General features: G+C 68.9%; 50 protein-coding genes and 6 pseudogenes. 37 read left to right on the top strand and 19 right to left on the bottom strand.

All coding sequences use genetic code 11. The features are described from left to right. Positions 1–214: 214 nt before the first annotated feature. A pseudogene (locus ACFYRY_RS22650) lies at positions 215–858 on the top strand (IS5 family transposase); the annotation flags it as partial. 118 nt (positions 859–976) lie between these two features. Here the strand turns inward: ACFYRY_RS22650 and ACFYRY_RS22655 are convergent. Next, positions 977–1600 carry a TetR family transcriptional regulator gene (locus ACFYRY_RS22655; protein ID WP_389148431.1) on the bottom strand — a complete coding sequence of 208 codons (624 nt, stop codon included), beginning with the start codon at positions 1598–1600 and terminating at the stop codon, positions 977–979. A 221-nt stretch (positions 1601–1821) separates the two neighbouring features. On the opposite strand from ACFYRY_RS22655, the gene ACFYRY_RS22660 reads away from it, so the two are divergent. From ACFYRY_RS22660 to ACFYRY_RS22680, 5 genes are all read left to right on the top strand, one after another. Further along, a complete protein-coding gene (locus ACFYRY_RS22660) occupies positions 1822–2910 on the top strand; it encodes an alkene reductase (protein WP_389148434.1) in 1089 nt (362 codons plus the stop codon). 143 nt (positions 2911–3053) lie between these two features. Further along, positions 3054–3539: a (2Fe-2S)-binding protein gene (locus ACFYRY_RS22665; RefSeq protein ID WP_389148437.1), complete on the top strand. Its 486-nt coding sequence runs from the start codon at positions 3054–3056 to the stop codon at positions 3537–3539. After that, on the top strand, positions 3536–4528 hold the full coding sequence (locus tag ACFYRY_RS22670) for an FAD binding domain-containing protein (RefSeq protein WP_389148440.1): 993 nt from the start codon (positions 3536–3538) through the stop codon (positions 4526–4528). The genes ACFYRY_RS22665 and ACFYRY_RS22670 overlap by 4 nt, the downstream gene beginning before the upstream one ends. A gap of 26 nt (positions 4529–4554) precedes the next feature. Then, positions 4555–6738 carry a xanthine dehydrogenase family protein molybdopterin-binding subunit gene (locus ACFYRY_RS22675; protein ID WP_389148443.1) on the top strand — a complete coding sequence of 728 codons (2184 nt, stop codon included), beginning with the start codon at positions 4555–4557 and terminating at the stop codon, positions 6736–6738. Between the two features lie 117 nt (positions 6739–6855). Continuing rightward, positions 6856–8085: an XdhC family protein gene (locus ACFYRY_RS22680; RefSeq protein WP_389148447.1), complete on the top strand. Its 1230-nt coding sequence runs from the start codon at positions 6856–6858 to the stop codon at positions 8083–8085. A 96-nt stretch (positions 8086–8181) separates the two neighbouring features. Here the strand turns inward: ACFYRY_RS22680 and ACFYRY_RS22685 are convergent, their stop codons facing one another. The 3 genes from ACFYRY_RS22685 to mmsB form a co-directional block, all read right to left on the bottom strand. Further along, complete coding sequence (locus tag ACFYRY_RS22685) at positions 8182–9168, bottom strand: zinc-binding dehydrogenase (protein WP_389148450.1); 987 nt, start codon at positions 9166–9168, stop codon at positions 8182–8184. Positions 9169–9229: 61 nt separating this feature from the next. Continuing rightward, positions 9230–10708 (bottom strand): CoA-acylating methylmalonate-semialdehyde dehydrogenase, encoded by a 1479-nt coding sequence (locus ACFYRY_RS22690; protein WP_389148453.1) that lies wholly within the window; start codon positions 10706–10708, stop codon positions 9230–9232. Positions 10709–10749: 41 nt separating this feature from the next. After that, a complete protein-coding gene (gene mmsB, locus ACFYRY_RS22695; RefSeq protein ID WP_389148457.1) occupies positions 10750–11673 on the bottom strand; it encodes a 3-hydroxyisobutyrate dehydrogenase in 924 nt (307 codons plus the stop codon). 168 nt (positions 11674–11841) lie between these two features. On the opposite strand from mmsB, the gene ACFYRY_RS22700 reads away from it, so the two are divergent. The 6 genes from ACFYRY_RS22700 to ACFYRY_RS22725 all read left to right on the top strand — a co-directional run bounded on the left by ACFYRY_RS22700 (position 11842) and on the right by ACFYRY_RS22725 (position 17757). Further along, entirely contained in the window at positions 11842–12756 is a 915-nt protein-coding gene (locus ACFYRY_RS22700) for a LysR family transcriptional regulator (RefSeq protein WP_389148460.1), read from the top strand. A gap of 66 nt (positions 12757–12822) precedes the next feature. Beyond that, positions 12823–13437 (top strand): class I SAM-dependent methyltransferase, encoded by a 615-nt coding sequence (locus ACFYRY_RS22705; RefSeq protein WP_389148463.1) that lies wholly within the window; start codon positions 12823–12825, stop codon positions 13435–13437. Between the two features lie 551 nt (positions 13438–13988). Continuing rightward, on the top strand, positions 13989–14165 hold the full coding sequence (locus tag ACFYRY_RS22710) for a hypothetical protein (protein ID WP_389148466.1): 177 nt from the start codon (positions 13989–13991) through the stop codon (positions 14163–14165). 281 nt (positions 14166–14446) lie between these two features. After that, positions 14447–15295 (top strand): alpha/beta fold hydrolase, encoded by an 849-nt coding sequence (locus ACFYRY_RS22715; protein WP_389148469.1) that lies wholly within the window; start codon positions 14447–14449, stop codon positions 15293–15295. Further along, complete coding sequence (locus ACFYRY_RS22720) at positions 15288–16145, top strand: SDR family NAD(P)-dependent oxidoreductase (RefSeq protein WP_389148472.1); 858 nt, start codon at positions 15288–15290, stop codon at positions 16143–16145. The genes ACFYRY_RS22715 and ACFYRY_RS22720 overlap by 8 nt, the downstream gene beginning before the upstream one ends. A 49-nt stretch (positions 16146–16194) precedes the next feature. Continuing rightward, complete coding sequence (locus tag ACFYRY_RS22725; RefSeq protein WP_389148475.1) at positions 16195–17757, top strand: long-chain fatty acid--CoA ligase; 1563 nt, start codon at positions 16195–16197, stop codon at positions 17755–17757. Positions 17758–18041: 284 nt separating this feature from the next. Here the strand turns inward: ACFYRY_RS22725 and ACFYRY_RS22730 are convergent, their stop codons facing one another. Beyond that, positions 18042–19067, bottom strand: a complete 1026-nt coding sequence (locus ACFYRY_RS22730) for a helix-turn-helix domain-containing protein (RefSeq protein ID WP_389148478.1) — start codon at positions 19065–19067, stop codon at positions 18042–18044. A 104-nt stretch (positions 19068–19171) separates the two neighbouring features. On the opposite strand from ACFYRY_RS22730, the gene ACFYRY_RS22735 reads away from it, so the two are divergent. Together ACFYRY_RS22735 and ACFYRY_RS22740 are read left to right on the top strand one after the other, a co-directional pair. Next, on the top strand, positions 19172–20023 hold the full coding sequence (locus tag ACFYRY_RS22735) for an MBL fold metallo-hydrolase (protein ID WP_389148481.1): 852 nt from the start codon (positions 19172–19174) through the stop codon (positions 20021–20023). Positions 20024–20552: 529 nt separating this feature from the next. Then, a pseudogene (locus ACFYRY_RS22740) lies at positions 20553–20695 on the top strand (transposase); the annotation flags it as partial. 290 nt (positions 20696–20985) lie between these two features. Here the strand turns inward: ACFYRY_RS22740 and ACFYRY_RS22745 are convergent. From ACFYRY_RS22745 to ACFYRY_RS22765, 5 genes and pseudogenes are all read right to left on the bottom strand, one after another. After that, positions 20986–21390: pseudogene (locus ACFYRY_RS22745) on the bottom strand (epoxide hydrolase N-terminal domain-containing protein); the annotation flags it as partial. A 93-nt stretch (positions 21391–21483) separates the two neighbouring features. After that, positions 21484–21705, bottom strand: a complete 222-nt coding sequence (locus tag ACFYRY_RS22750; protein ID WP_389148483.1) for a hypothetical protein — start codon at positions 21703–21705, stop codon at positions 21484–21486. Positions 21706–21887: 182 nt separating this feature from the next. Then, positions 21888–22805 carry an alpha/beta hydrolase gene (locus tag ACFYRY_RS22755; protein ID WP_389148486.1) on the bottom strand — a complete coding sequence of 306 codons (918 nt, stop codon included), beginning with the start codon at positions 22803–22805 and terminating at the stop codon, positions 21888–21890. A 63-nt stretch (positions 22806–22868) separates the two neighbouring features. Further along, positions 22869–23930, bottom strand: a complete 1062-nt coding sequence (locus ACFYRY_RS22760; protein ID WP_389148489.1) for an alkene reductase — start codon at positions 23928–23930, stop codon at positions 22869–22871. 268 nt (positions 23931–24198) lie between these two features. Further along, on the bottom strand, positions 24199–24990 hold the full coding sequence (locus ACFYRY_RS22765) for an SDR family NAD(P)-dependent oxidoreductase (protein ID WP_389148492.1): 792 nt from the start codon (positions 24988–24990) through the stop codon (positions 24199–24201). A gap of 522 nt (positions 24991–25512) precedes the next feature. Between ACFYRY_RS22765 and ACFYRY_RS22770 the strand changes: the two genes are divergently transcribed. Continuing rightward, on the top strand, positions 25513–26079 hold the full coding sequence (locus ACFYRY_RS22770; protein ID WP_389148495.1) for a TetR/AcrR family transcriptional regulator: 567 nt from the start codon (positions 25513–25515) through the stop codon (positions 26077–26079). Positions 26080–26118: 39 nt separating this feature from the next. Here the strand turns inward: ACFYRY_RS22770 and ACFYRY_RS22775 are convergent, their stop codons facing one another. Next, on the bottom strand, positions 26119–26265 hold the full coding sequence (locus tag ACFYRY_RS22775) for a hypothetical protein (RefSeq protein ID WP_389148498.1): 147 nt from the start codon (positions 26263–26265) through the stop codon (positions 26119–26121). A 55-nt stretch (positions 26266–26320) separates the two neighbouring features. On the opposite strand from ACFYRY_RS22775, the pseudogene ACFYRY_RS22780 reads away from it, so the two are divergent. From ACFYRY_RS22780 to ACFYRY_RS22790, 3 genes and pseudogenes are all read left to right on the top strand, one after another. Further along, positions 26321–26404: pseudogene (locus tag ACFYRY_RS22780) on the top strand (RidA family protein); the annotation flags it as partial. A gap of 614 nt (positions 26405–27018) precedes the next feature. Next, positions 27019–28035, top strand: a complete 1017-nt coding sequence (locus ACFYRY_RS22785) for an NADP-dependent oxidoreductase (RefSeq protein WP_389148501.1) — start codon at positions 27019–27021, stop codon at positions 28033–28035. Positions 28036–28120: 85 nt separating this feature from the next. Continuing rightward, positions 28121–28757, top strand: a pseudogene (locus ACFYRY_RS22790) (transposase); the annotation flags it as partial. 582 nt (positions 28758–29339) lie between these two features. Here ACFYRY_RS22790 and ACFYRY_RS22795 read toward each other — a convergent pair. Continuing rightward, a complete protein-coding gene (locus ACFYRY_RS22795; RefSeq protein WP_389148504.1) occupies positions 29340–30479 on the bottom strand; it encodes an ABC transporter substrate-binding protein in 1140 nt (379 codons plus the stop codon). A gap of 91 nt (positions 30480–30570) precedes the next feature. Between ACFYRY_RS22795 and ACFYRY_RS22800 the strand changes: the two genes are divergently transcribed. Together ACFYRY_RS22800 and ACFYRY_RS22805 are read left to right on the top strand one after the other, a co-directional pair. Further along, positions 30571–31029 carry a MarR family winged helix-turn-helix transcriptional regulator gene (locus ACFYRY_RS22800; protein WP_389148507.1) on the top strand — a complete coding sequence of 153 codons (459 nt, stop codon included), beginning with the start codon at positions 30571–30573 and terminating at the stop codon, positions 31027–31029. A gap of 190 nt (positions 31030–31219) precedes the next feature. Further along, positions 31220–31404, top strand: a pseudogene (locus ACFYRY_RS22805) (glycosyltransferase); the annotation flags it as partial. Between the two features lie 343 nt (positions 31405–31747). Here the strand turns inward: ACFYRY_RS22805 and ACFYRY_RS22810 are convergent. Then, positions 31748–32266, bottom strand: a complete 519-nt coding sequence (locus ACFYRY_RS22810) for a winged helix-turn-helix transcriptional regulator (protein ID WP_389148509.1) — start codon at positions 32264–32266, stop codon at positions 31748–31750. Between the two features lie 171 nt (positions 32267–32437). Here ACFYRY_RS22810 and ACFYRY_RS22815 point away from each other — a divergent pair, with 171 nt between their 5' ends. The 7 genes from ACFYRY_RS22815 (at position 32438) to ACFYRY_RS22845 (ending at position 39213) form a co-directional block, all read left to right on the top strand. Further along, positions 32438–33070 (top strand): isochorismatase family cysteine hydrolase, encoded by a 633-nt coding sequence (locus tag ACFYRY_RS22815; RefSeq protein WP_389148511.1) that lies wholly within the window; start codon positions 32438–32440, stop codon positions 33068–33070. Positions 33071–33182: 112 nt separating this feature from the next. After that, positions 33183–33740, top strand: coding sequence for a hypothetical protein (locus tag ACFYRY_RS22820; protein ID WP_389148514.1), 558 nt, complete (start codon positions 33183–33185; stop codon positions 33738–33740). A gap of 206 nt (positions 33741–33946) precedes the next feature. Then, a complete protein-coding gene (locus tag ACFYRY_RS22825; protein WP_389148517.1) occupies positions 33947–34927 on the top strand; it encodes an enoyl-CoA hydratase/isomerase family protein in 981 nt (326 codons plus the stop codon). Beyond that, positions 34924–35856: an alpha/beta hydrolase gene (locus ACFYRY_RS22830; protein ID WP_389148519.1), complete on the top strand. Its 933-nt coding sequence runs from the start codon at positions 34924–34926 to the stop codon at positions 35854–35856. Before ACFYRY_RS22825 ends, ACFYRY_RS22830 begins: the two co-directional genes overlap by 4 nt. Before the next feature lie 598 nt (positions 35857–36454). Next, the gene (locus ACFYRY_RS22835) at positions 36455–36850 is read left to right on the top strand and encodes a zinc-binding dehydrogenase (protein ID WP_389148522.1); all 396 of its coding nucleotides are present in this window, start codon (positions 36455–36457) and stop codon (positions 36848–36850) included. Positions 36851–36931: 81 nt separating this feature from the next. Beyond that, positions 36932–37630 carry an SDR family oxidoreductase gene (locus ACFYRY_RS22840; protein ID WP_389148525.1) on the top strand — a complete coding sequence of 233 codons (699 nt, stop codon included), beginning with the start codon at positions 36932–36934 and terminating at the stop codon, positions 37628–37630. Positions 37631–37764: 134 nt separating this feature from the next. Further along, a complete protein-coding gene (locus ACFYRY_RS22845; protein ID WP_389148528.1) occupies positions 37765–39213 on the top strand; it encodes a DHA2 family efflux MFS transporter permease subunit in 1449 nt (482 codons plus the stop codon). A 181-nt stretch (positions 39214–39394) separates the two neighbouring features. On the opposite strand, the gene ACFYRY_RS22850 is transcribed toward ACFYRY_RS22845, so the two are convergent. After that, complete coding sequence (locus ACFYRY_RS22850) at positions 39395–40267, bottom strand: alpha/beta fold hydrolase (protein WP_389148531.1); 873 nt, start codon at positions 40265–40267, stop codon at positions 39395–39397. Between the two features lie 64 nt (positions 40268–40331). Between ACFYRY_RS22850 and ACFYRY_RS22855 the strand changes: the two genes are divergently transcribed. Continuing rightward, the gene (locus ACFYRY_RS22855; protein WP_389148534.1) at positions 40332–40937 is read left to right on the top strand and encodes a CGNR zinc finger domain-containing protein; all 606 of its coding nucleotides are present in this window, start codon (positions 40332–40334) and stop codon (positions 40935–40937) included. Positions 40938–41247: 310 nt separating this feature from the next. After that, the gene (locus ACFYRY_RS22860) at positions 41248–42261 is read left to right on the top strand and encodes an NADP-dependent oxidoreductase (protein ID WP_389148536.1); all 1014 of its coding nucleotides are present in this window, start codon (positions 41248–41250) and stop codon (positions 42259–42261) included. A gap of 499 nt (positions 42262–42760) precedes the next feature. Here ACFYRY_RS22860 and ACFYRY_RS22865 read toward each other — a convergent pair whose 3' ends face one another. Beyond that, entirely contained in the window at positions 42761–43111 is a 351-nt protein-coding gene (locus ACFYRY_RS22865; RefSeq protein WP_389148539.1) for an enoyl-CoA hydratase/isomerase family protein, read from the bottom strand. Positions 43112–43132: 21 nt separating this feature from the next. After that, complete coding sequence (locus ACFYRY_RS22870; protein ID WP_389148541.1) at positions 43133–43633, bottom strand: PaaI family thioesterase; 501 nt, start codon at positions 43631–43633, stop codon at positions 43133–43135. 91 nt (positions 43634–43724) lie between these two features. On the opposite strand from ACFYRY_RS22870, the gene ACFYRY_RS22875 reads away from it, so the two are divergent. Next, complete coding sequence (locus tag ACFYRY_RS22875) at positions 43725–44192, top strand: winged helix-turn-helix transcriptional regulator (RefSeq protein ID WP_389148543.1); 468 nt, start codon at positions 43725–43727, stop codon at positions 44190–44192. 215 nt (positions 44193–44407) lie between these two features. On the opposite strand, the gene ACFYRY_RS22880 is transcribed toward ACFYRY_RS22875, so the two are convergent. Further along, positions 44408–47179, bottom strand: coding sequence for an ATP-binding protein (locus ACFYRY_RS22880; protein WP_389148546.1), 2772 nt, complete (start codon positions 47177–47179; stop codon positions 44408–44410). Positions 47180–47426: 247 nt separating this feature from the next. Between ACFYRY_RS22880 and ACFYRY_RS22885 the strand changes: the two genes are divergently transcribed. The 6 genes from ACFYRY_RS22885 (at position 47427) to ACFYRY_RS22910 (ending at position 53048) form a co-directional block, all read left to right on the top strand. Further along, positions 47427–47579, top strand: coding sequence for a hypothetical protein (locus tag ACFYRY_RS22885; RefSeq protein ID WP_389148548.1), 153 nt, complete (start codon positions 47427–47429; stop codon positions 47577–47579). Between the two features lie 169 nt (positions 47580–47748). After that, positions 47749–48582: an enoyl-CoA hydratase/isomerase family protein gene (locus tag ACFYRY_RS22890; RefSeq protein ID WP_389148551.1), complete on the top strand. Its 834-nt coding sequence runs from the start codon at positions 47749–47751 to the stop codon at positions 48580–48582. Positions 48583–49036: 454 nt separating this feature from the next. After that, positions 49037–49828, top strand: coding sequence for an MBL fold metallo-hydrolase (locus ACFYRY_RS22895; RefSeq protein ID WP_389148554.1), 792 nt, complete (start codon positions 49037–49039; stop codon positions 49826–49828). Between the two features lie 376 nt (positions 49829–50204). Next, positions 50205–51035: an enoyl-CoA hydratase/isomerase family protein gene (locus tag ACFYRY_RS22900; protein WP_389148557.1), complete on the top strand. Its 831-nt coding sequence runs from the start codon at positions 50205–50207 to the stop codon at positions 51033–51035. A gap of 245 nt (positions 51036–51280) precedes the next feature. After that, entirely contained in the window at positions 51281–52009 is a 729-nt protein-coding gene (locus ACFYRY_RS22905) for a TetR/AcrR family transcriptional regulator (protein WP_389148560.1), read from the top strand. 211 nt (positions 52010–52220) lie between these two features. Continuing rightward, on the top strand, positions 52221–53048 hold the full coding sequence (locus ACFYRY_RS22910) for a hypothetical protein (RefSeq protein ID WP_389148562.1): 828 nt from the start codon (positions 52221–52223) through the stop codon (positions 53046–53048). A 150-nt stretch (positions 53049–53198) separates the two neighbouring features. On the opposite strand, the gene ACFYRY_RS22915 is transcribed toward ACFYRY_RS22910, so the two are convergent. Together ACFYRY_RS22915 and ACFYRY_RS22920 are read right to left on the bottom strand one after the other, a co-directional pair. Then, positions 53199–54227, bottom strand: a complete 1029-nt coding sequence (locus ACFYRY_RS22915) for a zinc-binding dehydrogenase (protein ID WP_389148564.1) — start codon at positions 54225–54227, stop codon at positions 53199–53201. 48 nt (positions 54228–54275) lie between these two features. Continuing rightward, positions 54276–55253, bottom strand: coding sequence for an aldo/keto reductase (locus ACFYRY_RS22920; RefSeq protein ID WP_389148567.1), 978 nt, complete (start codon positions 55251–55253; stop codon positions 54276–54278). 217 nt (positions 55254–55470) lie between these two features. Here ACFYRY_RS22920 and ACFYRY_RS22925 point away from each other — a divergent pair, with 217 nt between their 5' ends. Then, the gene (locus ACFYRY_RS22925) at positions 55471–56382 is read left to right on the top strand and encodes a helix-turn-helix transcriptional regulator (RefSeq protein ID WP_389148570.1); all 912 of its coding nucleotides are present in this window, start codon (positions 55471–55473) and stop codon (positions 56380–56382) included. Positions 56383–56438 lie beyond the last annotated feature (56 nt).

The raw sequence follows: 56438 nt of genomic DNA on the forward strand, positions 1-56438 counted from the left end.
TCAGCCACGTGATCATTCTGGCCCTCTGGGACTTCCCGACGCAGCAACTGGGCGACACATCACGACAGGGCGAACGAAGCTTGATGCGGCACTAGATCGCCCGGCTACGAGAGCGGGAACTCGAACTCGCCCAGGCGATCGTCACGCACTCGTACTGGAGCGAGTTCGCCCCGGCCGACGTCCTCGCGGTCCGTGACGCGCTCAAGCACCACCACTGCCGCCCTGTTTCGGCATATCGAAGTCGACTGCTCACCGCCGGTTCCTGATCTGGTGGAGGGGCTGTCTCTGGGGTCGCCTGCATGAGGCCGTGTTGCTCCGGCTCGACGACGCCGGCCTCATCAACGTCTCCCGCGCCGTCCTCGACACCGCCGACGTCAGGGCTAAAAAGGGGGCGCATCCATAGGTCCGAGCCCCGTCGACCGGGGCAAGCCGGGTTCTAAGAGGCACATCCTCTCGGACGCGAACGGACTGCCCCTCCTGGTCGGCGTCTCGGCCGGCAGCACCCACGACAGCGAGGGGCTGAAGCCCATGATCGCCGGTCACCAAACGAGGCACGACCCCTACAACGGCCGGCACTTCAAGCCCCAACGCCTGCACGCGGACAAGGCCTACGACTGGACCGACCTGCACAGATGGCTCAGATGGTTCAGATGGCTCGAATCGGCGTGCGCATCCCGCGCAAGGGCTTCGAGTCCAGCGAACGATTAGGGCGACGCCGCTGGGTCATCGAGCGGACCATGTCCTGGCTCTCCGGATACCGCAGACTCAGCCCCCGCTACGAACGCAATCCCCGCAACTACCTGGCCTTCCTCGGACTCGCAGCACGTCCTCTGCTGCTACAAGCGACTCGTCCGCCTCAAGTTACCCGGCGGTCCTGCCCCACAGACCCACCCCCAGGCACCGTGCCGCTCGGCACGGAACAGCCGTGGCTCGCCGCCCCGGTCGCCGAGCGCCGGTCGCCGACCGGGGCGGGCGGTCACTCCGTCAGCGCGCCCATGGCCCGATCGAGCAGGACAGCGAGGGAAACTGTGCCATCGCAGGCCACCCACCCGCTCGCGGCCGCGTCCAGGCAGGCCAGGGCGGCTGCGACCAGCGCGGCCGGCCTGGGATCCTCCGGCCGGCCAGGCGTGGCTTCCAGTCGCCTGGCGATCTCCGGCACCATCTGTTCCTGCCACTGCAACTTCTTCTCGAAGTGCCGGGCGCGCAGTGACGGCGTCTTCTGCAGCAGGCGCAGAAAGCTCAGCGTCTGCTCGGGTGCTTCCTCGTTCACCCGCACCAGGACGTCGAAGGACCGGCGCAGCGCCACCCAGGGCCGCTCCTCGTCGGGGCGGGCGGCGAGGGCTTCCGCAACCTGCTGGCCATCGCCCTCCAGACCGCCCAGCACGATGTCTTCCTTGGTCCCGAAGTACCGGAACAGGCTGGCGCGCGACAGACCCGTTTCGGCGGCGATCTGGTCGGCGGTCGTCCGGTCGAAGCCCTGATCGGTGAAGAGCCGGAGCGCCACTTCGGTGACTTCCGCCCGGACTGTCGCCCGCATGCGTTCACGCAGACCGGGCGGCTTCGGTGGGGTGTGGCTGGCGGTGCTGGCGGAGTCGGTCATACGAGGAATCTTACCGTCACGACTCAACTTGAGACTCCGTCTCGATCGAGAACTGCATCTCACCCGATCGCAACCGGACAGCAAATCATCTTGAGACTTAGTCTCATGCAGATGTAGAGTCTCCCCACGGTGTTTCACTGCGAACGGAGTGCTGCGAACCGGCACACCACCAGGCTGCCGCCTGCCTCTCTCACCCGACCCATTCTTTGAAGGAAGCTGCTATGACTACCGCGTTCGACCCGATCGACCTGAGCGGCAAGGCGCTGGCCAACCGCATCGCGATGGCGCCGATGACCCGCAGCCGAGCCGACGCTCCCGCAGCCACGGCGACGGAGCTGATGGCCACCTATTACGCCCAGCGCGCGAGCGCCGGCCTGATCATCACCGAGGGCATCCAGCCGTCGGTTGTCGGCCAGGGCTACACCAACACCCCCGGCCTGCACTCCGCCCAGCAGGTCGACGCCTGGCGGAAGGTGACCGACGCCGTCCACGCCCAGGGCGGCACGATCTTCGCGCAGCTGATGCACACCGGCCGGATCAGCCACCCCAGCCTGCTGCCGGACGGACTCATCCCCGTCGCCCCCTCTTCCGTCGCGGCGGCGGGCCAGGTGTTCACCTACCAGGGCCCCCAGGACTACGTCACGCCGAAGGAACTGGACCAGGGCGACATCGCCCAGACGATCGCCGACTACGCCGACGCCGCGCGCAACGCGATCGCCGCCGGTTTCGACGGCGTGGAGATCCACGGGGCGAACGGCTACCTGATCCACCAGTTCCTCGCCCCCAACACCAACCTGCGCACCGACACCTGGGGAGGCGGCGCCACGGGCCGGGTCCGCTTCGGCATCGAGGTCGCCACGGCCGTCGCGGAGGCGATCGGCGGCCACCGGACCGGCTTCCGCATCTCCCCCGGCAACCCCTACAACGACATCGCCGAGACCGACCCGGCGGACGTGCTGGAGACCTACACCACCCTGACCGCCGGACTCGCCCGGCTGGACCTCGCCTACCTGCACCTGCTCGAGAGCCCGGACCGCGACCTGACCAACCGGCTGCGCAAGGACTGGCCGACCGCGTTCATCCTCAACCCCTTCACCCACCCCGAAACCACCGGCCCCGACGCCCTCGCCCTCATCGAGGACGGCACCGCGGACATCATCGCCTTCGGCGCGCTGTTCCTGGCCAACCCCGACCTGCCCGCCCGCCTCGCCGCCGGCGGCCCCTACAACACCCCCGATCCGGCCACCTTCTACGGCGGCGACCACCGCGGCTACACCGACTACCCGGCGCTGCCCGCCGACAGCGCATGACCTGAAAAGAAGTCACCACCCGCGGGGCACGGCAAGACAGAACGCGGGTTCCAGGCCGCAGGCCCGAGTCCTTCTCATCCAGCCCTGTGCCTGATGGCGCTCCCCTAACAACGAGCCCTCGGGTGAACCGGAGGAATGACACAGTGGAGATCGAGCTGCGGATCAACGGATCCGCTCGAAGACTGGACGTCGCGCCGCAGGTGAGCCTGCTCGACGCGCTGCGCGAGTACCTGGGCCTGACCGGCACCAAGAAGGGCTGCGACCAGGGCGCGTGCGGCGCCTGCACGGTGCTGGTCGACGGCCGGCGGATCAACGCCTGCCTCGCGCTGGCGGTGCAGTACCAGGGCCGTGACATCACGACCATCGAAGGCGTCGACCACCCGTTGCAAGCGGCGTTCGTCCGTACCGACGGATTCCAGTGCGGCTACTGCACGCCGGGCCAGATCTGCTCGGCGATCGGCATGCTCGCCGAGCACAAGGAAGGCGCGCCCAGCGCGGCCACCGAGCATCTCGCCGCCACCGGCGGGGAGCTGGACGAGACAGAGATCCGGGAACGGATGAGCGGCAACCTGTGCCGCTGCGGCGCCTACAACGGCATCGTCGCGGCGATCAGGGAGGTCGCGAAGTGAAGCCGTTCTCCTACCTCAGCGCACCGGACGTGGGCACGGCGCTGCGCACGATCGCGGACGGCGACGACGTGATGTTCCTCGCGGGCGGGACGAACCTCGTCGACCTCGTGCGTGCGGGCATCGAACACCCGGCGACGGTCGTCGACATCACCCGCCTGCCGCTGACCGGGATCGAGGAACTGCCGGGCGGCACCATCCGCGTCGGCGCACTGGTGACCAACAGCGGGCTCGCGGCGGACCCTCTCATCAGGACCCGCTATCCGGTCCTGGCGCAGGCCATCCTGCTGGGAGCCTCGGCCCAGTTGCGGAACATGGCGACCGTGGGAGGCAACCTGCTGCAGCGCACCCGCTGCATGTACTTCTACGACGAGACCTCCGCGTGCAACAAACGCGCACCCGGCAGTGGTTGTGACGCGATCGGCGGGTTCTCCCGCGGCAGTGCGGTGCTGGGGGCGAGCGAGCACTGCATCGCGACGCATCCCTCGGACATGGCGGTGGCGCTGGTGATGCTCGACGCGGTCGTCGAGGTGGAGAGCGTGCGCGGCGTGCGGCGTGTCCCGGTCGCCGATTTCCACCGGCTGCCCGGCGACACGCCCCACGTCGAGACGGTGCTGGCCGCCGACGAGCTGATCACAGCGATCGAGCTGCCGCCGGTGCCGGTCGCGGCGCACTCGCGCTACCGCAAGGTCCGCGACCGTGCGTCGTACGCGTTCGCCCTGGTCTCGGTCGCCGCGGCGCTGGCTGTCGAGGACGGGGTGGTCAGCGAGGTACGGCTCGCTCTGGGCGGAGTCGGCACCAAACCCTGGCGCGCCGCCCGAGCCGAACACGCGCTCCTCGGCCGGCCGGCGACCGAGGAAGCCTTCCGCCGGGCAGCGGAAGCCGAGCTCGCCGCCGCGGTGGGCGGGCCGCAGAACACCTTCAAGATCGAGCTCGCGCAGCGCACGATCGTGGCGACCCTGCGGCAGCTGACCGACGGGAGCGCCGCCTGATGCCGAGAGGAAGTGGGAAAACGGGTATGACCACGATCGGACAACCGCTCGACCGCGTCGACGGCGGCGTCAAGACGACCGGCGCCGCGAAGTTCGCCGCCGAGCACTTCTATCCCGGCCTCACGCACGCCGTACTCGTGCACGCCACCGTCAGCCGCGGCCGGATCACCGCCCTGCACACCGCCGAGGCGAGTGCGGTGCCGGGAGTGGTCGCCGTCATCACTCACCTCAACGCGCCCCCTCTGAAACCGGCTCCCAAGCCCAGCATGTTCAACCTCACCACCACGTTCTCCGGCACCTCGGTGAACTACCTGCAGAGCGACGAGGTGCACTGGGAGGGACAGCCGATCGCGGTGGTCGTCGCGGAGACCTCAGCCGCTGCCCGCGAGGCAGCCGCACTGGTGCGCGCCGAGTACATGGTGACCACGTCCGTGGTGGACTTCGAGGCTGCCGAGAAGGACGCCCGGCCTCAGCCGAACGACTCGTTCTTCCCCCGAGGCGCCGAGAAGGGCGATGCGGAGGCCGCGCTCAAGGCCGCCCCGGTGGCGCTGGACCTGCGCTACACGACTCCGCCGCAGAATCACAACGCGCTCGAACTGCACGCCACCACCGCCGTCTGGGACGGCGACCGGCTCACCGTCCACGACGCGACGCAGACCATCGACTGGTTCCGCACCCATCTCGCGCTGCGGTTCTCGGTCCCCATGACCAACGTACGGGTGCTGGCGCCCTTCGTCGGCGGCGCCTTCGGCGGCAAGTCCGCGATCTGGCCCGGCACCATCCTCGCCGCGCTGGCAGCGCGGGCGACCAGCAGGCCCGTGCGGCTGGTGCTCTCGCGGGAGGCGGTCTACCGCACGGTCGGTGGGCGTACCCCTTCCGTCCAGCGGGTCGCGCTGGGGGCGGACCGCGGCGGCAAGCTGACCTCGCTGGTACACACCAGCATCATCCGAACCGGGCGGATAGGCGGTCCCTTCGAGCAGGTCACCTCCGCGACCCAGCATCTCTACGCTGCCGACAACATCCTCGCGCGGCATGACCTCGTGCAGCTCGACCTGTTGTCGAACACCTTCATGCGGGCGCCGGGTGAGGCGATCGGCACCTTCGCGCTGGAGTCCGCGATCGACGAACTGGCCTGTGAACTGGGCATGGACCCGATCGAGCTGCGCCTGCGCAACGAGACCGCGGTCGCCCCGGTGGACGGGAAGAAGAAGTTCTCGCACCGCAGGCTGCGAGAGCTGTACGCGCTGGGCGCGGAGCGGTTCGGCTGGCACGAGCGTGGCCCCGAGCCGCGTTCCAGGCGCGAGGGCCGGTGGCTGGTCGGGACGGGCGTGGCAACGGCGTTCCACCCTGCGTTGATGATGCCGGTCAATGTCACGGTCCGCCTGTCGGCCGACGGGAGCGTGCTGGTGCGCTGCGGCTTCAACGAGATGGGCATGGGCGGCGCCACGGCCCAGGCCCAGATCGCGGCCGATGCGCTGGGCGTGCCGTTCGACGCCGTCCGCGTGGAGTACGGCGACTCCGCGCTGCCGATGGGGCCGGCCGCCGCCGGATCCGTCCAGACCGCGAGCGTCGCGGCCAGCGTCGTCCAGGCGTGCGAGGAGCTGACGCAGAGGCTGAAAACCCTGGCAGGCAAGACGGGCGGCGTGAGCAACGAGGAGATCCTCCGGCGCGCGAAGGTGCCGCACGTCGAGGCCGTCGTCGGGTCGGAGACGCGGCTCGGCCGGATCGGCGGGCGTGCACGGTTCCTCCCGGGCTTCCTCTTGGGTGCCCAGCGGTGGGTGAAAGCCGCCACGGGTGTGCAGTTCTGCGAGGTGAAGGTCGATGCCGAGACCGGCGAGACGCGGGTGTCGAGGTGGGTCGGGGTGTTCGACATCGGCACGGTGGTCAACTCGAAGACGGCGGCCAGCCAGCTGCGCGGCGGCATCGTGATGGGCCTGGGCCTGGCGATGGCCGAGGAGACCCTCGTCGACCCGCGCAACGGACGCATCATGAACCCGAGCCTGGCCGAGTACCACGTCCCCGTGCACGCGGATGTCCCGCCGATCGACGTGTCCTTCCTGGACGACCCGGATCCGAAGATGCCGCTCGGCATCATCGGCGCGGGCGAGGTGGGCATCACGGGTGTGGGAGCGGCCGTGGCAAACGCCGTCTATCACGCGACCGGCAAGCGGGTGCGGGACCTGCCGATCACATTGGACAAACTGCTCTGAAGCGACGGCGGTCAAGCTCTTGTCGCGCCGGGCCGTTCGGGCGCCTGCGGTGCGACGAGCGACTGAGCCGCCTCATGGCAGATCCGCGCCATCCGACCACCACAAGAAAGAAACACCATGCTGGACATCGCGAACGAGCTGAACCGGTGGCTCGAGGAAGGACGCGATTTCGCCGTGGCCACTGTCGTGGCCGTCAGCGGCAGCTCACCGCGCGGGCCGGGCGCCGCGCTCGCCGTCGACGCCGACGGCACCGCCATCGGATCGGTGTCCGGTGGTTGTGTGGAAGGCGCGGTCTACGACCTGTGCACCCAAGCGCTCGCCGACGGTGAGACGGTGCGCGAGCGGTTCGGCTACAACGACGAGGACGCCTTCGCCGTCGGGCTGACCTGCGGCGGCGTCCTCGACATCCTGGTCACCCCCATACCCGCCGACGGACCGGACAGGAAGACCTTCCAGACGGCGCTGTCGGCCGCCGCCCGGGGCGAGGCGGTGGCACTCGCCCGCGTGGTCCGTGGCCCGGCGGAGCTCGTTGGCCGAGCGCTGGCGATCCGCCACGACGGATCCTTCGAAGGTGAACTCGGCGGACATCCCGACCTGGACCGCGCCGTCGTCAACGAAACCCGCTCCCTGCTCAACGCCGGCCGCACAGGCACCTTCGACATCGCGGCGAGCGGAGCGAGATGGGGGTCCCCCCGGACGGAGTCTGACGGAGGATCCCACTGCGAGCCGGACCTGACCCTGTTCGTCGAGTCGAGCGTCCAGGCGCCCCGCATGCTCGTCTTCGGCGCCATCGACTTCGCCGCGGCCCTGGTACGCATGGGCAAGTTCCTCGGCTACCACGTCACCCTGTGCGACGCCCGACCCGTCTTCGTCACCCGGTCACGCTTTCCCGAGGCCGACGACATCGTGGTCGACTGGCCGCACCGCTACCTACGCCGTACCCAGACCGACAACCGCACAGTGGTGTGCGTCCTCACCCACGACGCCAAGTTCGACGTACCCCTCCTGGAGACGGCCCTGCGACTGCCGGCCGCCTACATCGGCGCGATGGGCTCACGCCGCACCCACGAAGACCGCGACCGCAGACTCCGCGACATCGGCCTCACCGACGCCGAACTGACCCGCCTGCACTCACCCATCGGCCTCGACCTCGGCGCCCGCACACCCGAGGAGACCGCCCTGTCCATCGCCGCTGAGATCGTCGCCGCCCGCCACGGCGGAACAGGTCTCCCGCTGAGCGGCTCGCACCTACCGATCCACCACGACCGAACCGACCGCCAAGTCAACGGGAACACCTCACCCGCCCTGACGGCAGGGGTCGCATCTGCCGGTGCGCTGTCCGCCTGAGGGCCCGGTGGACGCCACGAACCGTCGGTCCCCGGGCCACCGGCACGCACGACGGCGGCCGACAGCCGAGGACCGGAGGCGGCACCCGCGCGCGAGTCAGCCGACCTCGAGCACGATCTTCCCGAGGTGATGGCTGCGCTCGAGTGCGGCCTGAGCCTCGAGCGCCTGGGTCCACGGGAACGTCCGGTCGACGACGGGGCGGAGGGCGTCGGCCGCACTGTTGAGATCGATCCCGGCTCGTAGGGCCCTGACGACTTCTGCCTTCTCGTCAGGGGTGCGGGTACGGAAGGTCGTACCGATGATCTCCAACCGCTTGCGGGCGAGCTCCTCCAGGTCCAGCACTCCCTCCGCCCCTCCGAGGCGGCCGACGCCGACAATGCGTCCACGCACTGCCGCGGCGCGGATGTTCGCCGGCAGGTAAGGGCCTCCCACATGGTCGACGATGACGTCGGCTCCGGCTCCTTCGGTCACCTCCTGGACCCGGTCGGCGAAGTCGTGCTCGCTCGCGCTGATCAGCTCGTCGAGTCCCAGCTGCCGCAGGGCCGTGCTGTCGCGCCCCGACCGGGAGGTGCCCAGGACCCGCCCGGCACCGAGCTGCCGGGCGACCTGGATCGCCTGGGTGCCCACGCCACTGGCGGCGGCGTGGATGAGGACCGTCTCTCCCGGCTGGAGCCGTGCGGCCGTTGACAGCGCGTTGTGCTCCGTCATCAGGCCGATGACCGCGGCAGCGGCCTCGCCGTAGGACCAGGTTGCCGGGACGGGGATCGCCATGGCCGCCGGGATCACGATCTCCTCGGCCAGCCCGCCGCTCGCCATCGCCATGATCCGGTCACCGGGCTGGACACCGGTCACCTGCGCGCCGACCTCGATCACCTCCCCCGCGGCGTCGATCCCGGCGATCTGCGGACCCTGGGCCGGGGCGGCGGCCGTATGGGTTCCGGCCCGGATCAGCAGATCGGCACGGTTCACCGAGGCGGCGCGCACGGCGAGCCGTACGTCCTTGGGACCGAGCGCCTGGGCGGAGATGTCGGTGAGGTCAAGCGTCATTCCGTCGTCTGCGGGGACGATCAGCATGGCTTTCATGGTGCTCCTGAACGATTGTTCTAGATGTGGTTGGGCGTGGTCGACAGGCCGGAGCCACCGGTCAGTTGGGACGGAACCCGAAGTCCGTGCCGACCGTGCTCTCCCACCGGGAGGTGATGTACTTCGGCCGGGTGTAGAAACTCCACGACGCGTTGTTCAGGCCGGTGTCGCCGAACACCGAGCCCTTCCACCCCTGTACCGCGTAGGCGGCGACCGGGACCGGGATGGCCACGTTGACGCCGACCATGCCCGCCGTCGCCTCACGCTCGAAGTGGCTGGCGGCCGCGCCGTTGCTGGTGAAGATCGAGGCCCCGTTTCCGTAGCGGTGCCCCCGGATCAGATCGATGGCCTCGTCGAGGGTGTCGACGCGCAGCACCACGAGAACGGGTCCGAAGACCTCCTCCTGGTAGGCCCGGGAGGTGAGGGGAACGTCGGCGAGCACCGTCGGCCCGACGAAGTAACCGCTCTCATACCCGGGAACGGTCTCCGTGCTGCGGTCGACCACCGCACGAGCCCCGTCGGCGATGGCTTCCTTGACCAGGTGCCGGATGCGCTCCTGCGCCCGCCGGCTGACGACTGGCCCGACCTCGGTGCCGGGCACGTCACCGGCGTTCACGCGGACCGCCGTCGCGCGGCTCCGCAGGCGTTCCAGCAGCGGCTCGTCGCTCTCACCGACCACCACGGCGACGGAGACGGCCATGCACCGCTGGCCCGCCGCGCCGAAGGCGGAGGACGCCAGTTGGTCGGCGACCACGTCCAGGTCCGCGTCGGGCATGACCACCAGGTGGTTCTTGGCGCCGCCGAAGGCCTGCGCCCGGCTGCCCGAGGCCGAGGCGCGGCTGTACACCGCCTGGGCAACGGCGCTGGAGCCGACGAACGACACCGCCTGGACACGCGGGTCGTCGATGAGCTGCTCGGCCGCGTCCTGTCGCCCGTGGACCACGTTCAGCACTCCGTCGGGCAGCCCGGCCCGCTGGAACAGTTCCGCGATCTTCATCGCGGTGCCGGGGTCCTGCTCGCTGGGCTTCCAGATGAAGGTGTTGCCGGCCGCCAGAGCCACCGGCGCCATCATCATCCCCATCATGAGGGGGAAGTTGAACGGCGTGATGCCGAGGCAGATACCCACGGGGTGCAGGACCGACCTGGTGTCGATGCCGGGTCCGGTCTGCTGCGACGTGGCGCCCTGCGCCAGGGCGGGTCCGCCGGTGGCCAGGTCGACGGACTCCAGCGCCCGGGACACCTCACCGGCCGCGTCGTCGAGGGTTTTGCCGTGTTCGGCGGTGATCAGTGCGGCGATCTCCTCGCGCGACTCCAGCAGGAGTTCACGGAAGCGGAAGATGACCTGGGCGCGCCTCGACTGCGGTGTGCGTGCCCAGGCGTCCGAAGCGGCCTCGGCCGCGTCGATGGCGCGCCGGACGGTCCGCGGTCCGGCCATGCGTACCACGGCGATCTGCTCGTCGGTTGCCGGATTGACGACCGGCAGGTCCTCGTCTCCTTCGTCGACGAGCTGCCCGTTGATCCAGTGGCTGACCCTGCGCATAAAGAAGTCTCCTGGTGGTGTGGTGCGTACCGGTGAGCCGGTCAGTCGGCAGCGGGGGCCGTACGGGTGTCAGGGCCGCTGTCGATCTCGCCCGACGCCAGCTTGACCAGGGCAGTGAAGTCCAGCTGGCCTTGTCCGGCCGCGATCAGCCGGTCCAGCAGCTTCGCCGCCTGGTGTGTCATCGGCACGCGGACATCGTGCGACCGGGCGGCGTCGAGGGCGAGACCGACGTCCTTGCGCATCAGTCCCGCGGTGAAGCCGGGCACGAAGTCCTGGTTCACGGGGGCGGTGGGCACGGTTCCCTTGATCGGGTAGAAGTGTCGCAGCACCCAGCTGTCGCCGCTGGAGGTCCGGGCCACTTCGAGGAAGGTCCGTGCGTTGAGGCCGAGGCGCTCGGCGAGCACCACGGCCTCCGAGAGACTGGCCATGTTCATGGCCAGCATCATGTTGTTCACCGTTTTGGCGCTCTGCCCGCAACCGCTCCCGCCGAGGTGGAAGAGGTTCTTTCCCATCGCGGCCAGCAGCGGACGCACCTGTTGGAAGGCCTCGACGGCGCCCCCCACCATGAAGGTGAGCGTGCCGTTCGCGGCCCCCTCGGTGCCGCCCGAGACCGGCGCATCGAGGAATTGACGGCCGTCACGCTCGACGTCCCGGGCGATCGCACGGGCTTCCGAGGGACTGATCGTTGATGAGTCAACAAAGATCGCGTGCGGGCCGACCAAACGCTCCGCCCCCGACTCCAGCAACACCTTCCGTACATGGTCACCCGTCGGCAGCATGGTGAACACCACATCGGCCTCCCGGGCCGCGTCGGTCAGGGAGGAGGCGACCGTCAGACCATCCTCTTCTGCGGCCACCCTGGCCGTTGCGGAGCTGTCGTAGACGTGGACCTCGAAGCCGTCCCTTTGAAGGTGCGACACCATCGGCAGCCCCATGTGCCCGAGTCCGACCCAGCAGATTTTCACAGGTCCCGCTCCCCTCATCGCCCTTGCTGCGAGGACGCCATCCGGTCCCGGCCGCCTTCAGTCTCGTGGTGACGCGGCTCGCTGAGAAGAACCAGATGGGCGCACCAGGTGTGCAAGGATGCACACCTCGCATGTGATACGCGACAGGCCTAGCGAAGGAGACCTCGGATGCGCACCGACGATCTGCTCATCCTGCTGGAGGTTGCCCGCTGCGGCTCCTTCCTTCGTGCGGGCTCTGCCCTGGGAGTCGATCACACGACGGTGTCCCGGAGGATCGGAGCGATGGAACGGGAACTCAAGGCGCCTTTGGTGGAGAGGGGTGTGCAGGGATGCACGCTGACTCCGGTCGGCCAACAGCTTCTACGCTCGTGCGAGCAGGTGGAGTCCGCAGTGATGGCGTTCCGGCAGTTGTGCGGTCAGCCCGCCCCCGCCCCTGGCGACCTCCACGGCCTGGTGCGGATCGCCACGACCGAGGCGTTCGGGACGTACATGGTCGCTCCGTTGATGGCGCGGCTGCACGCCGAGAACCCGGGGCTTCACGTCGAGATCGTCACCCAGACACGGCTCAGCTCCTACGGGGTCGGCGCCGACATAGAAATCGGAGTCGGCGATCCCGTGCACAGTCGTCCCAACTCCGAGAAACTGACTGACTATCGACTGGGGCTGTACGCGTCAAGTGCCTATTTGCGTGCGCACGGAGCACCGGGATCGACCAGGGACCTGCCGGACCACTCTCTGATCTATTACGTCGAAGGGCTTCTTCGGGTGGAGGATCTCGACGTGCTCGGCCGGTTCACCTCGGCGACCCATGCGGCCTTCGGCTCCACGAGTGTCCATGCCCAGTTGCAGGCAACGCTGCACGGTGCCGGGATCGGGCTGCTGCCGGCCTTCGCGGCCGAGCGTGAACCGTCCCTCGAGCGAGTGCTCTTCGACGAGGTCGCCATCGTGCCTCAGTTCAGTTTCCACCTGGTCCCCGGCCAGTTGAGGCGCCCGGCCGCAACGAAGGTGATGCAGGCGATCCGCTCCGAGGTGCACGCGAGGCGGGACGAGTTGCTGCCTGCGGCGCAGTCCATGCCTGCGTAGTCCGGGTCCAGTCAGACGAAGAGCGGTCCTGTCGACGGTCAGGTAATTCCCCACGACGATGATCTGATGCGCCAGCCCGCCGCAGAGCCGTACTGGAACACCAACGTTGCCGGGCACCCTGGCATCCTCCGCTCCGTTCCCGAGGGATGCCGTGACGCGTTGGACGTTGGCTGCGGGGACGGGCTGCTGGCCCGGAAGCTTGCCGGGCGGGCGAAACACGTCACCGGGATCGACAAGTCGCCGGACATGATCGCCTGCGCACGCGAGGCCGCTGTCGGCCACCCGCAACTCACCTTCGTCGAGGGCGACTTCCTCACCGCGGAACTTCCCGGTGCGGAGTACGACTTCGTCTGCTCGGTGACCACGATCCATCACATGGACTTCGAGGCGGCCCTCGTCCGCATGCGTGAGCTGCTGCGGCCTGGCGGCACGCTGGTGGTGGTCGGTCTGGCCCGCGAGGCGAGCGTGACGGAGTGGGCGGCGTTGATCGCGGCTGCCCCGGTCGTGCGGATCACGAAGGTGCTGCGTCGCGCGCGTGGCCCGCAGGGCATGCCGGTCGCCGACCCGCAGATGAGTTACGGGCAGGTGCGGGCTGCCGCCCGACGGCTGCTGCCCGGCGTGCGCTATCGCAGGCATGTGCTGCGCCGGTACTCGCTGACCTGGGAGAAACCCGCCCGCTGATCCGGCATCTCTTCGACGGCGTCCCGCACCGGCTGGTGCCGGACAACCTGAAGACCGGCGTCGACAAACCCGACCTCTGCGACCCGAAGTGCTCTTGCTCCACGGGAAGGGGATCGCATGTCTTTCACTTGGCGATACCTCCGGACCCGCGGTCATTGTCGATAAGGCGGGATCTCGAGAGCTGTCCGGCAGCGAACTCGAGGAGTGGATGCGCAGCAAGGGGGGCAACATACGAGTCATCAATGTACGCACATAGCTTCTGGCGAAGCGCTGTGCGGCCCGCCGGGAATCTGGCATAGGCACTCGTGTGGACCATCACGCCGAAGCGATATGGGTCAGCTGACTGTACGGCGTTCTGGCTACTGCCGGACGCCAGGTGGCCGGCCCGGAACCGTGAGCGCGATCGACTTCAGCCTGCAACTCGCGCTGGTGATCGCTGGGGTCCGTTACATGGAAGTTCCGAGGCGTTGGTGACCGCCGCCTCAGCGCCGTAAAGCCGGGGAGCGAGCCGTGCGAGAGCTTTGGCGGGCCTCTTGAACCATGACTCGGCCGTGACCCGGGAGCGGTTCCTGGCCTGCGTCGCACTGACGACCTGGGCGGAACTGGCGGGGTTCGACACTGTGGTCGCCGCAGCGCGCAATCCCGAACTTGCGCCCTGGTACGACATCCTCATCGATCGCAAGTTCTCCGTCGACAACACCTTCGCGAAACTGTCGTTGGCCGCCTGACGCGCTCTGCCCAACCCGCCCGAAGGAGCCCGAGACGTGTGGAGTGTGGAAGAGCTGGGCAGACCAGCGGACACTGCCTACCCAAACCACAGATCAACCGCCAGACCACTCGAACGACCCCGGAACGATCGCTCCTGAATCTAGCCGGTGGATCCGGGCTCAGTGGGTGCAGAGCCCTTGCCGTCGCCCCCTTCCGGCGTGTATCTATTACAACCGTAAGGAGAACGACCGTAATACAACTGCACGGAGCCGCGGCCTCGCGCCGTATCCGGGGAGGCCAGATGATGACGACAAAGAGCATGAAGTGGATCGACGTGCCCACGCGCACGATCGATGTCGGCGGGGTGCCGTTCGCCTACCGCGAGCTCGGTCCGACCGGTGGTGTTCCGGTGGTGTTCCTGCACCACCTGATGGCTGTCCTTGATGACTGGGACCCGAGGATCATCGACGGCATCGCTGCCCGCCACCGGGTGATCACGTTCGACAACCGCGGGGTCGGCGGGTCCGGAGGATCCGTGCCGCCCGACGTCGAGGAGATGGGCCGCGACGCCGTCGCCTTCATCCGTGCGATGGGACTCGAGAAGGTCGATCTCTTCGGATTCTCGCTCGGCGGCGGAGTCGCACAGATGGTGGCCCTGCAGGCACCCGAGCTCGTGCGCCGGATCATCCTGGCCGGGACCGGTCCCCGCGGAGGCGGCGGCATCAAGGAGATCAACAAGGTCGCGGTCAAGGCGTACGTCCAGTCCGCGCTCACCCTGAAAGACGCCAGGACATTCCTGTTCTTCCCGCGCGACGCCGAGGGCAAGCGGGCCGCGAAGGACTACCTCGCCCGGCTCAAGGAACGCACCCGGAATCGCGACGAGAAAGTCTCCCTGCAGGCTCGACGCGCGCAGCTGAAGGCCATCCGCGCGGCCGGACTGCACGCACCCGACGACCTCTCGGTGATCACCCAGCCGGTCTTCGTCGCCAACGGTGATCACGACCTCATGGTGGCCAGCAGCAACTCGGCCGACATGGCCCGCCGGCTCCCGAACGCCCGGCTGAAGATCTATCGGAACTCCGGGCACGGCGGCGTCTTCCAGTACCACCGGGAGTTCGTCCCCGAGGTGCTGGAGTTCCTCGATGGCTGAGAGAGCCGACCGGTCGATCGCCGGAAAGGTCGCCCTCGTCACTGGCGGCGGCCGGGGCCTGGGCGCGGCGACCGCGCGGTCCCTGACCGCCGCCGGTGCCCGGGTCTTCGTGGTCGATCTGCACCGTCCGGCCGCGGGCGAGGCGATCGACGAGCGGGTCACCTACCTGGTCGGTGATGTGACCGACTTCGGCGACATGACCCGAGCGGTCGAGACCGTCGTCAGGGACGCCGGCCGCCTGGACATCGTGATCGCGAACGCAGGTGTGGTTGCGCGGGGCGTGACCCTCCGGGCGTCATCGCCTCCGGTGGCCGACCGACTCTTCGACGTGAACGTCGGGGGTGTGCTCAACACGGTCCGTGCCGCCCTTCCGGGCCTCATCGAGAAGCGTGGCCGGCTCGTCCTGATCTCGTCGGTGTTCGCCTTCGTCAACGGCGCCGGCACGATCCCGTACGCGATGAGCAAGGCAGCGGTCGAGCAGCTTGGCCGTGGACTGAGGGTCGAGCTCGCCACCCATGGCGTCAGCGTCACGACCGCGTACTTCGCGATGATCAACACGGACATGATCCGGCAGAGCGTCGACGAGGATCCAGCAGCCCAGGCGCTGCTCGACACCCAACCGAGGTTCCTGCGCAAGCGCATCAGCCCCGAGCAAGCGGCGCAAGCCATCGTCGAGGGCCTGTGCCGCCGCGATGTGCGGGTCTTCCGTCCGCGCAGATGGACAGTGGTATCGAGGGTCCGCGGCATCATCGCACCCGCCCTGGACTCCGGCCTGGCGCGGGATCGCACCGTCCAGAGCATCCTCGGACGCCTCGACGGGCGTGAGGGCGAGGACTTTCTCACCACCTGATGTCAGCAACGACGCGGGGCCCCGACTGCGCACAGACCAGGAGCCATTGATGACGAGTTCGACCCGGAACGTGTCCGGTCTGCTGACCCGCACCGTGTCGGAATACCCGGCGCGCACGGCGATCGTCTTCGGTGGCGATCGGATCTCCTACGCGGAACTCGACGCGGCGTCGAACCGGGTGGCGAACCTGCTGACCGAGCGCGGCATCCGCCCTGGCGAGAAGGTCGCCCTGTCCTGCGCGAACATCCCGCAGTTCACGACGATCTACTTCGGGATCCTCAAGGCCGGCGCGGTCGTCGTGCCGTTGAACGTACTCCTCAAGGCGCGGGAGATCGCCTACCACCTCAACGACTCGGACGCGACGGCGTACTTCGCCTTCGAAGGCAGTCCAGAACTCCCGATCGGACGCGAGGCATGGTCGGCCTTTCAGGCCGCCGACCGGGCCACGCACTTCTTCCTCATCGGTAGCGGCGCGTCTGTGGACGGCGCCACCCCGGACCAGATCTTTGCCGCCGCTGTCGCCGATCAGCCGGAGACGTTCGAGACGGTCGAGCGTGCCGACGACGACACCGCGGTCATCCTCTACACATCCGGTACCACCGGGCAGCCCAAGGGCGCGGAACTCAGGCACCGGAACGTGTACGACATCGCCCGAGCCGGTGTCCAGCTCTTCGAGTCGGACCCCGCGACACCGGACGTCTACCTGTGCGTTCTTCCGCTCTTCCATGCCTTCGGCCAGATGGTCATCCAGAACGGCGCCGTCGGGTTCGGCGGCACACTCGTCCTGCAGGCAAGGTTCTCCGCCCATGAGGCGCTGGAGCTCATGCTCGACCATGCCGTGACGTTCTTCGGCGGCGTACCGACCATGTACTGGGGCCTGCTCGAGGCACTCGACGACAGCGTCGACGTCGCCCGGCTGGCCGCCAACCTGCGCATCGCCGTGTCCGGTGGTTCCGCGCTTCCCGCGAAGATCCACCAAGAGTTCAGGAAACGCTTCGGTGTGACGATCCTCGAGGGCTACGGGCTCTCGGAGACGGTGGCCATCGCGTCATTCGCCACGTACGGCGAGGAGCCCCGAGTCGGATCGATCGGCCGGCCCATCGCCGGGGTCCAGATGAAGCTCATCAACGACGACTGGTCGGATGTGGAGGACGACCCCGGCGCGGTCGGGGAGATCGCGATTAAGGGCTACAACATCATGAAGGGCTACTACAAGCGCCCCGAGGCCACCTCGGAGGCCATCAACCAAGGATGGTTCCGCACCGGAGATCTGGCTCGCAAGGACGCGGACGGCTTCTACTTCGTCGTCGACCGGTCCAAGGACATGATCATTCGTGGCGGGTTCAACGTCTACCCGCGCGAGCTCGAGGAGGTGCTCATGGAGCACCCCGCAGTCTCTCTGGTCGCCGTCATCGGAGTCCCGCACCCAAGTCACGGGGAAGAGATCAAGGCCGTCGTCGTCAAGAAGGCCGACGACAGGACGACTGAGGCCGAGCTGACAGCCTGGGGAAAAGAGCAATTCGCCGGCTACAAATACCCGCGCATCGTGGAGTTCGTCGACGCCCTGCCCATGACCGCCACCGGGAAGATCCTCAAGCGGGAACTGTCCTAGTGGACTCGCTCCTACTCCGGCATCGCAGAAATCGAACGGAAAGCTAAGAAAAAGAGAGCTTATACCTATGATTTCTTGAGTTGCAGTGGCCGATGAGCCGCCGCGGCCGACCGGCGACGGGGCTCATCCGTACTTCCGGTCGCGAGAACTCCGTACTTCCGGTGGTGGGCGGCCATCGCCGCGAGATCGGTGTGCCCCCTGGATTCGATGACCTCCGTCAGAGAGGCCGCGCTCACGGTCGGTGCCGAGGACCTTGCCGGTCGACCTGCCGTAGCGCCGCGCTGCTACGACGTACGGTAGTTGGCCGGGCTGGCGCCATAACGTGCTTTGAATGCCCGGGAGAAGTGTGATGAGTCCTTGAAGCCGACGCGCAGGGCGATATCCGCGATCGTCGGGGAGCCCTGGTCCGGCCGCCTCATCAGCATGGCTCGGGCGCGGTCGAGTCGCCGGTCGTAGAGCCAGGTTCGCGGCGTGCTGCCGGCTTCATGGAAGAGCTGGTGGAGATAGCGCAGGGAGAAGCCGAGAGCCTGGCCGACGGCGAGCAGGGTGAGCCCGGGATCGTGCAGTCGTTCGTCCATGCACTCCTTGGCCCGCTCCAGGTCGCGGCGGTGGGCGGCCGGACCGGCTGGTTCGGCGCTGTGCCCGTGTGCGGAACACACGGTGGCCAGCAGATCCAGGACGTTCGCCGTGATCGGCCGGGCCAGCCCGGTGTCGAGAACGCGGGCCTCGTCCGCGAGCGCGCGCAGGACAGGACTGAAGAGCGCGCCCGGGCCGCCCGTGGCCCGGAACGGCACCGCTGTGATCCGTTCGGCCGCCGCACACCGGGAGGTGAGCATCCCCCGCGGTATCTGCAGGACGATCGACCGGAAACGCTCCTCGGACCGGAAGACGTACGGTCTGGCGCTGTCGACCAGCGTGAAGTCGCCTGGCCCCAGTGTGCAGGAACGGTCGTCCTGCCGCATGGACCCCGCCCCTTCGCGGATCAGGGTGAGGAAGAAGTCCTCTCCCTCCGTCCGGCGGACGAGTGCAGGGGTACGGGCAGCCTCGTGCGGGTCCGCGCTCATGGTGCTGAGGCGCAGCCCACCCATCTCCCGGGTCACCGAGGAGGCGTCGAAGCCTGCCCTGCGCACGCCGGGGGCCGTCGCAAGCACTTCACCCGCGATCATCGCGACGAACGCGGTGCGCGTGACCGCGTTCCAGTAATCCCACTGGTCACCCCGGTCGAGGCCAGCCGTGGTGAAGCTCCATTCCGCTGTCGCCGCGCGCTCCGGTACCGGAGACCGCGCGCTCCCCGTCATTTCGCTCATCATCAGGTTTCCTTAGCGTTACGACACGGCTCAGAGCATGACACGTGACCGAGCCGGACGAAACAGGCCATCTCGTAGAAACAGGCCCTGTCGCAAAGGACTGTTCGATGCTCACCACCATCTACGCGCAGGAGCGAGGCGGACTGCGCTTCGATGTCTTCGCGGGCTCCGAGCCTGCCCTGTCACCCAACTGCGTCCTCGTCAGCGGGAAGCGGGACGCGATCCTCATCGACGTCCAGTTCGTCCGGGACGAGGCGCGTGAACTGGCCGAACGTGTCCGCGACACCGGCAAGAACCTCAAGGCGGCGTACATCACGCACGCTCACCCGGACCACTACGGCGGCATGGGCGAAATCCGCGCCGTGTTCCCGGACACCCCCATCCTGGCCAGGCAGGGGGTCATCGACGGGATTCTGGAGTGGCCGGCCAAGCGCCTGCACTGGCAGGAGGCGTACGGGGACCAGATCCCGGACGAGATGCCGGTACCCGAGCCGCTGACCGGAGAGCGCCACTCCCTCGAAGGGCACGACGTGGTCTTCGTCGACCTGCCGGTCGCGGAGACGGTCCACGCGACCGCCTTCCACGTGCCCGGATCGCAGGCCCTGATCGCCGGGGACCTGCTCAACCACCACTCGCACTGCTACATGGCGGACACCAATAACCCCGGCTCCTGGCTGACCGCCCTGGATCTGGTGCAGGCATTGGGCGAACTCGCCATCGTCGTTCCGGGCCACGGACCGGTGGGCGGAGTAGAGGTGATCGATGACACCAGAGCCTGGCTGCGGGACTACGAGGAAGTGGCCAAGCCTCGGGTGCCCGTCGCCGACATCGCGCGGGAAATGAGCCGCCGGTACCCGGCCCGGGCTCTGCCCATGCTGCTCTGGCTCACCCGCGGGCCCTCGTTCGGCCTGGTCGGTCCGAAGGAACTGGGCGTGCCACCGGAGGTCTTCGGGGGCTGAGCCGACGGCCTCGGGAACGATGCTGTCAGCTCTCCCACGCTCGACCCTGCCGTTGCCAGGGGACACCGGGGCTGCGACGCCGCCAGGATCTACGGCCGCCATCCTGGTCCTTTACAGCGACGCCGGCCACGCCTTTCCTGTTCCAGCACGTCAATGCCTTCACGACCGAGGTGGCCAACGTCCTCGTCACCTGACCAAGCCGCCCCAGACGTCGGCACCCAACTCGGGCGGCAGACCGCTGACACCGGATCAGGGGACCTTCTGACCGTGCGGGGGCCGCCTGATACGACTGCCGATCATCACCGACGAGCGCCCCGGCCAGGAGCCGACAGTGGCCCGGGCACATCACGAGCCGTACGGGCGGTGCGACTGGTCGTGGCCGTATCGCGCGGTCACCGAGACGGCCCGTGCCGGAATCCGTTGGCGAGCGGGTAGTTTCGGTGGGCCACCAGTTCATTGGGGCGGCGGCCAGGCCGGTGGCCGCCGTGATGGTGAACAGGCGCACCGGCCGCCCCTCGACCCCCTAGGGTCCTGGCAGCGCGCCGCCGCCCGCGTCCTGCCGTTGGAGGCGGCGCTCGCGGGGGGGACATGAACGACGACCACCTCGCCGCTTGGCACCTCGACGTGCACGGTAACCCCATCGGCGAACCACAGCGGGCGGCGTTCGGGCTGCGCCCTGTTCGAGCGCGTCGCCACCGAGGCAGAACCGGGAGCCGCGCCGGGACGTCAGGTGCTCTACGCACGCCGCAGCGCCTCGGACCGCGACCGGGCCTCCCACAGCCACTTCTCATCTCTTCTGCGGGACGCGGGAATGACGGGGACCACGGCATACTCGCTCACGCCGCCACCTGGGTGAACCCGGCACGGCGGGGGTCCCAAGCCAAGGGACGGGAGCCGCAGCGGGGGCTGGGGATGTGGTGCGTCAGACGAGCTGCCCGGCGTCCAGCAGGGCGAGGGCGTTCGTCAGCGGGGTCGGCGCCGTGTGCGCGCGGGTCGGAGAGGGGGCCGATGACGTCCCAGAACTCGAGGAACGAGCCGGGCCAGCCGTGGGTGAGGACCAGCGGAGTGGCGTCGGGCTCTGGTGAGCGGATGTGCAGGAAGTGGATGTTCTGGCCGTCGATCGTGGTGGTGAACTGCGGCAGTTCGTTCAGCCGCTTCTCCCAGACGCGCCAGTCGAAAGTGGTACGCCAGTACTCGGCCAACTCGGCCAGGTAGTCGACCGGGACACCCATCTCCCACCCCGTGCCGGGAATCGCGTCGGGCAGCCGGACCCGGCCGAGACGGTCGTGGAGATCGTCCAGGTCGGCCTGCGCGATGTCGATGCGAAACGGGCGGATGTCGGTGTCGGTGTCGCTGTTGCTTGTCATGTCCTCACTGGTTCCGTGTGGGCACAGATGCCGAGGTAGGGGAAACTCGCCGATGCCGGCTGGGGAAACGCTTCCGTCGGCATGACTCGTCGGCTACTGGGGCAAGGTCCGAGACACGGTGTCCGGGGCGGTCGATATGCCGGAGACGTCCAGGGAACCGGGCGCGCGCAGGCCGGGTCGGGTGGACGTGGCAGCCCTTGCCGGTCGCACTCGAAGCAGCCCCTGGTCGGGGAAGTTCTTGTTGAGGTAGTCGGCGTTGACGCTCATCTGCGCATCGCCGTTCTCCCTCCACCAGTAGGGGAGAACGGCGTGCACGGACTTCAATCCGACCCTGTCCAACATGCCCGACGCCCCGATGTCGGCCGCCGATCACGTACGTGCGGTCCACATCCTCAGGCGTGGCGTAGGAGGATCGGCAACACGTGGCCGAAGTGGAGAGCGCAGAACTTCGCCGGACGACCGGTAGCCGACATCTTGTGACTGCCGAGAAGGGTCGGTCAGATGTTCGTCTTCTCGCGGACCCACGCGCCTATCTGTGCGATGGCGGCGTCGGCCTCCGGAACGCGGCCGGCGCCGTAGACATACGAGTGCTGGCCTCCGGGGACGACCACGGTGGTCGTGTCGATTCCGGCGTCCTTGACGTGGGCGGCGAACTCCTCGTCCTCGCCGGCCAGGACCTCGTACGTGCCCCAGGAGACGAGGGTGGGAGGCAGACCGCTCAGGTCCGCCCGGTTCAGGTTGATCCGGGTGTCCGTGAACTCGATGCCGGTGCCGCCGACCCAGGCATCCCGGAAGAAGGCCAGCAGTTCCTTGCTGAGTATCTTGTCCGTCCCGGCGTTGGTCTCCATGGTCTCGTTGGCGATCTCGAGGTCGCACCAGGGAGAGATCGACACGATGGCGCCGGGCAGGGGCAGCTTCTTGTCGCGGAGGCGAAGGGCCAGGGCGACGGCGATGAACCCGCCGATCGAGTGGCCGATTGTGATGATGTTTCCCGGCGCATACCCTTCGGACAGCAGCCAGTTGAAGGCCGCCTCCGCGTCGTCCACCTGAGCCGGGTACTTGTGTTCCGGTGCCCGCCGGAAGTCCAGGACCAGTACGGGGGCCCCGGCGGCCTTGGCGATGTGGCCGGCGAGCTTCCGGTCGACGACCGCCGACGAAAATACGGAACCTCCGGCGTGACTGTGCAGGAGGACGTAGTCGGTGTTGGAGCCGACGGGTTCGCACCAGATTCCCAGCACGCCGCCCGCGTCCACCTCCCGATAGGTGACACCTTCCGGCTCCCGTGCCATGAGATGGGAGCTCTCCACCCGGGTGCGCGTCGCGTCCAGTTCGGACTCGGGAATCACCATCGCGGCGAAGAAGTCCGCGAACTCGATCGCTTCCGGGCTCAGTTCAACTGCAGCGTGCTCAGACACGTGGCACCTCCATGGGGCCAGCTGGGGATACCGGCCCGCCAGGACCGGTATCGCCGTGGTTTGTCAGGCAGTGAGGGTGGGGTAGTCGGTGTAGCCGGTCGCGTCGCCGCCGTAGAAGGTGGCGGGGTCGGGGGTGTTCAGCGGCGCGCCGGCGCGTACGCGCTCGACCAGGTCGGGGTTGGCGAGCGCCATGGTGCCGACGGTGACGATGTCGGCGACGCCGTCTTCGACGTCCTTGGCGCGGGTGGCGATGTCGGTGCCGGCCCGGTTGAGGACCAGGGTGTTCGGCCACAGCTTGCGGAGGGTGTGCAGGGGTTCGTCGTCGCCGCCGTGGAGGATGTGCAGGTAGGCGAGGTCGAGCGGGGCGAGGGCGCGCACGAGTGCCGGGTACAGCTCGTGGGTGTCGCTCTCCGCGATGTCGTTGAACGGGTTGCCGGGGGAGATCCGGATGCCGGTGCGGCCGGCGCCGATCTCGTCGGCCACGGCGGTGGCGACCTCGACGGCGAAACGGATGCGGTTCTCGATGGAGCCGCCGTACTGGTCGGTGCGCTGGTTGGTGTTGGTGGCGAGGAACTGGTGCACGAGGTAGCCGTTGGCGCCGTGGATCTCGACGCCGTCGGCACCGGCCGCGACGGCGGCCGCCGCCGCTCGACGGAAGTCGTCGACCGTGGCGGCGACTTCCTCGGTGGACAGTTCGCGCGGGACCGGCATCTCCTGGAGCCCGGACGCGGTGAACATCTCGCCCGACGGCCGGACCGGGGAGGGGGCGACCGGCTGCCGGTGGTGGGGGGTGTTGTCGGGGTGGGAGATCCGCCCGGCGTGCATGAGCTGGATGACGATGCGTCCGTCGGCCTTGTGCACGGCGTCGGTGACCTTGCGCCAGCCGGCGATGTGCTCCTCGGTGTAGATGCCGGGGGTCACCGGGTAGCCCTGGCCGTCGGCGGAGGGCTGGGTGCCCTCGGTGACGATGAGGGCGTGCGAGGCGCGCTGGGCGTAGTACTCGGCGTTCAGGTCGGTCGGCACGCCGTCCGGTGTGGACCGGTTCCGTGTCAGGGGGGCCATCGCCAGGCGGTGCGGCAGGGAGATCTCCCCGGCGACGATCGGGTTCCACAGGGCGTTCAACATGGATGTTTCCTCAAATGAAAGGGTGAGAGAGAACTGCGGGTGGTGGGCTGCCGCGAGTAGCGCCTACGCGGCTACCGGCCGGATGGGCCCGGTGACCTTCCACCGTGGAAGGCAGACCGCGTGGAGGGAGGGGCGGTCAGGGCGCGGACGGGCTTGCCGCACACATGACCGCCACCATTGCGGTGTTGAGCCCCGGCTGTTCGTACAGGGCGAGGACGCCGAGCTGCGTTGTCGCAGAGGGACCCACATACCGGAATCGGAGCGGCGGTCAGCCGCGGTAGCGATCGGCCGGGACCCGCTGCGACAGGTTCGGGACGAGCGCCTGACGGGCCTTCTCGAACGACTCCCAGTCGCTGATCTGGGGCAGTGACGGGATGGTGACGGGCTCCCCGGCGTCGAGGCCGGCAAGCGCCGCGTCGACGGCGTCGTCCGCGCTCATGATCCACTCGTCGGGAAACGCCTCAAGGTCGGCGCCGGAGCCGTCCCAGAACTCCGTGCGGACAGCGCCCGGCAGCACGGCCTGCACCGTGACGGGGCTCTCGGCGAGTTCCTGCTGCAGCGCCTGGGTGAACGTCAGCACGTAACTCTTGGTGCCGCTGTAGACGGCACTGACGGGCAGGATGTTGAGAGCCAGGGCAGAGGAGATGTTCACCACGGTGCCGTGCCCCCGGACCGTCAGGCCCGGCAGGACCGCGGTGGTCAGCCTGGTCAACGAGGTCACATTGAGGTTGATCAGCGCCTCGGAGGCCGCGGCGTCGGAGGTCGCCAGCGGAGTGAACAGCCCCCCGCCGGCGTTGTTGATCAGTACCTCGATGCTCTCGTCGGTCCGCAGACGTTCCTCGACCACGGAGATCTGTGCCGCATCGGTGAGGTCGGCAGTGACGATGTCCACCGTGCGGCCCGTGCGGCTGCGGATGTCCGACGCCAGCGTTTCCAGCCGCGCGGTGTTCCGCGCCACCAGGATCAGGTCGTAGCCCCGGTCGGCAAGCCGCTGCGCGTAGGCGGCACCCAGGCCGGCGGACGCGCCGGTGACGACGGCGGTCTTGTTCTGCGTGGTCATGGGGGTGGATCTCATTTCGGGTGGCGGATGAGTAGGGGCCAATGCGTCGAACCCGCTTTAGATTACGATAGGTATCTAAAGCCGTCCAGTCAACGGCCTCCCGATGCAGTCACCCACGCCCGCGGCCGGAGACTGCTCGACGCACATGCGGGTACCAGGGCCGGCCGCCGATCAGGTTCGGAGGACGACCTTTCTGGCGCATGGTCACCCTGGACGCGCTTCATGCACTGCCGCCGACGCGGGCACGGCGAACGACACCCCCTCGGAGACCCGCACCCCGCACACACTCCCGGTGCAACGCGAGCCGCCTCCAGCCGCCCCCCCCCCGGCTGCTCGACGAAGACATCGCACGATCGGAAGCCGCTTCCGGTCCGGGTGCGGGCCCACGAGCTCCTCGCCTTGTGGCAGCGAGAAAGGGCCGTACAGAAAGAGTCCACGTACGGAAAGTGGAGGCGACGGCCCGCCGACCGGCACTTCACGTATGATAGATGCACTTCAGTATCTAACGTAGGCAGGTGACTGATGAGTCGCGTTTCGCAAGCACAAGCGCTCGAGAACCGCAGGCGCGCGGTTGCCGCGGCCTCCCAGCTCTTTCGGGAGCGCGGCGTGAACGGCATCAGCGTCGCTGATCTGATGAAGTCCATCGGGCTCACCACGGGTGGCTTCTACAAGCAGTTCCCGTCCAAGGAGGCCCTGGTGGCCGAGGCGGCTCAAGCCGCTTTCGGGGATCTCGACCAACTCCTGGCCTCGTTCGACACGGCCCACGGCGATCACGACACCGCGCGCAGGGCCCTCGTCGACTTCTACCTGTCGGCCGAGCACCGTGACCAGCCGGGCACCGGTTGTCCCACCGCGGGATTCGCAGGGGACATGGCCCGCGAGCCCACAGCCGGGGAGGTACGCGAAACGTACGCGGCCGGAGTCGAGGAATTCGCCGCATGGATGTCCACCGACGCCGAAGACGGCCTTCCCATGGTGGCCATGCTGGTCGGCGCGATCCTGCTCGCCCGGGCCACGGCGGGAACAGAGCTGTCGGAACAGATCATGGAGTCGACCCACAAAGCCCTGACCGCGCCACACGGGCCCTGACCCAAGGCCGGGTAGTTAAAGGGCTTGCAGGCTTGCAGATCAATAACTCGCAGTCTTGATCTCTGGTGTGATGGTGATGCCTGCCTCGCGCGCCAGGTCGAACAGGTCCTTCAGGGTGACGAGTTGGCGTTCGGCGGAGTCGAGAGCGTGGCCTGCGGTTGCCAGCAGTTCCCGGATGTCCCTCAAGCGCCGGTTGGTTTACTCGGGGCAGATGCTGAAGAGGGTGGCGATGGCGACCTGCCTGATCCAGCGCGTCACCGTTCCCGCACTCTTCCCGCCGCCCGCCTACTCCCATGTCTCCGTCGTCGAGGCCGGTACGAAGGTATGTGGTGAGTGGTGAGCCCGCGATGCTCTCCGCCGTCTGGGACGCCGCGTCGGCGCGCGAGGTTGGCGCGCGAGACGATACCTGGCTTGGGGAACACGTTGGCCAGGTGGTAACCCACCATACGAGGACGGATCAGCAATTGCGCTCCGATCTTCCGGTTGGTGAGTCCCGCCGCGGCCGGCCCGGCCAGAGCGGTCCCCCACCCCGCTGGGCGTCGCGGTCTTCCCGTACGACGCCCTGCCCATCCGCGCCCTCGCGGAACGCATCGCCCACGTCGTGCACTGGACCGAGTTCGACCGCGGCGGCCACTTCGCCGCCATGGAACCACTCGAACTGCTCGTCGGCGACATCCGCACCCTCTTCCGGGAACTGACCCACTGAGTCGTCACGCCGTCGTACGCCGCGCTCTCCAAGCCGAGGTCGGAGGCGACCGGGACGTCGTGGCTCGGCCAAGCCGTCGCCCGTTCCATCGAGCCGCTCGAGGCCGGTACGAGGCTCGCCAGGCTGCACTTCCTGCCGAGACACTCGCCAAGCGGCACGCTTGCAAACCTCTCGACGGCAGCATAGCCTTACGATCATAATTCAAATTGTTTCGCCGAAGGGACTCGATCCTCATGTCCGAGCAGCCTCTACCCACCACCGGTCGCGCCTGGCACCTGGAGAACCGCCCCGCGGGCACGCCGGTGCCGTCCGACTTCGCGCTGCGCGAGGTGGAGATCCCCGCCATCGACGCGGGCCAGCTCCTGGTCGCCAACGAATACCTTTCGGTCGACCCCTACATGCGCGGCCGGATGAGCGACAAGAAGTCCTACATCGAGCCCTTCGAGGTGGGCGCACCGATGGACGGCACCGCGGTCGGCCGCGTCCTGGCGTCCAATGCCGAGGGCTTCGCTCCCGGCGACTACGTGACCCACTTCCTCGGCATGCGCGACTACGCGGTCGTCGACGCGCAGACCGCCCAGAAGGTGGACCCGAACCTCGCGCCGCTCTCCACGTACCTGGGCGTGCTCGGCGCCACCGGCCTCACCGCCTACATCGGGCTGACACGCTTCGCGAAGATCAAGGAGGGCGACACGGTCTTCGTCTCCGGCGCGGCGGGCGCAGTCGGCAGCGCGGTCGGCCAGATCGCCAAGCTGCAGGGCGCCGGCCGGGTGATCGGCAGCGCGGGCTCGGACGAGAAGGTCAAACTGCTCACCGAGGAGTACGGCTACGACGCGGCGTTCAACTACAAGAACGGGCCGGTCGCCGAGCAGCTGGCACAGGCGGCGCCGGACGGCATCGACGTCTACTTCGACAACGTCGGCGGGGAACACCTGGAGGCTGCGATCGGCGCGCTCAAGCTCCACGCCCGTATCGTGCTGAGCGGAATGGTCTCGCAGTACAACGACGAGAAGGTCGTCGGGCCGCGCAACCTGTGGAACCTGGCCGTCACACGCTCGGACCTGCTCACCTTCATGGTGACCGAAGAACTCGACCTCCAACCCGACTTCGTCCGCGATGTCGCCGGCTGGATCGGCGCCGGCAAGCTGCACTTCCAGGAGACCGTCATGGAGGGCCTCGAGAACACCATGGAGGCCTACCTCGCACTCATGCGGGGCGAGAGCGTCGGCAAGATGATCGTCAAGCTCTGAATCGGCCGTCACCAGACTCAGCGAGGGACCTGGGCCTGCGCTTGGGTTCTAGTGGTCGTCGCGACACTCCAGTTCAAGGGGTGCGATGGACTTCGAGGTCCGAGGGGACCGGTCTCCGCAGGGGCGTAAGAAGTTGTCCCGGGAGCGGGAGGCATACTCCCGGCTCGTGCAGCAGGGACACAGCAACACCGAAGCGTGCCGGATCGTCGGCGTAGATCGCCGGACGGGCAACAAGTGGCGTGACGGCCGCTTCGGACACCGGTATCTGCGTGCGGACGAGCGGATCCACATCGCCGACCGGCTGCGGGAGAAGGCCACCGTCCCGGGCGATCGCCGCGGAACTGGGCCGCAGTCCCTCCACGGTCAGCCGGGAGATCCGCCGCGACCGCCCCGGCGGCACGCGTGGCCAGTGGCACTACCTCCAGCACGCCGCCCAGGCCAAGGCCAACGCCCGTCGGCCCCGCCCCAAGCACCGCAAGACCAGCCGGAACCCCGAGCTGCGGGACGCTGTCCAGGCGATGCCGGGCGAGAAGTGGAGCCCGGAGCAGATATGCCACGCTCTACGGCAGAAGTTTCCCGACCGGCCGGAGATCCTCGTGGTCCACGAGACCGTCTACCAGGCCCCGTCCGTCCAGGGCAGGGGCCAGTTGCGGCGTGGCATCGCACGTCAGGGCCGGCCGGCGCCTGCCGCTTCCCAGCGGCCGGGCCGGGCGAAGATCCCAAGTACCTCTTGCTGCCGGACGGCCCTCTCACGGCTGGTCCTGAGACGCACGAGGTGCGGCTGGCCGAGGCCACGTGCACCGAAGGATGCTGCGGCGCGCTCCGCCCGGGAGCAGTCAATCGGCGAGCAGATCCCGCTGCGGTGACACCGCCACCAGCACGCCATCACCCCACCATGCGGCGCCCATCTCCGACGCCGCCACCCGTGGCGTGGCGTCACCGACGCATGGTGGCACACCTCGGCAATGCGCTTTCACGACTCACATTCGATGCGCACACGCGAGCGAGCTCCGTTGTCTTTACGTCGCACCGCAGGTGCATCGTGATCCGCCAACTCACAACCGGGTCAGGATCCGGGTCCGGAGAAGCGCCGCCGCCGCGGCTGGGACCGGGCGAGTGGCCGGCTCTCTCTGCCGACGTGCTGTCCGTGCCGGGCGACTGCACCAAGGCCCTCCGGGGGCGGCACCGAGGACCCGCGTCCGCACGCCGAGCACCTCCCACGGCCGGACCCCGCCGCCTACCGAATCCTGGAGCCCGCGCACCGACCTGGGCCGGTTTGGTGCGCGGGCGTGGATGGCGTGGTTTCAGAATCGGCCGGGGGTGCGACCGAGGGCGTTCTGGGGATCGGCGGGGTTGGGGCCTTGCACTGCTCCGACGTACAGCTCGACCTGGGACTTGAACCGATCGACGGCGGCGCGGTCGCTCATGAACTTCGGAAAGTCGAGGGGGTCGGTGGTGCGGTAGTCGGCGAGGGGCTTCAGCCCCGCGGGCGGGGCGACATCGGCGCGTACCGACCAGGTGAAGCCGGCGATGACGTCCTGCTGAGCCTGTCGGGAGAGGAGCCAGCTCAGGAACAGTTTGGCGGTGGCCTGGTGCGGGGACCGCCGGAAGATGGCGGCGCGCTGCGCCCAGGACGGGAACCGGTCGTGGGCGGGCAGCACCTGAACGCTGTTGGGGCCCGTGCCCCCGGCCCCGGCCGGGCTGGCAAGGTACGTGCCGTCGACCACGCCGCCGATTGATCCCCCCAGGCCGCGGACGTATGTGGGCCGCTGCGCGGCGAACTTCTCCAGCCAGCCCCAGCCGTACTGGTCGACGAACAGCTTGTACTGGAAGAGCACCGCGTCGTCGTCGTTGGGCCAGGTGGAGATGATCTTGTCGGTGAAGACGGGGCTGAGCAGGTCGGTGGCACGGAAGTCGTTCGGGTCGGCCGGCGCCTGATGGATGCCGACGATCGGGGCGAACGCCCCGTAGTAGGCGCTCGCCCAGTAGCCGTCGGGGTCCTTGGCGTTGTCGAAAACGTTGTCCCAGCCGACAGGGCGGTACCGCAGGAGTTCGCCCATGGCCTTCCAGCGGTCGAAGTCTTGTGTGGTCTGCAGGATGGCGATGTCGGCGACCAGGTTGTCGGTGGCGAGTTGATTGTCGATGCGCGCGTCGTGGTACTTGCTCAGGTCGGTGATCGTGTTGACCTTGATGCCGGGGAACTGTGCAAGGAATGCCTGCGGGATGAAGTCGAAGAATCCGGGCGCGTCGCCGCCCATGTAGAGGGTCGCCCGTCCGCCCTCGTCCCTGGCCGCGCGGTACAGGGCCTGCAGCTGTTCCTGTTCGCCGGCCGTCGTTCGGCCGACGGGCGCGGCGGAGGCCGCGTTCGATGTCATGGCCTGAAGACCGGCCGCGGCCGTGCCGAGCGCCCCGGCCCGGAGGAGCGTCCTTCTGGTGAATCCCATCGTGGGTACCTCTCCCTACGCCATCGACTTCAAATTTGAAGTCGATGGCCAAGGTACTCTCCCCTTAAAATTTGAACAAGGAGGTGGTGACGTGGGTCACACGCGATGGTTGACCGGCGAGGAGATGCAGGCCTGGATGGCGTTCTTCAGCGCCGCCGCGCTGCTGAACCGGCGCCTTGACCAGCAGCTGAAGGACGACGCCGACCTGACGCACGTGCAGTACGAAATCCTGTCCAGGCTCTCCGGAGCCGCGGGCCACGAGCTGCGCATGACGGAACTCGCCGAGTCGGTGTACGCCTCCCAGAGCGGTGTGACGTACCAGATCAGCCAACTGGAGAAGGCGGGGCTGGTGCGGCGTCGGATCTGTCCGAGCGGCCCTCGTGCCGTGTACGCCGTCCTTACCGACGCCGGTTTCGCCACGCTCGAGCAGGCGGCCCCGGGCCACGTGACCGCGGTCCGCGAGCTGCTCATCGACGTCCTGACTCCCGAGCAGCTCACTGCCTTGGCCGACGGTCTGGGCAGGGCTCGCGACCGCATGCTTGGGCGGTGAGCCGGTACTCGGCACAGCATCTGGATGTGGAGGTCAGGCCGGCGCGATACTTTCGTCGCCGTCGCCGAGAAGCTGCGCTTCGGCCGCGCGGCGACGCGCCCGTGTCGCAGCCACCGCTGTCGCAGGCGATCCTGGCGCTGGAGCGGGAGTTGGGCGTGCAACGGTTGCATCACAACAGCCGGCAGGTGCGGCACCTGAGCAGGGTGGCGCCGGCCGGGCCCGCAACCTGGCGATCGAGCGGGCCCGGGGGACTGCATAACCGCCCTCGACAGCGACGACATGTGGCTGCCGGAGAAGGCCGAGCGGCAGATCGCCTTCGCCGAGGCGGGCAGCGCGCCGCTCACGTCCACCTCGCACTTCAAGATGGACGCCGACTGCGGGTACGCCCCCGGATGCCGGCCGGGGGCGCACTCGTGTGAGCGCCGACTCCCATCGGCCTGCAGATCTTCATACGGGTGCGTGTTCGCTCGGCCACCCCGAGCGGCGCATAGCAGATCCTGGTGCTGTGGGCCCCCGTCCGCCGAGGGCTACACGTCCCGCCCCACCAAACCGTTCGGCGAGAAGATCAAGATCCCCGCGCCGTTCGACTGCACACTCGACACCGCTGGTTTCCAGGCCCCCGAGGCCCCCGAAGCGTGACACGCAGGCGGGTGCCGTCGGCAGACGGGATCCCGCATGGCTGACGACTCCGCGGCCTTCGTGACCCCGAGGGGGCAGGTCAGGTTCGGCGGGCCTCGGCGTCCCGTCTGGCGGCTGCGCTCCTGCCCTCGCGTTCCCGTGCGAAGGCCGCGCTGAGTTCACCCGTCACTTCGTTCATGGTGAAGGGTTCGCCGCACCCTTCACACACGGTGCCGCTCAGACCCACCTCGCGACCGCATGTCTTGTGAATGTGGTGGACGGCGACCTCTTCCCCGGGCTCCTTGCACCATGTCTCGCCCCATGCCCGCAGGGCGAGCAGCACCGAGGCGAAGGCTTCGCCCTTGTCGGTGAGGTGGTACTCGTAGCGGCGGGGCCTCTCGCTGTACGCACGGCGTTCGAGCATGCCGTCGGCCTCCAGCCGCTTGAGGCGGTTGGTCAGCATCTGCGGCGAAGCCAGGGTCTGGACCTGCAATGTGTCGAAGCGGCGGTTGCCCATCGTCAGCTCCCGCATGATCACGAGCGTCCAGCGGTCCCCGATCACCGCGCTCGACCGCGCGACGGGGCACTGCGTGCTCGTGATCTCTGACCAGCCACCCATACCGACGTCCTCCTCCTGAACTCGTTCCTCCCCCATCATCGCAGAGATCGAACGAGCTCCTATGGAAAATAGAGTTGGTAGCTATGTTTTTTTGAGTTACTCTGCGGATGAGTCGAGAGAGCGTCCATGTGACATGACGTGGACTCCTCGGCGCTTCTGGAGGCACCACTCATGACCGATACGCAGTACGACCCGGCGCACACGGGGCTGCTCCTGATGGACCCGTACAACGACTTCCTCTCCGAAGGGGGCAAGGTTTGGCCCATGGTCGAAGAGGTCGCCAAGGAGGTCGGCCTGCTCGACAACCTGCGCGCGGTGATGGCCGCCGCGCGTGCGGCCGGCATCCAGGTCTTCGTCGTCCCGCACCGTCGCTGGCGCGAGGGCAACTACGCGAACTGGAACTACCTCAACCGGGACCAGGCCGCCAGCAAGCAGAACCGGGTGTTCGAAGACGGAGCCTGGGGCGGCGACTGGCACCCGGACTTCGTTCCCCAGGCGAACGATGTCGTGGTCCACGAGCACTGGGCGCAGAGCGGGTTCGCCAACACCGATCTCGACTTCCAGCTCAAGAAGCACGGCATCACCCACGTGGTGACCGTCGGCATGCTGGCCAACACCTGCATCGAGTCGACCAGCCGCTACGCCATGGAGCTGGGCTACCACGTGACCCTGGTACGCGGAGCGACCGCCGCGTTCACCCGGGAAATGCTGCACGCGGCCCACGAGCTGAACGGTCCGACGTACGCCCACGCCATCCTGAGCACCGACGAGATCGTCACCGCCTTCAAGGGCGCACACGTCTGACGCTCACCACAGAACCGTCCAACGGGGGCGACGTTTCCCGATTGCAGATGCACAGGTGACTCGCTGCTCATGCGGTGCGTTGCGTTGCGTCGCGCTGAGAAAGGATCAGATCTTGTCGAACGACCAGGTGTTGGACAGTGCGGTGATCAGTGAGACAGCGGAGACGGCTACCGTCGACGCGCCGATCGAGGCGGTCGACATCGCTGACTGGGTGCTGAACCTGCCCGACGCGGAGTACCGGCGCTGCGCGCCGGGCGAGCACATCGCCGCGGGCCGGACCACCACGGATGATGGGCGCCCGATGTCCATCAACGTGGAGAACATCGGCGGCACCCTCGTCATCCAGCACTACGTGGCCGAGGTGCACGAGCCGCACCACTGCCACCTGGTGTCGCTGTCCGACGCGCAGACAGAACAAGGCTGGATCAAGGTCCAGGCCACCTGGGACATGCGGGTGGAGCCGAACGATGACGGAACCTGCCGTCTGACCAACACCGTGACCACCCACGCCACCCAGGGGTTCCTGGACGCTCTCGCTGAGGTCGGCGTGAGCTTTGACGACGCCGCCGCGCAATATCATCCCGCGATCGTCGCCCACAACCAGCACGAGACTCCGCTCTTCGCGGCCAGCATGGCACGCAAGGCACTGGCCAAGCCGGCCGCGAGTTGATCTCTCCGTCTCGGCGGCCACTGCTGCGCCGGCACGGCGCAGCAGTGGCCATGACGCGGCCGACCTCACGTGGTCGCCGACTCGATTTTCATCCTTCGAGGCTGAGTTCGTTCTTCACTCAGGTTCACACGTTGGTAACGAGCACCATGCGCACCGTGCGCAGTGCGCCTTTCCCCGGCGACGGGGCCCAGAAGGAGTCGACACTCATGTCCCAGCAAGCCGCTGCCCAGCCACGCATCAAGATCGAGGAGCTCGAGGGCGGGGTGATCATAGCCCGGCTCGCCCCTGATGATCTGGGACTCTTCGGGCGCGATGACGCTCCGGAGTTCATCGAGCTCGTCCGGCGCGCCGACCAAGATCCGGCCATTCGCGCCGTGGTGTTCACCGGGTCACATCCCAGCCGCTTCATCAGCCACGCGGAAATCAGTTGGCTGCAGGAGGACGGAGCGGTGATTCCCCCCGTGAGTACTCGGGTCACGAGCGCGGTGGCGAAGATCGCCCATTGGGCGGCCCGGTACCGGCTCACCCGGTGGGTGGCGGGCAAAACGCCGTTGCTGGGGGGCATCCAGGCCGATGACCTGCACACGGCGCTTCTCCGCATGGCCACCAGCTCCACGATCTTCGTGGCGGCCCTCAACGGGTCTGTGCTGGGTGTCGGCGCCGAGATCGCGTGGGCCTGCGACCTGCGGCTGATGGCCGAGGGCGACCATTTCATCGGTCATCTGGAGATCCTGATGGGCATCATTCCCGGCGCCGGTGGCACCCAGCGCATGCCCCGGCTCATCGGTTCCCACCGTGCGCTGTTGGCGATCCTGGAAGGCAGGCCGCTCCCCGCGGAGGAAGCACTCGCCGTCGGGGCCATCGACGAGATCGTGCCGGCCGGTCAGCTCATGTCCCGGGCCGTCGAACGAGCCGCTTATCTCGCGGCGCGGCCGACCGAGGCGATCGGGGCCGTCAAGCGGGCGGTGAACCTGGGCAGCTCGCTGTCGCTCGCCGACGGTCTGCACCTCGAACTCTCCGAGATGCTCGCCTCCCTGCCGCGGCCGCAGGCGCAGGAACTCATGAAGGCCTACCTGCGCGACACCGCGGCGAACGGTGAGCTGCCGCTGTACCAGCCCGGCGGCTATGCCGCCGCCCTCCTACGCGGAACCACCGCGACAGGCGACAAAGAGGAAGCGACGGCATGACACACAAGCTGACCACGAAGTTCGGCCGGCGCACCGTGCAGTTCGCCTCGGGTGACTCCTACTGCTCGGCCTGGCTGTACCTGCCGGACACCGCCTCCGACACGCCCGTGCCGATCGTCGTGATGGGGCACGGCCTCGGCGCCACCCGGGAGATGGGGCTGGCGCCCTACGCCGAACGGTTCGCCGCCACCGGGTTGGCGGTGCTGGTATTCACGTACCGCAATCTCGGCGACAGCGGCGGCGGACCGCGCCAGGTGTTGTCCATGACCAAACAACTGGCCGACTGGGACGCCGCCCTCGAGTACGCGGCCGGGCTCCCCGACGTCGACCGGCAACGGGTCGCGGTGTGGGGCAGTTCGCTGGGCGGGGGCCACGCCATCGCCGTCGCCGCCCGGCATCCGGAACTGTGTGCCGCGGTCGCCCAGTGCCCCTTCACCGACGGGCCGGCTTCAGCCGGCGCGCTCGGAATACGGGAGACCCTGGTTCTGGGGGGCGTCCTGGCCCGCGACTTCCTGGCAGCGGCGCGCGGGAAGGAGCCGGTCACCGTTCCGGTTGCGGCAGTGCCCGGTCAACTGGGTCTGATGACCGCACCCGACGCGCTGCCCGGAATGCTGAAGTTGGTGCCCGACGGCTACGAGTGGGTCAACCGCGCAGCGGCCCGCAGCTTGATCAACATCGTCCGGTATCGGCCCGGCCGAGCGGCCAAGGACATCGCCGCGCCGATCCTCGTCTGCATCAGCAGAACCGATTCGGTCGCCCCGCCCGTGCCGACCGAACGCTACGTCCGTAAGGCACCGCGCGGCGACATCCGTCACTATGACGCCGGGCATTTCGACTTCTACTTCGGAAAGGCATTCGAGCAACTGGTCACCGATCAGACCGAGTTCCTGGTCAGCCACCTGAAACCCGCGCAGGTCACGAGCGGCTGAACGGAGCCGCGGTTCCGACCGACGCCCGTCCCTCACCAACACGCAACTGCTCAGCCGGGTCCGAACGGCAGCGCGTCAGCTCCAGGACCTCGGAATCGGTCCCGGGGACGTCGTCGCCCTCAAGCTGACGAATCGCGTCGAGTTCGGCGGTACTGCTGTTCGCCGCCTGTCACCCCACAGCACCATGGTCGCTCCGCGTCCCTGACGAGCGGCGTCAAGGATCCGGTCAAGGGCTGCCTGCTCCTGGCGCCGTCCGTACAGATCCCTTTACTGAGAGCTTCATGGCTGCTGCCGCCGGAGCGCTCGTGCTACCGCGTTCCGAACCTCGCCATCACCGTGACCGATCCGATGACAGATCAGATGACAGATCCGCTTGCAGTTCGCTGTCCGTAGCGTCGGGCGTGGTCAGCGCACTCGCGCGCGCACCGCGCGAGACGGCATGGCGACCGCGATCATCGAAACCGGAAGCAAGGGCAGGACGTTGGCGGATCTGGTGGTGCGGGGGTCAAAAGCACCCCTCTTCAGCATCACATGTCTCCGCGACCGGTCCAGGGCCTCGCACCATCGCCATCCAGCCGGCGAAGCATCTGGTGCGAGCGTGGCCACGACCGCGAGCGCGACCAAGACCGACCTGGAGAAGAACCTCGGCGCGGACGTCGTCATCGACTACCAGAAGCAGGCATTCGAGACGGCCCTGCACGACTACGACGTCGTCATCGACACGGTCGGGGGCGAAACCCTCGACAAGTCCCTGGGTGCGGAAGCCGGACGGGGCCGTCATCAGCATCACCGGGCCACCCGACCCCACCTTCGCCCGCTCACCGCCGGACACAAGCGCGCCGTACGCGCCTGGGTGCGCGACCTGGCCGCCGCGGCCGGTGCCCCGGACCTCGACACGCTCGCCCGAAACCTCCCGGTGTCGCACGGATCCCGACCTCGACGGCAGCACAGAAGAAGCGGTTGCGATCACCGACTCACCCATTTAACATTATGATCGTAATTCAATAGTTCCGGCCCTCTCGGCCACGCCATTGGCGCTCTGATCTTCACCCTCTCGCTTCACCAGGAACTCTCCATGGACATCTCCACCAGCACTGTTCTTGTCACCGGCGCCAACCGCGGCCTCGGCCGCGCCCTCGCCGCCGAACTGCTCAGCCGCGGCGCCACCGTCTACGCCGGCGCCCGCAACCCCGACCAGGTCGACCTGCCCGGCGCCAAGCCGATCGCACTCGACATCACCGACCCCGCCTCCGTCACGGCCGCCGCCAAGGCCACCGGCGACGTGACCATCCTGGTCAACAACGCGGGGTCATCCACCGGCGCCGACCTGCTCACCGCCGACCTGGACGACATCCGCCTTGAGATGAACACCCACTACCTCGGCACCCTCTCCGTGGTCCGCGCCTTCGCACCCCAGATCGCGGCCAACGGCGGCGGATCGATCCTGAACATCCTGTCCGCCCTGTCCTGGTTCAGCCTCCCGCAGTCCGGCGCCTACTGTGCCGCCAAGTCCGCGGAGTGGTCGCTCACCAACACACTGCGCCTGCAACTCGCCGACCAGCACATCCGCGTGGCCGGCCTGCACGTCGGCTACATGGACACCGACATGGTCCGGTCCGTCGACGCGGCCAAGTCCGACCCCGCCGACATCGCCCGGATCGCCGTCGACGGCCTCGCCGCCGGCGACTACGAGATCCTCGCGGACAACACCTCCCGCCAGGCACAGGCCGCACTGGCCGGAGGCGTCTCCGCGCTCTACCCGCAACTCCCCTAGGGCCGACCGCCCAGGAACCCGCACCGAGCCGGCTCGATGCCGATGCTCGCTGCCGCACTCCATGCCGTCACCCGCCGGCGTCCACGTCCATTGATCCGTCACCAAGTGTCTGCTTTGGGAATGTAAGGAACGCCATGAAACAGCAAGGCAAGCAGCGGGTTCGGGGCGGCAGCGCCGTCTGGGCCGTGGCCATCACCAGCATGGCCGGATTCATCACCGCGCTCGACAACCTGATCGTCACCACCGCCCTCCCCTCAATCCGCAAGGACCTCGGCGGCGGCCTCGAAGACCTCGAATGGACAGTGAGCGCCTACACCCTCACCTTCGCGGTGTTGCTCATGTTCGGTGCTTCCCTCGGCGACCGATTCGGCCGCCGGAGGCTGTTCGCCATCGGGCTCGCGATCTTCACCACGGCCTCGGCCGCCGCAGCCCTCGCACCGGGGATGGGGGAACTGATCGCCGCGCGGGCGGCGCAGGGCCTGGGGGCCGCGATCGTGACACCGCTGACGCTCACCCTGCTGTCGGCCGCCGTCCCCGCCGAGCGGCGCGGCGCGGCCCTGGGTGTCTGGGGCGCGGCCAGCGGCATCGCCGTCGCCACCGGACCGCTCATCGGCGGCACACTCACCGAGCACCTGTCCTGGCAGTGGATCTTCTGGGTGAACGTCCCGATCGGCCTGGCACTGATCCCGCTCGCCCTGCTGCGGCTGGACGAGAGCCACGGCCCGAACCCGACTCTCGACCTCGTCGGCACGGCCCTTGCCAGCGGCGGTCTGTTCGGCATCGTCTACGCCCTGGTGCGCGGAAACACCGACGGCTGGACCAGCACCCCGGTGCTGGGCGGCTTCATCGCGGGTGCGGCTCTGCTCGTCGGCTTCGTCCTGTACGAACTGCGCGCCGAGCACCCGATGCTGCCGATGCGCCTCTTCCGCCACCGCTCCTTCAGCGCCATCAACGGCGCCAGCCTGCTGATGTTCCTGGGCATGTTCGGGTCGATCTTCCTGCTCAGCCAGTACCTGCAGACCGTCGGCGGCTACTCGCCGATGGAAGCCGGCGTACGGATGCTGCCCTGGACCGCCATGCCCATGATCGCCGGACCGCTGGCCGGGGCACTGTCCGACCGCATCGGCGGCGCACCCGTCGTCACCGTGGGCATGGCCCTGAACGCCGTCGGCCTCGGGCTCTGGGCCATCACCGTCGAGCCACACGTCGCCTACACCCACCTGCTGCCCGCACTGATCGTCTGCGGCATCGGCATGGGCATGTTCTTCGCACCCAGCGCCAACCTCGTCATGAGCACCGTCCGCACGGAAGAGCAGGGCATCGCCTCCGGCGCCAACAACGCGATCCGCGAGGTCGGCGGCGCCATCGGCGTGGCGTCGCTGGCCGCGGTCTTCTCCGCCCAGGGCGGCTACGGATCCGGCTCACAGTTCGTGGACGGGCTGATCCCGGCCCTCTGGGTCGGAGCCGGTGCCGTCGCCCTGGCAGCGGCTGTGGCGTTGCTGATGCGCCGGCAGCGCAAGGCCGACAGCTCGGCTGCCGGCCTTGCTGCAGGGAGTGCCCCGGCCGGCGCGGTCGCGACCTGAAGCCCGGACCGAGGGGCGGCCCAGCCGGTTACGGCGGGGCCGCCCCTCAACTGCCCTGCCCTGCCCTGCAGGTGCGTTCGTCGTGCGGGGTCATCACACCCTGGTCGAGGCCCCTCGGACAGCGCGCTTTTCGGGTCGGCGCTCGATCGGCTGAGGGGCAGTGTTTCCCTCACCGTGGGGGTCACCGGTTCGTCTTGCCGGCCAGGAAAGGCCACAGGTGTGCCAACAGTGCCTTCGGTTGCTCCTCCGGGATGAAGTGGCCGCACTCCGCGATCTCGGCACCGGTGACGTCGTCCGCATAGTCCCGCCAGATCTCCAGCGTCGGCAAGCGGGCAGGCAGCCCCTCGGAACCCCACAGGGCCAGCAGTGGCATGGTGAGGCGGCGGCCTTCGGCGGCGTCGATGTCGTCGAGCGCGGTGTCCTCCTCCATGGCGCGGTAGTCGTCCAGGCTCGCACGCAGGGCACCCGGGCGGGAGAACGCACGGACGTAGCCGTCGACCGCATCGACTGTGAGTCCGTGGCGGTTGTAGGTCCACCGTTCGAAGAAGTACTCGAGATACCCGCGGATGTCGCGCCCCACGAGGCGCTCGGGCAGATCGGGCTGCATGTGGAACAGCCAGTGCCAGTACCCGGAGGCGAGCGAGGCGTCCAGGCGGCGAAACATCTCCCGGGTGGGAACGATGTCGAGCACGGCCAGCCGCTCCACCTGGTCCGGACGGTCCAGCGCCCAGCGGTGCCCCACGCGAGCGCCGCGGTCGTGGCCCACGACCATGGCCCGCTCGAAGCCGAGCGCCTCGACGAGGCCTGCCATGTCGGCGGCCATCCGCCGCTTGCCGTAACCCGTGGTGGGCTTGTCGCTCAGGCCGTATCCACGCAGGTCCGGCGCCACAACCGTGTGCTCGGCGGCGAGATCCGCCAACACCGGCTGCCAGCAGTCGGAGGTCTGCGGCCAGCCATGGAGCAGGACAAGCAGAGGTCCAGCCCCGGCTCGGACGTAGTGCAGGCGGACCCCGTCCACCTGCGTCACTCCGGTCGTCACCGTCGGCCGTCCCATGGATCCGCCTTCCCGACACGAGCTAACCCTCTTAGACGGTTAAGCTAGCGGGCAGAATGGAGGTGTGGCAACAGACGACGTGTGGATCTGGGACGGCGGACGGGTCAGCCTGGACTTCACCAACACCCTGCGAAGCCGGTGGAGAACCGCTCCCGAGGAGACACTCCGGGGACCGGACGACCTGATGGGCTGGCTCCGGGAGGCCCGTCTGCTCGCACCGGGGACCACCGACGCCGCCACTGCGGCCATTCTCCTGTCCGCCCGACGGCTGCGCGAGAGCGTCGACCGGGCCGTACTGGCGGTCGCCGCCGGCCGACTGCCCGCATCCGGCGACGTGACGCTGCTCAACCGATCGGCCGCGGCGGCCCCCAGACCCGCCCTGCAACTCGTCATCACCGAGGACCGCCTGGAGCCCGCCGGCACCGCGCCCCTCGCGGCCGACCCCACCCTCGCGCTGGCGCTCATCGCCCAGGACGCCGTCGACCTGCTTCTGTCCGCCGAGATCCGGCGCGTACGCGTCTGCGGAGCGGACCGCTGCGCGTTGCGCTTCCTGGACCGCTCCCCGGCCCGCAACCGCCGCTGGTGCTCCATGTCCCGCTGCGGAAACCGCACCAAGGTCCGCCTCCACCAGGCGCGAACACGGCAGAGCGGCGGGATCACGGAAAGCTGACGGAGGAGTCCTCAGTTCACTCGGGCGACCGCGGGATCAGATCGTCCACTTCTCACCCACGCCCTCAAGGGTCCTGGCGATCGAGCAGTTCGATATGCCCCGGTCGAGACGGGGGTCCATTCCGGCGTACTGAAGCGCTTCGGTCCTCGCTTCCGTAGGAGTCACCCCAACCCCATCTGAGTTTACTTTTCTATACTCAGTAGGTAGCGTCATGACCAGCACATCAACCCGACCGCACGCGAGAAACGGGCGCTCAGGGGGACCTGCGCGAAGAATCACATCGACCACCCCACACAGAAAGGCGGCCGGCATGAAGGCTTTCGTCGTCGAGAAGTACGGCAAGGACGGCGCGCGCGCCGCAGAGGTACCCGAGCCCACGGTCGGAGACCGCGACGTCCTCGTCAGAGTGAGCGCCGCCAGCATCAACCCGCTGGACAAAATGGTCCGCAACGGGGAGTTCAAGCAGCTCCTGAAGTACAAGCTTCCGTTCGCGCTCGGGCACGACGTGGCCGGCGTCGTGACGCGGGTCGGCTCCGCCGTACACGGTCTCAAAGTCGGCGACGAGGTCTACGCCCGCCCGCGCGACCTGCGGATCGGAGGCTTCGCGGAGTTCATCGCGATGGACATGGACGATGTCGCACCCAAGCCGGCCTCCCTCACCCTCCAAGAGGCGGCCGCCGTGCCACTGGTGGCCCTGGCCGCCTGGCAGATCCTCGTCGACCGTGCCCACGTGAAGCCGGGTCAGAAGGTGCTCATCCACGCCGGTGCCGGCGGCCTCGGCTCGACGGTCATCCAGCTCGCCAAGCACCTCGGCGCCACCGTGGCGACGACCACGAACACCGACACCGAGAAGCTGGTCAGGAGCCTCGGTGCCGACGTCGTAGTCGACTACACCAAGGAGGACTTCTCGCAGGTGCTGTCCGGCTACGACCTGGTGCTGGACTCCCTGGGCGGGGCGAACCTCGAGAAGTCGCTGACCGTGCTGAAGCCCGGCGGCCTGGCCATCAGTGTCGTCGGCCCGCCGGACGCCGCCTTCGCCAAGCAGCTCGGCGCCCCCTCCTTCCTGGGCCTGGTCATGAACACGCTCAGCCGCAAGATCCGCAAGCAGGCGAAGGCGCTGGGCGTGCGCTACCAGTTCTTCTTCATGCAGGCCAACGGCTCCCAGCTGCGCAAACTCGGCACCCTCTACGACAGCGGGAAACTCCGCCCCATCATCGACAGCACCTTCCCGTTCGACCAGACACTCGAGGCGATGGCGCACGTCGAGCAGGGCCGCACCAAGGCCGGCAAGGTCGTGGTCTCGATGGTGCCCGGCAACGACTGAGACGCGGCCGGCCACGCCCCCTCCGTTCCGGCGCGGTCACCGGAGGGGGCGGTACATCGCGAAGAGCCGCAGCTGTGGACGTTCGCGCCTTTCCGCACGCCGTACGCTCGCGGCACAGCGCGCCGCGCGGCTCCAGACGGCCGCGCGGACTGTGCCCGGCCGCGCCAAACAGTCCGGCAGACCTTTCCCGGTTACCACTCGGTCCAGAACGCGGCAACCGCGACGAACGGTCGCATGCCATCGCCGTGGTCGACGAGATCGGACGCGGCCAGACACGCTTGCACCGACGGCGTACCGGCTGTCGCGGACAGCATCCGCCCGCATGGCTCCCGAGGGTCCGCTCGCGGTAAGCGCGAGGGCGCTCCGGATTCCTCCTGGCCCCGTCGAACGTCTGCCGCGGCAGTCTGCGGGGCCCGGCGCTCTCTCTCGTTGACGCGCGCGCCCCTCTTGCACGACCGGCCCCTTGCGCAAGGCTATGTCCCGCTCACGGCAGACATCCTCAGGACGGCAGCGTCCGTCCGCCGTGCGACGCATGTTGCCAGTGGGGAGTGCGGTCCTTGGCGACCGGGGCCGCGCGGACGCCCTCCAGGAAGTCGGGCGTGCGGATGGTCGCGCGGTTGAGGGCGAGTTCGGAGGTGAGGCACTCGCGCAACGTGTGCTGCCTGCCTCGGGACAGCAGGGCGTGAGTGATCTCCAGGCTCTGCGGCGAGGCGGACTCCAGAGCGAGCAACGCAGCTGCTGCCCAGGGGGTGCCGAGGTGGCGCAGGCGTTTCTCGATCTCGCCGAGGGTCGGCGCGCCGAACGCCCGGTCCACGTCCCCGCGTACCTCCGCCAGCCTGCTCTCCCCCAACGGTGGGGCTCCCGCCAAAGATCAACCTTGCGGGGGCGGCACCGGGAAAAGCAGACAGCTGCTGGTGGCGTGAGCGAGCAGGCGATCTGTCGCGTCGACCAACTGCGCCTGGGCGAGGGCGGTTTGGCGGCCCTTGCTGACAACTGTGCCAATGGCACGCACCACGCCCGTGTCCACGGTGATCCGCCGCAGGAATTTCACCGTCAGGTCGAGCGAGGTGTACGCCATTCCTTGCGGGAGGGTGGACTGGACGGCACAGCCCGCCGCCGAATCGAGCAGAGTGGCGAAGATTCCGCCGTGCACGCTGCCGATCGGGTTGTAGTGCTCCTCCCCCGGCGTCAGGGAGAAGACCGCCCTGCCGGGCTCCACCTCGTCCAGGGTGAAGTCGATGGAGTAGTTGATGGGCGGCCCCGGCAGTCGCCCCGCCTTCAGCTCGCGCAGGAAGTCGATGCCGGCCATGCGTCCGGCGGCTTCCGCCAGGATCGCGGGATCTTCCCATGCATACGTACGTGTTCGTCCCACGGTCGAGCGCCTCCATCTGACTTTTTCAAGTGAAGCTAGCTGCCGATTCACCTGACTGTCAATTACAAAGTCAGACGCCTAGGATGGCGGGATGGAGTGGCTTGAGGTGAGCACGGACAACTGTCCCGTCCAGCGCACGCTCGACGTGGTCGGAGAGAAATGGACGCTGCTGATCCTGCGTGACGCCGTCAACGGAGTCCGCCGCTTCGACGACTTCCACCGCCACATCGGCCTGTCGGAGGCCGTCCTCAGCGATCGCCTCCGCAAGCTGATCGGGGCCGGCGTCCTGAAGACCGTCGCCTACCAGGAGCCGGGCAGCCGCTCCCGCAACGAGTACCGTCTGACCCGCAAGGGCTGGGATCTGTGGCCCGTCCTGATGGCCTTGAGCCAGTGGGGCGAGGCCTACGCCCTCGACTCCGAGGACCCCGTACTGGACGTTCGCCACACCGAATGCGGCGCTCCGGTCCGCGTCGTCGTCGAGTGCTCAGCGGAACACTCCGCCCTCACTCCCTACGAAGTCACCGCTCGGCTGGGACCAGGGGCCCGCCTCCGGGCATGAATCATCAAACCTGGTCTCATAGATCGACAAGCGACATATCGCGAGGCCGTCGAGCCCGGGCCCATGACATCTGACGGTCGTGCCCAAGGAGGTGCTGCCGCCACCGGCCGGGGCATCACCACGTAGTGGGACGCCCTGGGTGTGAACGGCGACGAACTCCACCCAGGGCAGCGCTGGGCATCAGCGGGCCCCGGTCCAGCCCCGAAGGCGGCCCGTCAGCCCATCAGGTGCAACCCGTCCCCGAAGTCGATGCGGGCGAGGTCTGCGCGCGAGACGATGCCGAGCTTGGGGAACACGTTGGCCAGGTGATGGGCCACGGTGCGGGGACTGATCAGCAGCTGTGCCCCGATCTCCCGGTTGGTGAGCCCCTGCGCGGCCAGCCGTGCGACTCTCAGCTCCTGCGGGGTGAGGATGGCTGCGGTGTCCCGGGCCGGTGCGAGGTCGCGGTGCAGGTACTGCCCGGTCAGTTCCTGTTCGGCCCGGGTGCGGGCGAGCAGGGGCGCCGCGTGCAGTCGCCGGAAGATCTCCGCGGCTTCGGCGAGCTGGGTCCGGGCGTCGGTACGGCGGCGGGCCCGCCGCAGCCACTCGCCGTACAGCAGTCGGGTGCGGGCGTGGTTGAAGGGCCGCGACCGGGCTCCGGGAACATCCAGCGCGAGCCGGAACTGCTCCTCCGCGTCCGCCCCCGACGCCAGCAGGGCATCCACCAGGTGCGTCGCGGAGATCGCCCACGCCGCTCCGGTCCGCTCGGCCCACCGCCGCAGCAGCCGCGCCTGTTCCTCGGCCGTCGCCCGCTGCCCGCTCTGGAGGGCGGCCTCGGCGGTGTCCGGCGCGGCGAGCACCGCGATGGTGGGGTGCGCCGCGTGGTGTCCGCCCTCGGTCAGGCGGACCAGGTAGTCCAGGGCTTCTTCGGCCCGGCCGGCGAACAGCGCCGACATGCCGAGGGTCCACTGCGCGGCGGCGCTGAGCAGGCGCACACTGCGCGGCATGGAAACCTCGAAGGCCCGGGCGGCGTAGTCCGCGACGGCCGGCTCCTCGCCTCGGACGGCTGCCAGCCACCCCAGACAGTTGTGGCACTGCGACGCCAGGTGGTCGTCACCGATCTCCCCGGCCACCTGGAGCCCCTCCAGGGCGTTCGCCGCGGTCGACGTCCAGGAACCCTGCACGATGCCCAGCGCAGCCACCTGTGCCAGCGCCTGGGTCAGGGCGGTCACCTGGTCCGTGGGCCGCAGCCGGTCGATCTCGCCGCGCAGAGCCTCCTCCAGGGCGGACTCGATGCCCCAGGCGATCGCCACCGGCGCCGGCGGCATCAGGAACCAGGAACTGCCGCTGAGCCGGCTGAGGACCTCGGCGTCGGGGGCCACGGCCTGGTCGCTGTCGTCGGCTCCGTCGCTCAGGTCCTGGGTCCACCACTGGCGCAGCAACGGCAGCAGATCGGCGTTCGGGAAGTTCCCCTGCGGAAGCCGCCGCTCGAGCCGCTCGAGCGCCTCGCGCTGCAGCTCGCCGTGCCCGGCCGCCCACGCCGCCCGCAGCGCCATGCTGCCGAGCTGGAACGCCTGCCCGGCGTCGGCCACCCGCTCCATGTCCCGGAGCAGCCGACGGCAGGCGATTTTCAGATCGCCGTGCGCGAACTCGATCAGCCCGCTCAGCCCTTCGCTGAGCTCCCCGACCGCGGCTTCGGAGGACATCCCTTCCGCCCGCTCCAGCATGCCCCGCGCCGCATCGACCTGTCCGGCCTCCCAGGCCGCCCTCGCCCCGTAGGACAGTCGCCGTGCCGCGTCGTCCGCGGCGGGTGACAGCCTCGCCGCCCGCTGCAGGGCACGGGCAGCCGTGGCACAGCCGCCGCGCGCCCAGGCACGGCGGGCCGACTCCTCCAGCAGCCGGGCCACCTCCTCGTCGGTTCCGCCCGTGGCTTCCACGGCTGCGGCGAGATGCCAGGGCCGCAACTCGCCGGCGTGCTCGCCGCTCAGCACGGAGGCGAGAGCGTGATGCACAGCCTGCCGGTCCACGGGCGGCGCCACGTCGTAGACCACCGCCCCCATGAGCGGGTGGCGGAAGCGGATCCGCCCGCCCGAGCCCGTGGTGAGCAGGCCCGAGTGCTGGGCCTCGTCCCACGCGGCCGCGTCGAGGCCGAGCACGCCACCGGCCTGGCGCACGGTGTCCCGGTCACTGCGGTCGTCGGCGGCGGCGAGGAGAAGCGCGGTGCGGGCAGGCGCCGACAGCCTCTCGATCCGGGCGTGGAAGGAACGACGCAGGCGGGGCCCGACAGAGATCTGGTCGTCGCCGAGCGGATACGCCGAGAGGTCGCCGGCCGCTTCGGACGTGGGCAGCTCCTGGAGTGCCAGCGGATTGCCGGCCGCCGCGCGGACCGTGCGGCGGATCACCGTCTCGTCCGCGTGCGGAGCGAGGGCACGGGCGAGGAGCCGTGCGTTGTCGTCGTCCAGCCCGCGGACCTCCATCGCCGCCAGTTTTTCCCAGGGGCCCTCGACGGGATCGTCGTGGCCGGTGAGGAGCATGACCACGGCCTCGTCGCGCAGCCGGCGAGCGACGAAGGCCAGGCACTGGGCGGACGGCTCGTCCAGCCACTGGGAGTCGTCGACGACGATCAGAACCGGCCGCTTGCCGGCCAGCTCGCCGACGAGCGTCAGTACGGCCACGCCGATCAGAAACCGGTCCGCCGCAGCGTTGCTGGTACCGAGCGCCCCGTTCAAGGCGTTGGCCTGCGGCTCCGGGAGCGTGCTGATCCGCTCCGTCACCGGCCACAGCAGTTCGTGCAGTGCGGCGAAGGCCAGCTGCGACTCAAGGCGAGTGCCCCCGCATCGCAGGACGGTGAAGTCCGCGGCGGCCGACTCAGCCACGTATTCGAGCAGGGCGGTCTTACCGATGCCGGGGTCACCCCACAACATCACGCTCGCTCCCAATCCCTGACGGGCACCGTCAAGGATCCGGTCAAGGGCTGCCTGCTCCTGGCGCCGTCCGTATAGGTCCATTTGCTTGAGAGGTTAATGGGTTGCCGTCGCCCGGAGCCACTGCCGCAACCCGGGTTCAATGACGCCAGGCCATATGTGACGGACACGGTGACGGACACGGTGACGGATCCGCTTGCCGCGCTTCCTTCGTAGCGTCGGGCGTGATCAGTGACCTCGCGCCTCACCGAAGGAGAAGGACATGGCGACAAGGACATGGCAACGGTGATCCGGGGTCGGGAGCGCCGGCAGGACAGTGGCTCAGCTCGTTGTGACGGACGCCGATATCGCCGCGGCGGCCACGGACCCGAAACCGAGGCTGCGCTACACCGCCGTCCCGACCGCCGGCCGCGTCAGCACGTTGCGCCACGTCTCCCTGCCCGGCCCTCGGCCCGCAGCCCGGCGCGCCCAGCCGGCCGGCTGACACCCCCTCGTCCGTCGAGCCGATCGGGGCATCGAGGCAACAGCAAGGCGAAGCACGACATGGCCACGCGTCTGCGAGAGCTGGTCCTGGGCGTCGCCTCTGCCAGGTCAGGGCGCCCTGACGAACACGCATCCCTGACGAGCCGTCAGGGTCATCCTTGGAGCGAACGATGACGCAGCCCAGCACGATCAGCGTGGAGCGGTCGGCACCAGGGATCCGCAAGATCACATTCTCGAATCCTCCGGTGAATCTCATCGTCGGGGAGACCGTGTCCCGACTGGTTGAGGTCGTCACTGAGCTGAGCGAGGACCCGCAGGTTCACGTTGCCATCTTCACCAGCAGTACACCCGGCTACTTCTTCAACCACTTCGATCTCGACCGGGTTGCCGACTTCATGCCGTCCGATCCGGAGGCGACGCCGGCGTGGATCGATCTCGTGGTTGGGCTGTCCACCGCTTCGTTCATCAGCATCGCGTCCATCCGCGGACGGACCCGGGGCGGCGGGGACGAACTGGCCCTGGCCTGCGATCTGCGCTACGCCAGCCGCGAGCACGCGGTGTTCGGCCAGCCCGAGGTCGGCGGCGGGATTCTTCCCGGCGGCGGGGGCACGGAACGCCTGCCCCGACTCACGGGACGGGATCGGGCGCTGGAAGCCATCCTCAGCAGCAATGACTACGACGCCGACACGGCAGAACGCTATGGATGGGTGACCCGCGCCGTCGCCGACGCCGAACTGGACGGCTTCGTGGACGGTGTGGCAAAGCGGCTGGCGTCCTTCGACAAGACAGCGCTGGCAGCCGCCAAGGCTCAGGTCAACCGGGCGACGCTCCCGCCCGACGCCGACCTGCGAGCGGCCTACACCGGATTCCTGGGCTCCCTGACCTGGCCAGGGGTCCAGGCATTCCTGCCCCGGTTCGAGAAGCTCCTTGCCGAAAAGGGTCCCGAAGAGGTGGAACTCCGCCTGGGCGACTACCTCGGCATCGCACGTCAGGAAAGCCGGTGAACACCGACTGCGAAGCGCCGCTCGCGACCCGTGGACGACGCCTCCGGGATCCCCTCCAGCGCCACGATCACAACAGCCTCCACCTGTTCGACACCGACGACCGGCGGGCGGCCGGGCCGGAGGCTCGTCGACCGGACCGTCCAGCCGCCCAGCGAGACCCGTAGCCACGGACGGACCGTGTCCGCCGACGTGCGCAGGCGCCTGGCGACCGACGGAGGGAACATCGAAGGGCAGGCCCGTACACGCCGGCACACCGCGCACCCGTACCGCGAGTGCCCGGGCGCGGTTCACCGGCCCAGGACCAGTGCTCCACCACAGGCCGCCCGCCCTCACCCACCGCCCGTCACCAGCGGTTCCAGCTTCGGACCGCGACACCGCACGAGCACCCGGCACAAGAACTCGTACAAGGCCCGAGAACGGCCCGGCTGCGCAGGACACCAGAAGGAGTGGACCAATGAGGGGCACCGTCACCATCATCGACAAGGGCGACGTGCGGGTGCACAGTTACATGGCTCCCGACGACAGCATCAACGTCACCACCCAGCTGATCGAGACCCCGGGCCGGCTGGTCGCGGTGGACGGCCAGATCACGATCGCGGGCGCCGACGAGGTCGTCGCATACGCCAAGGAACTCGGCAAACCGCTGGACCGGCTCATCATCTCCCATGAACACCCGGACCACTTCCAGGGCGCGGCCCGCTTCAACGCACCCATTCACGCGCTGGCCGTCACACGCGATCAGATGGCGGCGCGGGGCGACCTCAAGGACCCCACCGGCATCCCGGTCCCCGCAGCGGAGGTGGCCCCCACCGTCCTGATCACCCCGGGTACCGAGGTCATCGACGGCGTTCCCTTCGTCTTCGAAGCCCTCTCCGGCGGTGAGACCTCCGACCAACTACTGATCCGGCTGCCCGAACACGGGGTGCTGGTGGCGCAGGACATCGTCTACCACAAGACCCATGTGTTCGTCGGAAACCACGACATCGACCGCTGGCAGGTCATCCTCCAGGAACTCGCCGACCCGGCTTACGACACGATCCTGCCCGGACACGGACTGCCCGCGGGACAGGCCGTTCTCACGGAGATGGCCGAGTACCTGGAGGCCGCCCGCGAGCTCCTCGGCGACGACGGCCAGGCCTACAAGCAGGCCATCATCGAACGCTTTCCCACCTATGCGGCTCCCCTGGTGATCGACATCAGCAACTTCTACCTGTTCGGCACCCCGATCGTCATCCCGTCCGCCTGACCGCGCCGGTCCGCCGTAGGCGCGACGCGGCCGGCTGGTGCTTCACTCGCGGGTCGCGTCTCTTGCCTGCCGAGCACTTCCCGGGTTATAATATTACGATCATAAGTTAAACGGGTTGAGCAACAGGTACAGACAGCGACTCGGCCAGTGGCGAACGACACGCGCGCGCGGCCATGACAGGCAAGGCGGCCACCTCGGCGCTCGTTCATCAGCTCGAACGGCGCGCACCACATGCCACACAGTGCGGGCCCACCGCAGCCGATACCGCGCCGACGGACAGGGCGGCGGCACCCGCACCCCCCACCAGACGCAACAGCCCCATGGTCGTCGGACGCGATCACAGCCACGCAAGCCCCCTACGAAACGGAACCACGCCATGAGCCAGCCCAGCACGATCCGCCTGGAGCGGACGACCCCGCGGACCGCCAGGATCACGTTCGCGAATCCTCCCGCGAACCTGGTGATTCCCGAGTCCGCCGTGACGCTGCTCAAGATCGTCAAGGAGCTCGAGAACGACCCGGACATCCAGGTCGTCGTCTTCAGCAGCGACCTCCCCGACTTCTTCGTCAACCACTACGACGGCGCCGCGGCCGCCGACCTCCCCCAGCCCGAGCACGAGGACGACAACCCGGTCTGGACCGACATGGTCCTGCGGCTGACCAAGGCTCCGTTCATCAGCATCGCGGCCATCCGGGGCCGCACCCGCGGCGCGGGCAACGAGCTGGCCCTCGCCTGCGACCTGCGCTACGCCAGCCGCGAGAAGGCGATCTTCGGCCAGCCCGAGGTCGGCATCGGCATCGTCCCCGGCGGAGGCGGCGGCGAGCGACTCCCGCGCTCCATCGGCCGCGACCGCGCACTGGAGGCGATCCTGACCAGTGCCGACTACGACGCCGACCTGGCCGAGCGCTGGGGATGGGTCACCCGGACCCTGCCCGACGCGGAACTCGACGCCTTCGTCGACGCGACGGTCGCCCGCCTCGCCTCCTTCGACCGGCAGGCACTGGCGACCGCGAAGTCCCAGGTCAACCGGGCGACACTGCCGCCGGACGCCCACCTGGTCGCCGCCTTCGGCGAGTTCGCGGCCACACTGACGCAGCCGGGATTCGCCGCGCGAGCGGTCGGGCTCGGCGCGCTGGCCGCCGAGAAGGGCCTCGACGTCGAGTACGAGTTGGGCGAGTACATCGGCCGCGTCAACGAGAACCTCTGATCACCTCCTGCCGCGGCACGACCGGCCCCGGCGCCCGACAGGGACCCCAGTCGGCGCCGCGGCACCCTGGTGGGTTCCGGCCCCGACCCACCAGGTTCCCAGCGATGGTCGGGCATGCCTCGACGGCAGCCCGGCCCCCCACGGAGCGGACGCCATCGCGAAACCGTGCACGGCTTCGTCGGGCCCTGAGCGAGCGGGGCTCCCCCGGCGGATTCCCGCACACGCTCGCCCCCTGTGCGACTCGCATGCGCGGCGACATCCCGCTGCCCGTTCCACAGTTCCAGCAAGGCGCAGGCGCTTCCGCCTCGCAGCACCATGACCAAAGGCCCCTCCGCATCATGCCGAGCCACGACACGCCCAAGCCCATCCGCGCGGACGCAGCACGTAACCGCACCCGCCTGCTCGACGCCGCGCGCCATGCGTTCACTTCCGGACAAGTACCGGTGTCGATGAAGCAGATCGCGCGGGACACGGGGGTCGGCATCGGCACGCTCTACCGGCACTTCCCCACCCGGGAAGCACTGGTCGAAGCGATCTACCGGCATGAACTGGCCCAGCTGTGTGCCGACGCCGAGGCGCTCCTGCACACGAGGCATCCAGCCCACGCCCTACGCAACTGGATGGACCACTTCGCCGACTACGCGATGACACGACGAGAGACCGCAGACGCCCTACGGGCAGTTCTCGCCTCCGGCGCCGGGACCGTGTCGCCGGCACGTGAACAGCTCTCCGCAACTGTGCAAACCATTCTTGCCGCCGGAATCGCCGCCGGGACGCTGCGCGACGACGTTCACGCCGAGGACATCGTCATCATCCTCGTCGGCATGCTCACCACTACCTCGCCAGCAGACGGGCGCGACCAACTGAGCCGCATGTTCGACCTGCTCATGGATGCCGTCCGCGCCCCAGCAGTCCCGGCCGGTCCCCTGCCTCCTGTCGGCGCCTCCGAGCTCGCAGGGGTGCGGAGGGCGTAGAGGGAGACCAGCAGGCGGATCAGGCCGATGACGCCTCCGGCGACACTGGAGGTCTGATCCGCCCTGTCCAGCCCGAAGCGCGCGCCCGCCCAGACGATCAATTCCAGGTGAGACCCCGACACTTCCCCCGAACGTGTGTTTTCCGTCATGGCTGAAGGGCAACTTCCCCTGGGAGCATCGGTGATCCACCGAACGGACGGGGGGAAGCGGAATGACCACTGCGCACAGACGGGTTCGGCTCGGGGTGGGGCTCGTTGCGGCCGTGCTGTCGCTCGCGGGCTGCTCGGGCGGGGGTGCCGACGACGCCGGGTCCGGCGAGTCCGCGAGCGCGACCGTGACCGCGGCGGACGCGGCCGGCACCCCCTCGGCCGCCTCGCCCACCCCGGTGGTCTCGCCGTCGGACGTGTATCCCACGAACGCGGACGGGTGCCACCCGAACGCGAAGTGGAGCACGGCGAAGGCGGTGGACTGGGTCGACTGGGGGCAGATCGGCCAGCCCGCACTGGCCGCGGGAGAGGTCCGTTTCGGCAAGTCCACGCCCGGTTTCGACGGGCCCCTGTGTGCCAAGGTCGCTGTCCAGGTCGAGTACTGGCGGATCAACTACCGGCCGTCCTCCGCCACTTCGGCCGCCGACCCCCTTGCGAGGGAGGTGAACTACGACTTCTCCATGAAGTCCCTGAAGCGCAGCGAACTGCACATCGACGGCCGTGCGGTCCACGACGTGAAGCCGCCGAAGGGCTTCGCCTCGACCAAGGCCAGCCCCTGCGACGGCTTCCTGGAGGCGATCTACGTCGGTGCTCCGCTCAAGTCCCGCGAACTGCCGACCAAGATCGACACGGGTAACTCGATCCTCGGCGACACCGTCACCTTCCCCACCAAGCGCGTAGTCGACTACCACGTGTTCGCGCCCTCCGGGCCCCAACTCTGCGACGACAACGGCGTCCCCACGGCGTCCCCCGCCCCGTCCGGCTACCCGTCCTCCGGCTTCGGCCTGTCCACACCGTCCGTCCCCGAATTCCAACTCACCCCGAAGAGCTGAAGAGCTGACGACCGCGGCCCGGCAGCGCGGACATCAAGCGGTCGGGACCCAGCGCGCCGGGCACTTGTGGACGACGGGCCGGGTGGGCTCTGGCGGTGCCTGCTTGAGAGTGACGCTCTGCATGAACGGCTGCGCGGGTGGGAGGGGAGATCAGGGGCGGATGAGGGCCTTGAGGACCTGACGGTCGGCCATGGCCCGGTAGGCGTCCGGTGCCTGGTCGAGGGGGAAGGTGCGGTCGAAGACGCGGCCGGGGGTGATGGTGCCGTCCAGGACGTCGGGCAGCAGTTCCGGGATGTAGGCGCGGGCGGGGCTGGCGCCGCCGGTCAGGGTGATGTTGCGCATGAACTCGGCCGGACCGATCGGGCCCTGCTCGTACTGGGGGACGCCCAGGCGGCTGATGGTGCCGCCGTCCAGGACCGCGCCGAGCGCGGTGTCGAGGGCCTGGCGGGTGCCGACGGCCTCGATCACCTTGTCCACGCCGCCGGTCAGCTCACGGATGCGGGAGATACCCTCCTCGCCGCGCTCGGCGACCACGTCGGTGGCGCCGAACTCGCGGCCCAGAGTGGTGCGGGCTTCGTGGCGACCTGCGAGCACGATCCGCTCGGCACCGAGCCGCTTGGCGGCGATCACCGCGCACAGGCCGACCGCGCCGTCCCCGACCACCAGCACCGCATCGCCGCGGCCAACGCCGGCGGTGACGGCGCCGTGGTGGCCGGTGGTCATCACGTCGGACAGCGCCAGCAGCGACGGCAGGAGCGCGGAGTCGGTGGCCACCGGCAGCTTCACCAGGGTGCCGGTGGCGCAGGGGACACGGACGGCTTCGCCCTGCCCGCCGTCCACGCCGTCGAAGCCGTACCGGCCGCCGTTGCGGCACGAGATGTGCAGGCCCTTGGCGCAGTAGTCGCAGGTGTTGTCGCTGTAGGTGAACGGGGCGACGACCAGGTCACCGGCCTTCAGGCCGCTCACATCCGCGCCGGTCTCCTCGACGACGCCGAGGAACTCGTGCCCCATGGGGCGACCGGTGCCGGCGGCGGGCATGGACGCGTAGGGCCACAGGTCACTGCCGCACACGCAGGCGGCCAGCGTGCGCACCACCGCATCGGCCGGATCGACGATCTTCGGGTCGGGCCGGTCCTCGACGCGGACGTCACCGGCTCCGTACATCAACGCTGCACGCATGAAAGGTACTAACTCCCAACGGGGGTCGTGCTGGGCGGTGCGGATGAATCAGCGTTCGAGCATCTGCGCCTGGGCCTCGGTGTGGGTGTCCCCGGCGGCGGGCGGCAGGCTGCTGAGCTGGTGGAGCTGCTCGGCGGTCAGGGTGACCGTGTCGGCGGCGGTGTTCTCCTCGACCCGGCTGACGCGCTTGGTGCCGGGGATCGGGGCGATGTCGTCACCCTGGGCGAGCAGCCAGGCCAGCGCGACCTGCGCCGGGGTGGCGCCTACCTCGGTGGCCAGGGCCTTGACCTCGTCGGCGAGCGCCAGGTTGCGCTGGAAGTTCTCGCCGGTGAAGCGCGGGTTGTCGCGGCGGAAGTCGCCTTCATCGAACTGTTCGGTGGAGCGGACGGTGCCGGTCAGAAAGCCGCGGCCCAGCGGGGAGAACGGCACCAGGCCGATGTTCAGCTCCCGCAGGACGGGCAGGACGCGCTCCTCGATGCCGCGGGTCCACAGGGAGTACTCCGACTGCACCGCGGTGACCGGCTGGACGGCGTGGGCGCGGCGGATCGTATCCGGACCGGCCTCCGACAGGCCGAAGGCGCGGACCTTGCCCTCGGCGATCAGCTCGCCCACGACGCCGGCGGTCTCCTCGATCGGCGTGTTCGGATCCACCCGGTGCTGGTAGTACAGGTCGATGTGGTCGGTGCCCAGCCGCTTCAGGGAGCCCTCGACCGCCGTGCGGATGTTGGCCGGGCTGGAATCCAGGTTCCACGCACCCTCGCCGACGTGCGAGACCAGGCCGAACTTCGTGGCCAGCACTACCTTGTCCCGGCGGCCCTTCAGCGCCCGCCCGAGCAGCTCCTCGTTGGTGTAGGGGCCGTAGATCTCGGCAGTGTCGATGAGCGTGACGCCCAGCTCCAGCGCCCGGTGCACGGTCCTGATCGACTCCGCGTCGTCGGTGCCTGAGCCGGTGTAACCGTGGGACATGCCCATCGCACCCAGCCCGATCCGGGAAACCTCCAGGTCACGCAGCTTGTTGTACCGCATCTCGCCTTCTCCGGTTGGTGGCGTTGCCCGCACCCTCACCCTTGCCCGGCCCGGCAGGTCGTGCCGGTTGAAGCCTGGGCGTCGGCGAGGGGGCCGGCGTCTTCCTCATTCACCTTCGCCCGGACTGCTCCGGTGTGGCAGGGCGGGTTCTTCAGGGGTAATGACAGGGCCCCCCTCCCCTCTGCGGGGCGGGTGCCCGCCGGGTGAGACTGGAGTCATGGCATCCGAGAGCGCGAACAGCGAGGGCGTCGAGTTGGGCCGCTTCCTGCGCGCCCGCCGCACCCAGACCAGCCCCGAACATGTCGGCCTCAGCGTCGGCTCCGGCATCCGCCGCACCCCGGGTCTGCGGCGCGAGGAGCTGGCCACCCTCGCCGGCATCAGCATCGACTACTACGTGCGCCTGGAACGCGGCAAGGAGACCCGTCCCAGCCCCGCCGTCCTCGACTCCCTCGCCCGCGCCCTGCACATGGACGACCAGGAACACCAGCACCTGCGCGAACTCGCCGCCCGGGCCGCTCGCTACGCGCCCGAACCGCCCCCGGCCCCGAGCCGCACCGTGCGCCCCCACCTGAAACTGCTGCTGGAATCGCTGCGGCCGAACCCCGCTTACGTCATCAGCCGCAGCATGGACATGCTGGCCTGGAACTTCGGCGGCCTCGCCCTGTACGCGGGCCTGGAGGACTGGCCGGCCAAGCACCGCAACCTCGCCCGCTACCTCTTCCTCCACCCGGCCGCACGTGATCTGTTCCCGGACTGGGACCGCCAGATCACCGGCTGCGCGGCCCGGCTTCGCGCCGTCGCAGGCACCGCCCCCGACGCCCCCGACCTGACCAACCTCGTCGGTGAACTCCTCCTCAAGAGCCCCGACTTCGCCCGCCTGTGGGAACGCTACGAGGTCACCCGCCGCAAGCCCGCGCAAAAGACCTTCCACCACCCCCGCATCGGCACAGTCACGCTCACCTCCCAGTCCATGCAGCTGGAAGGCACACCCGGCCAGCGCATCGGCGTCTACACCGCCGAACCCGGCACCCCCGACCACGACGCCATGCTCCTGCTCGACATGACCGCTCCCCAAGCCGCACAGCGCCCGGCGCGTTCGAACGCGGAACAGCACCGCCAGCAGCCGTAAGTGAAGCACCCGGCCCAACCAGCGGATACAACTTCCGATGCACCCACCCGTTGGGC

Origin of the sequence: Streptomyces sp. NPDC005263, assembly GCF_042872365.1 — a bacterium.
Classification (GTDB): domain Bacteria; phylum Actinomycetota; class Actinomycetes; order Streptomycetales; family Streptomycetaceae; genus Streptomyces.

Coding starts and splice junctions, on each gene's coding strand:
- ACFYRY_RS22675 (WP_389148443.1), top strand. CDS start 4,555: ATGACCACGATCGGACAACCGCTCGACCGCGTCGACGGCGGCGTCAAG.
- ACFYRY_RS22895 (WP_389148554.1), top strand. CDS start 49,037: ATGAGGGGCACCGTCACCATCATCGACAAGGGCGACGTGCGGGTGCAC.
- ACFYRY_RS22920 (WP_389148567.1), bottom strand. CDS start 55,253: ATGCGGTACAACAAGCTGCGTGACCTGGAGGTTTCCCGGATCGGGCTG.
- ACFYRY_RS22875 (WP_389148543.1), top strand. CDS start 43,725: ATGGAGTGGCTTGAGGTGAGCACGGACAACTGTCCCGTCCAGCGCACG.
- ACFYRY_RS22905 (WP_389148560.1), top strand. CDS start 51,281: ATGCGCGGCGACATCCCGCTGCCCGTTCCACAGTTCCAGCAAGGCGCA.
- ACFYRY_RS22700 (WP_389148460.1), top strand. CDS start 11,842: ATGCGCACCGACGATCTGCTCATCCTGCTGGAGGTTGCCCGCTGCGGC.
- ACFYRY_RS22825 (WP_389148517.1), top strand. CDS start 33,947: ATGTCCCAGCAAGCCGCTGCCCAGCCACGCATCAAGATCGAGGAGCTC.
- ACFYRY_RS22705 (WP_389148463.1), top strand. CDS start 12,823: ATGCGCCAGCCCGCCGCAGAGCCGTACTGGAACACCAACGTTGCCGGG.
- ACFYRY_RS22715 (WP_389148469.1), top strand. CDS start 14,447: ATGATGACGACAAAGAGCATGAAGTGGATCGACGTGCCCACGCGCACG.
- ACFYRY_RS22830 (WP_389148519.1), top strand. CDS start 34,924: ATGACACACAAGCTGACCACGAAGTTCGGCCGGCGCACCGTGCAGTTC.
- ACFYRY_RS22840 (WP_389148525.1), top strand. CDS start 36,932: ATGGACATCTCCACCAGCACTGTTCTTGTCACCGGCGCCAACCGCGGC.
- ACFYRY_RS22680 (WP_389148447.1), top strand. CDS start 6,856: ATGCTGGACATCGCGAACGAGCTGAACCGGTGGCTCGAGGAAGGACGC.
- ACFYRY_RS22910 (WP_389148562.1), top strand. CDS start 52,221: ATGACCACTGCGCACAGACGGGTTCGGCTCGGGGTGGGGCTCGTTGCG.
- ACFYRY_RS22690 (WP_389148453.1), bottom strand. CDS start 10,708: ATGCGCAGGGTCAGCCACTGGATCAACGGGCAGCTCGTCGACGAAGGA.
- ACFYRY_RS22725 (WP_389148475.1), top strand. CDS start 16,195: ATGACGAGTTCGACCCGGAACGTGTCCGGTCTGCTGACCCGCACCGTG.
- ACFYRY_RS22795 (WP_389148504.1), bottom strand. CDS start 30,479: ATGGGATTCACCAGAAGGACGCTCCTCCGGGCCGGGGCGCTCGGCACG.
- ACFYRY_RS22915 (WP_389148564.1), bottom strand. CDS start 54,227: ATGCGTGCAGCGTTGATGTACGGAGCCGGTGACGTCCGCGTCGAGGAC.
- ACFYRY_RS22785 (WP_389148501.1), top strand. CDS start 27,019: ATGTCCGAGCAGCCTCTACCCACCACCGGTCGCGCCTGGCACCTGGAG.
- ACFYRY_RS22660 (WP_389148434.1), top strand. CDS start 1,822: ATGACTACCGCGTTCGACCCGATCGACCTGAGCGGCAAGGCGCTGGCC.
- ACFYRY_RS22850 (WP_389148531.1), bottom strand. CDS start 40,267: ATGGGACGGCCGACGGTGACGACCGGAGTGACGCAGGTGGACGGGGTC.
- ACFYRY_RS22730 (WP_389148478.1), bottom strand. CDS start 19,067: ATGATGAGCGAAATGACGGGGAGCGCGCGGTCTCCGGTACCGGAGCGC.
- ACFYRY_RS22720 (WP_389148472.1), top strand. CDS start 15,288: ATGGCTGAGAGAGCCGACCGGTCGATCGCCGGAAAGGTCGCCCTCGTC.
- ACFYRY_RS22845 (WP_389148528.1), top strand. CDS start 37,765: ATGAAACAGCAAGGCAAGCAGCGGGTTCGGGGCGGCAGCGCCGTCTGG.
- ACFYRY_RS22765 (WP_389148492.1), bottom strand. CDS start 24,990: ATGACCACGCAGAACAAGACCGCCGTCGTCACCGGCGCGTCCGCCGGC.
- ACFYRY_RS22810 (WP_389148509.1), bottom strand. CDS start 32,266: ATGGGTGGCTGGTCAGAGATCACGAGCACGCAGTGCCCCGTCGCGCGG.
- ACFYRY_RS22735 (WP_389148481.1), top strand. CDS start 19,172: ATGCTCACCACCATCTACGCGCAGGAGCGAGGCGGACTGCGCTTCGAT.
- ACFYRY_RS22925 (WP_389148570.1), top strand. CDS start 55,471: ATGGCATCCGAGAGCGCGAACAGCGAGGGCGTCGAGTTGGGCCGCTTC.
- ACFYRY_RS22685 (WP_389148450.1), bottom strand. CDS start 9,168: ATGAAAGCCATGCTGATCGTCCCCGCAGACGACGGAATGACGCTTGAC.
- ACFYRY_RS22655 (WP_389148431.1), bottom strand. CDS start 1,600: ATGACCGACTCCGCCAGCACCGCCAGCCACACCCCACCGAAGCCGCCC.
- ACFYRY_RS22760 (WP_389148489.1), bottom strand. CDS start 23,930: ATGTTGAACGCCCTGTGGAACCCGATCGTCGCCGGGGAGATCTCCCTG.
- ACFYRY_RS22815 (WP_389148511.1), top strand. CDS start 32,438: ATGACCGATACGCAGTACGACCCGGCGCACACGGGGCTGCTCCTGATG.
- ACFYRY_RS22900 (WP_389148557.1), top strand. CDS start 50,205: ATGAGCCAGCCCAGCACGATCCGCCTGGAGCGGACGACCCCGCGGACC.
- ACFYRY_RS22880 (WP_389148546.1), bottom strand. CDS start 47,179: ATGGACCTATACGGACGGCGCCAGGAGCAGGCAGCCCTTGACCGGATC.
- ACFYRY_RS22890 (WP_389148551.1), top strand. CDS start 47,749: ATGACGCAGCCCAGCACGATCAGCGTGGAGCGGTCGGCACCAGGGATC.
- ACFYRY_RS22770 (WP_389148495.1), top strand. CDS start 25,513: ATGAGTCGCGTTTCGCAAGCACAAGCGCTCGAGAACCGCAGGCGCGCG.
- ACFYRY_RS22860 (WP_389148536.1), top strand. CDS start 41,248: ATGAAGGCTTTCGTCGTCGAGAAGTACGGCAAGGACGGCGCGCGCGCC.